The organism is Bacillus sp. JNUCC-21 (assembly GCF_041222765.1).
In the GTDB taxonomy this organism is placed as follows: domain Bacteria; phylum Bacillota; class Bacilli; order Bacillales; family Bacillaceae; genus Bacillus; species Bacillus velezensis.
Genome location: NZ_CP166019.1, coordinates 860001 through 917671 on the forward strand (window position 1 = coordinate 860001; position 57671 = coordinate 917671).

Consider the following 57671-nt stretch of genomic DNA (forward strand, 5'->3'; position numbering starts at 1 on the left):
GCAGAGGTCTGCAAAACCTTTATCCCCGGTTCGAATCCGGGTGTCGCCTTTCTATTGCCGGGGTGGTGGAATTGGCAGACACACAGGACTTAAAATCCTGCGGTAGGTGACTACCGTGCCGGTTCAAGTCCGGCCCTCGGCACCAATTTAACTTTGAACGAACTATGTTAAATTGGTCATCAGTTTTCACATTATAAAACATATATGAGAGTGATTTGCATATTGCAGATCACTTTTTTTATATAATAAAAACGTAATGACTATCAATATAAGTTTCTTGCTTGTATCGTATATACTGCATTACCATTTAAAAAACTTTGCTAAAACCGTTGACGTTTTATGAAATACATGTTATATTTATATACGTCGGTTGAACACGACGCATTACATGCCGGTGTGGCGGAATTGGCAGACGCGCACGACTCAAAATCGTGTTCCTTCTGGAGTGCCGGTTCGACCCCGGCCACCGGTATAAAAAGGCTTCTACAATATGTAGAAGCCTTTTTTGTTGTGTGAAAATATCCTCCAAGGCTTGTGAAAACATGATACGCGAGCAGATTGTATAAATCCGCTTTTTTCAAAGATACTAACAAGAAGTTCTTTGAAAGAGGTGTTTTTTATGGAAGGGACTTGGGCTTGTCTTATCCCATTTATTCTGGTCATTCCCATTTCAATCATTACAAAGCAAGTGCAGTCCGGCCTGTTTGTCGGTTTGCTGGTCGGAAGCTATCTTTTGCATCCCAGCTTTCTTGGCGGGATTGAGCATATGGTTCAATATGTAATCAGCAACATTGTCGTCACCAATAATATTAGAATCATTGTGTTTCTATATTCATTTGCCGGCCTTGTAGGGATTATAAAGCTGACCGGCGGGATAAAAGGATTCGTCCATTTGATCAGTAAAAAAGTTAAAACCAAAAAAGGTGCGATGCTGCTTGCATGGCTGTCGACATTTGGCACGTTCAGTGAACCGGACTTTCGCATCGTCACAATTGCACCGATCATGAAAGCTTTAAGCAAGCGTCTGGACCTGTCGAAACAGAAAATTGCGTATGCCATTGAGTTTACGGCAAACCCTGTCATTGCCTTGATTCCGATAGCAACGGCATTTGTCGGCTACATGGTTTCCATTATCGGACAGGCCCTTAAAACGTCAGGAATAGATCAGCCGGCTTACACGGTGTATGTGAAAAGTATTCCCTTCAATTTTTTCTCCATTGTGATTATAGTAGTCGGAATTTATTACTGCTTTTTTAAGAAACAAAAAGCGGACGAAAGCTTAGAAAAAACAGAAAAGAGCGGACAAACTACTGCTCGCAAACATAACAAAAATACGGAACCGATTCCGCGGAACAGGGGTGTGTTGCTTTCAAAAGGATCAGGTTCATTCAACATGGAAACAGGGACGATCTCAGATATTCACGGTGAACATACGGGAATGTTCAAAAGTGATGAGCATGCTGACCAGCAGGAGGAGCTGGATTCGGCGCACCGTGCTTATATTAAGGAAACACCGATTCGGCCGTGGAATTTAATCATTCCGATCGGGCTGTTTTTGCTATTAACACTCTTTCTCAGTTGGTGGGACGGCCATTCAAAAGCACAAGGGTTTTTGAATGCTTTTATCAAAAGCGATATGCTTGGCGTCATGTTAACCGCATTATTGGCAGCGGTTATTGCAGCATTTGCTCTTTTTATGTTTCAGCGTTTTCATGCAGGCGAGCTTGTTACCCATTTTATTAAGGGCGGAAACGAATTGGTCAACGTTATTATTATGTTATCGCTGATTTGGGCCGTAACAGCAGTATCTGAAGACCTGGGATTCTCGAAATATGTTACTTCTCATTTAACGTCATGGATCCCCCAAATGTTTATTGCGCCGTCTCTTTTTATACTGGGGGCTGTTATATCCTATTTTATCGGGTCATCCTGGGGGACTTGGGGGCTTTTAATGCCGCTCGGCGTAACGCTGGCGGTTCAGTCACATACCAGCTTATTATTAGCGATCGGGGCCGTGTTTGCGAGCGGAACATTTGGAGCGTTTGCTTCTCCTCTCAGTGATAATACGGTGACAACCTGTACGGTGTTGGGGATCGATGTTGTGAAGTATGCCCGTTCGAAGCTTGTTCCAGCGCTTATCGCCGCGGGGATCTCCGTTGTGTTATACGGTGCGTTTTCATTTTTCAGATAACAAATACTTTTTAAAGGCGGTATCCGAAATTGGGATAACGCCTTTTTATGAGCTGTTATACTAGAGGAAAAAAGAGGTGATGACATTGAAGCAGATTATTGCAATGGGCGGCGGGGGCTTTTCCATGGAGCCGGATCATCTTGTGCTGGATCAGTATATTTTAGAGCAGTCGGCGCGGTCAGAGCCGAAAATTTGTTTTTTGCCGACGGCAAGCGGAGATTCGGAGAATTATATCGGCAGGTTTTATCAGGCCTTTCAAAAGCTGCGGTGTGAGCCGGATCACTTGTCGCTGTTTAAACCGCCGGGTTCTGATCTCAGATCCTTTCTCATGAAGAAAGATATTATATATGTCGGCGGCGGAAATACGCGCAATATGCTTGTCTTATGGAAAGAGTGGGGGATTGACCTTATTCTTCGTGAGGCTTGGGAAAACGGCATCATGTTGGCGGGTCTCAGCGCCGGGGCGATTTGCTGGTATGAAGAAGGATTGACGGATTCGGCTGGAGATTTGAGAGAGTTAAGAGCTTTAGGATTTTTGCCGGGAAGCTTTTGTCCGCACTATGACGGAGAAGCGGAGCGCCGGCCGGTGTATCACCGTCTGATTTCAGAAATGAAACTCAGGGAGGGTTATGCCGCTGATGACGGCGCTGCGCTTCATTATAAAGACGGTCAGCTGTTCCGGGCTGTCTCTTCCCGGGAAACCGCAAAGGGTTATCGGGTTTTTAATACCGAAAAAGGCGTTCGGGAAACAGAGCTTATGACCGTACCGTTATCTGAATTTTGATAATATGCTTTTTTTTGTACACAACTTATGTTACGATGAGAGCGAAATCAATAGTTACTGGGGGTGCCCGTCTGAGCGGGCTGAGAGAGAAGCGGCGGCTTCTTAACCCTTTGGACCTGATCTGGTTCGTACCAGCGTGGGGAAGTAAACGTTTTATTATTGTTGATGAAAACAATAATAGTTTCTTTCTGACTGCAAAAACCGGGTTCTTCTTTGAACCCGGTTTTTTTGTGCTGGTGCTGAGCTTGGTTCTGTTATTCAAATGATAAAGGAGAGATTTGTATGCAAAATCAATCAGTACAGCAAGCGAACATTTCCATTATGTCGAGTTTTTCCGGCAGTAAAAAGGTTTATACAGAAGGTTCTTCGCCCGATATACGAGTGCCGATGCGGGAAATCAGCCTGAGTGCGACTACAGGGGCATTCGGGGAAGAGGAGAATGCGCCGGTCCGTGTTTATGATACGAGCGGGCCGTATACAGACCCGGATGTACAGATTGATATTCATGAAGGGCTGGGGGCGCTCCGCACAAAGTGGATTACCGGGCGCGGAGATGTAGAAGAATATAACGGCCGGACCGTGAGACCTGAAGACAACGGCTATAAAAAAGAGGGCCGTGCCGCCGAATACCCCGGCCTACAGCGGAAACCGCTTCGGGCCAAGCCGGGGAAAAATGTAACACAATTGCATTATGCGAGAAAAGGCATCATTACGCCGGAAATGGAGTTTATCGCAATACGTGAGCATGTGTCTCCCGAATTTGTCAGGGAAGAGGTGGCGAGCGGACGGGCGATTATTCCTTCTAACGTCAACCACCCGGAAAGCGAGCCGATGATTATCGGCCGGAATTTTCATGTGAAAATTAATGCCAATATCGGCAACTCGGCTGTTACATCTTCTATCGAAGAAGAAGTCGAAAAAATGACGTGGGCGATTCGCTGGGGCGCCGATACGATGATGGACTTATCCACGGGAAAAGACATTCATACGACGCGTGAATGGATTATCCGCAACTGCCCCGTGCCTGTGGGGACGGTGCCAATTTATCAGGCGCTTGAAAAAGTAAATGGCATTGCCGAGGATTTAACGTGGGACATTTATCGTGACACATTGATTGAGCAGGCGGAGCAGGGCGTGGATTATTTCACCATCCATGCCGGCGTACTGCTTCGTTACGTCCCGTTAACGGCTAAACGCACGACGGGAATCGTATCCCGCGGCGGGGCGATTATGGCGCAATGGTGCCTGGCTCATCACCAGGAAAGCTTTCTGTACACGCATTTTGAAGAAATTTGTGAAATCATGAAGACCTATGATATCGCTTTTTCTCTTGGTGACGGGCTTCGCCCCGGTTCGATTGCGGATGCCAATGATGAAGCGCAGTTTGCGGAATTGGAGACTCTCGGAGAATTGACGGAGATTGCGTGGAAGCACGATGTGCAAGTGATGATCGAAGGACCGGGTCATGTGCCGATGCATAAAATTAAGGAAAACATGGACAAGCAGCTGGAAATTTGTAAAGAGGCGCCTTTTTACACGCTCGGGCCATTAACGACGGATATCGCTCCGGGTTATGACCACATTACTTCAGCAATCGGCGCGGCGATGATCGGCTGGTACGGGACGGCGATGCTTTGCTATGTCACGCCGAAGGAGCATTTGGGGCTGCCGAATCGTGATGATGTAAGAGAAGGCGTCATTACGTACAAAATCGCGGCACATGCCGCAGACCTTGCTAAAGGGCATCCGGGTGCACAGATCCGTGACGATGCTCTGTCTAAGGCGCGGTTTGAATTCCGGTGGCGTGATCAATTTCATTTGTCGCTTGATCCTGAAAGAGCAATGGAATATCATGATGAAACGCTGCCGGCTGAAGGCGCAAAAACGGCTCACTTCTGTTCGATGTGCGGCCCGAAGTTCTGCAGCATGAGAATTTCTCAGGATATTCGTGATTATGCGAAGGAAAACGGACTTACTGAAGACGAGGCCGTCAACGAAGGGCTGAAAGAAAAAGCAAAAGAGTTTGCAGAGAAGGGAAGCCGCTTATATCAATAAAAGAAAAGATGAAGATGGAGTTTGCCCATCTTCATCTTTTTTAGAAAAACGGTGAACGGCGAAGCGGCGGAATGCTCTGTTCAAAGCGGAATATATTTTCCGGATCGTATTTCGTTTTGACTTGACGGAGGCGGTGAACATTTTCTCCGTAATACGTTTGCAGCCAGTTTCTGATTTCTCTATCAGGCCAATTCACGTAATCTCCCATCGTTTCTCTTGATAGGGACGTTCTCAGTCCTTCGATCCAGCGGACATTTTGTCTTTCTTCTTCAGCAGATGTCCAAGTTGTAATATATTCTTGGGCAATGATTGCGTTGCGATAGTAGAATGCCGTTTGGTCAGGAGCGATCCGTCCGGCCGCCCCGCCGAGAGATTGCTGCCACACACTGGCGTTTTCGTTCGGAGCGTGCTCTAAATAGCGCTTTAAAGTGGAAATCGCGCGTGTTGATAATGGTTTTTCAATAAAGGATCCTGACCGCTTCATCTTTTGCGGCTGATTGCCTCCCGGGCTGTTAAAAAAGGCTGCCGCTTTAATAAATGGCACTGTCTTGACCATGCCGCTTGCCGGTTTTCCCGCTTTCATTAACGGAGCCAGCAGTTCTTTCAGCTCATCTTTTGTCCCGGTAAATTGACCGAGCGCTTCTATGCGGTTTACTTCCTTAGGCCAAAACTGAATTGATGAGGTAAGCCGGTTGTCTGTAAATGGAGCCCAGCGCTGCCATGTGTTAAATACTTCCTCAAAATCATCCCAGCCCCAAGTGACAGAAAAAACAGACACGCACGAGATCGGTACGGCTTTAAACATCATGGATGTGACAATACCGAAGTTGCCTCCCCCTCCTCCCTGAGACGCCCAAAATAGATCAGAGTGCTTTGAACGGTTGACTGTGATCAAGTCAGCACCCGCTTTTTCGTCCGCTATGATCATCTCGAGCTGGAGGAGACGATCGCAAGTAAATCCGGCAGTCCTTGTTAAATATCCGATTCCTCCCCCGAGCGTCAGCCCCGTGATTCCCACATTCGCAATGGTTCCCGCAGGAAGAGTCAAGCCGTACCGCCAGAGTGTCCGGTAGACTTCCCCCAATTCGGCTCCCGCTTCAATCGAGACCAGCCGCTTATCCTCATTTACTCTTATTTTCTTCATTTCACTGAGATCAATGACTAGTCCGTCATTTAACAGGGAAAAATTTTCGTAGCTGTGTCTTCCGCCTCTGATACGGAAAGGCACATTGTTCTCACGCGCCCATCTCACCGCATTGAGGGCGTCATGTTTGTTTTGACAAAACACAATGATGTCTGGATATCTTTGCAGGCTTAAATTGATATTGGTTCTCGCAGCATTATAGTCCGGGTCATCTTTTTTGACGATGCGGCCGGTCAATGTTGTCTTTTCCACATTCTCACTCACTTTCACTTGTACTCTGCTATGTTTTCTAGCATATGCGGAAAAATGAGAGAGTGTATGAGGAAAACCCCCGGAAGGAAACGATATTTTAAATTGTAGTTGACAGGTAGGGATTGTATGAATTAACATAATCATTACATATTTCCAAACGATGGCTGATCGGATCACCGAAGGCTCTTATCTTTTAAACAGATAAGGGCCTTTTTTGCGTGAAAGTCATGAATGAAATGAAAAGCGGAGGGATGAAAAGTGGCGTTAAAAAAGGTATCACATGTGCGCAAAAAGAGCAAAAAACGAAAAAAGTACAGAAAACACACATTGAATTTCGAACTGCTTGTAGAGAAAAACAAACGGGAGATTATGAGAAATGAGGAACAGATGGAGCAGATTTATATAAAGATAGATGAAAAGCATGCGGGGGTTCGATAAAGATGAAGGATAGAAAATGGAGGATAAAAACAACGGTACTCGCGCTGTCGGTATCCATCATGTTATCAGGGTGCGCGTTCGGGAGTGCCGGAGAAGAACCGTCATCTGCGGCGGATAAAAAGGAAGAAACACGTATTGCCCATGTCAAGACAAAGGAATTTAAAGCTTCTCATCCGGCGGCGATTCCCGCTAAATCGAAAGCCAGAACTGACACTTTTGTTGCTGGGATTTCCGCGCCGGGCGGTGTGTTTCTGCCGTACTTTTACGAAAACGGCTGGGACGGAAATGCGACAGATCCTATTTTTGAACCGTTAGTCAAACTGGATAAAACGGGGAAGCCTGCCCCGGCTCTTGCGGAAAGCTGGAAAATTTCCAAAGATCAGCTTACATACACGTTCCGTTTAAGAAAAAATCTCGTTTTCAGCGACGGTTCACCGCTGACCGCAAAGGATGCCGCATTCACTTTAACACTGCTGCATGATCCTGCATACGCGGGCTATGAAGATATCACCACGGCTTATATTAAAGGCGGTAAGGCTTACAAAGAAGGAAAGGCAAAGACGATAGAGGGCATTCTCGTCCTTGATGACAGAACCATTCAAATCACGACTGAGAAAGTCAGTGCGAAGTCGCTGCTTCTTTTAGGCGGGCAGGTGCTGTCAGAAGCCTACTACGGGAAGAAATATCAATTCGGCAAACTGGATTATTTAAAAGAGCTTTATGCCAAACCGCTCGGAGCGGGACCTTATCAATTTACAGAATATCTTCCGGGACAGGAAATACGCTATCAGGCTAATGAACACTATTATGCCGGAAAACCGAAAACGGAAAAGCTCATTTATAAAATTATCGATCCGTCAACTTCCCTTCAGCTGTTTGAAACGGGTGACCTTGATTACGCTTCTTTCTCACCTGATGATGATACGGTTCAGCATTTAAAAAGTCTCGGTTTTGCTAATATAAGCGTATCTGTCGTGAATGATTACGGGCTTGTGTACGTCAATCACAAGCGTCCGCCTTTTCGAGATAAGAAAGTGTCCCAAGCGCTTATTTACGGGCTTGACCGTCAAAAAATCGTCGATGTCCGCTTTAAACGCTACGGAGAAGTCGCGAATGTGCCGGTGTCTCCGGTTTCGTGGGCTTATGATGACAAAGATGTCAATCGGTACGCGTTTAACCCTGAAAAAGCCAAAAAGCTTCTCGATGAAGAGGGCTGGAAAACGGGCAAAGACGGTGTACGTGAAAAAAACGGCAAAAAGCTTGAAATAAGCTATTACACGTCTAAAGCGGATGATGATTTCATCCCGATCGCGAAAGAAAATTACGCGGACATCGGAATCTCATTAAAACCGGAAGTGATGGATTTTAATACAGAAGTAGCGAAAATAAATGACAAACAATATGACCTTGCCGCCGTTTCCACCTCGCAGATTCTTGATCCGAATGACACGGTGGAAAAGCTGGCTTCCGGCCATCCCAATAATGTAACGGGATATTCCAATCCGAAAGCGGACCGGCTGATAGAGAAAGGAGCCGGCACGCTTGATATCAGCAAAAGAAAAGAGATTTATCACCAGCTGTACCGGGAGCTCGGGGAAAACCCGCCTTACATTCTGATTCATTACCGTCAGAGCGCAAGGGCGGTCAGCGGAAAAATAAAAGGGCTTGAGCCTGACAATTATTCTGGAATCAGTTCAAGTCTCTCAAATGTCTCAATTCAATAGAACGGTTGGGCAAAATACCCGGTGCATCCCGGGGATTTTGCCCTTTCAGCGGAAAGGAGGGGCTTTTTGTGAAACGGTATGCCGCAGAACGATTCATTCAAATGCTTGTGATCTTATTTGGTACGTCCTTTATTATTTTTTTCTTATTCGCCATGCTGCCGGGCGACTATATTGATTCCAATGTAAACCTGACTCCTGAAAGAGCGCAGGAGTTAAAAGCGCTTTACGGGCTGGATCAGCCGATTTGGAAGCGCTATGTGACATGGCTCGGAAATGTGCTCAGCGGAGATTTTGGGTTTTCTTTGAAATATCAGGAGAACGTCCTGTCACTGCTTCGGGAATATGTCTGGAATTCGTTTTTTGTCGCGTTTTTGGCGTTGCTTGTCACATGGTCAGCCGCAATGATAACGGGTGTCATATCCGCTGTCAGGAAATACTCATGCTTTGACGGGATCGTGACGTTTCTTGTTTTTGCTTCCATGGCGTTCCCGTCTTTTTTTATCAGCCTTCTGTTTATTAAGTGGTTTGGGGTGGATTTGAAAATATTGCCCGTCGGCGGGATGATTGATACCGGAAGCACGAGTACAGGTTTTTCGTACGTGCTTGAAGCCGCCAGACATATGATTCTTCCGGTCGTGATTTTATCTATGCTCGGCATCGGCTCGCTGACAAGGTATTTCCGCTCCGGCATGCTGGACGTGATCAGACAGGATTATATCAGAACGGCGAGAGCGAAGGGATTGAAAGAGCGCACCGTCATCTGGAAACATGCGTTGAAAAACGCGCTCATTCCGGCCATCACCCTGCTTGCTTTTGAACTGCCGGGACTGTTTTCCGGAGCCATCATTATTGAACAGATTTTCGGGTGGCCGGGTGTCGGACGTATTCAGCTGGAATCTGTGCATTATCGTGATTATCCGGTTTTGATGGCGTTTACCTTGTTTTTGTCTTGTTTAACGATTGTGGGGAACTTCTTGGCGGATATCGCTTATGCCGCGGTTGATCCGCGGGTCAGGCTGAAATAGGGGGTGTTCGGAATGAAAAAACAAAAAGGGGTGCCGCCTTCTCTTTGGAAGCAGACGTACCGCCGCCTGCTGCAGCATAAGCTGACGGTCATCAGTCTTCTTTTCTTATGTTTTATGTTTTTATTGTGCTTTATCGGGCCGTCTTTTTCTCCGTACATAACAGATCGGACGGATATTTCAAATGCCAATCAGCAGCCGGGAATCCATCATTGGCTGGGAACTGACCAGTACGGGAGAGATGTGCTGACGAGGCTGATGCTGGCGGGGCAGATTTCTCTGACCGTGGGGCTTGCTTCAATGGTGCTGTCGCTTGTCATCGGTTCTTTACTCGGGGCTGCGGCCGGATTTTATCGGGGAGCCGCTGATATGATCATTATGCGCATTGCTGATATGCTCATGTCCATCCCGGGACTGCCGCTGCTTTTGATTTTGGCTGCGGTGATGTCGGAGTGGAAAGTGCCTTCTGAACACAGAATGTACCTGATTATGATGATGTTAAGCTTGATCGGATGGCCCGGTCTGGCGCGGCTTGTACGCGGACAGATTTTGTCGCTGAAGGAGCAGCCGTTTATGATGGCCGCGGAAGTTTTGGGGCTTAGTGATAAACGGAAAATCCTCTATCATTTGCTTCCCAATACATTGCCGTTATTACTGGTAGCGGCGACTTTGCATGTGGCGGGAGCGATGCTGAGTGAATCGGCGCTGAGTTTTCTCGGGCTTGGCGTTGCTCCGCCGACACCTTCTTGGGGAAACATGATGGAAGCTGCGAATCATTTTATGGATTTTACACTCCGTCCGTGGCTGTGGATTCCGCCGGGAACGGCCATTTTTCTGACCGTTGTGGCGATTCATCTGCTTGGAGACGGTTTAAGAGACGCTTTTGATCCTAAGGTAAAACGGCAGGTGAAAATGAAATGAAAAAACCGCTTTTAGAAGTGATGCATTTGGAAACGGCTTTTTATACAGAGGAGGGGGCGGTAAAGGCCGTGGACGATGTCAGCTTTACGATACATGAGGAGGAAACGGTTTGTATTGTAGGGGAGTCCGGCTGCGGGAAAAGCATGGCGTCATTGTCCATTATGCAGCTTATTCCCGAGACGGGGAGAATCGAACGGGGAGCGGTGCATTTTTCCGGACGGAACCTGTTGGAATTGAAACCAAAAGACATGCAGAAAATCCGCGGCAGCGAAATCGGGATGATATTTCAGGAACCGATGACATCTTTGAATCCGGTGTTTACAATCGGTGAGCAGCTGGCCGAACCGATTCGCGAACATTTATTGCTGAGTAAGAAAGAAGCATGGCGGAGGGCCGTTGAACTGATCACGTTAGTGGGGATCCCGCATGCCGAGCAGGTTATGCACCAATATCCTCATGAGCTGAGCGGCGGCATGCTGCAGCGCATCATGACGGCTGTCGCGCTAAGCTGCGAACCGAAATTGATCATTGCCGACGAGCCGACGACAGCGCTTGACGTAACCATTCAGGCGCAGATATTGGATTTATTGCGGGATATGAAAAAGCAATTTCGCACGTCTATTTTATTCATTACTCATGACCTTGGCGTGGTTGCTGAAATGGCTGATTATGTGATTGTCATGTATGCGGGAAAAATTGTGGAGGAAGGACCGGTTGCAAAGCTGTTTTCTGATCCGAAGCATCCGTATACGAAAGGGCTGCTCGCGGCCAAGCCGGTTATCGGTCAAAGAAGGGAGATGCTGTACACCATTCCGGGGCAGGTCCCCGAGCTTGCGGACCTGTCGGGATCGTCTTGTTATTTTGCGGAGCGATGTGAACACAGCACGGAAATATGCCGGAAATCGAGCCCGCATTTTACTGAATTCGGGAAGGGGCATCAGTCGGCGTGCTGGCTTTACAGAGAGGAGAAAGCAGATGAGTGATGTGTTGCTGGAGGTCAAGGGGCTGAAAAAATATTACGAGGAGCATGGGGGGATGAGAAAGACCCGCAAAAATCCCGTAAAAGCGGTTGACGGTGTCAGTTTTACGATAGAAAAGGGAGAAGTGTTCGGCTTAGCGGGAGAATCGGGCAGCGGAAAGTCATCAATCGGCAAGACCATTTTGAGGCTTCATGAAAAAACAGCGGGAGAGGTGTTTTTTCAGGGGCGTGATGTGTTTCGGATGAGCCGGCGCGAGCTCAAAACTTTCAGATCAGAAGCGCAGCTCATCTTTCAAGATCCGTTCAGTTCTTTAAATCCCCGGCGCCGGATCGGAGAAGCCATTGGTGAAGCGATGATCGAGCATCAATTGGCGGTAAAACGGAACGCGCGTGATAAAGCGGCGGAAGTTCTTGAAGCCTGCGGCCTTTCCGCAAACTTTATCGACCGTTATCCGCATGAATTTTCCGGAGGGCAGCGGCAGCGGATCGTGATTGCAAGAGCGATGGCGCTCAAGCCGCAATTTATCATTATGGATGAACCCGTGGCGGCGTTAGATGTCTCCATCCAGGCGCAGATGATCAATTTGTTCAGCAGCCTTCAAAAACAGCACGGGCTGTCATATTTGTTCATTTCTCATGATTTAAGCGTGGTGGAGCACTTATGTACGAAGGTCGCCATTATGTATTTAGGGACGATTGTGGAATACGCGTCAAAGGAGGAGCTCTTTTCACGGCCGCTTCACCCTTATACGAAAGCGCTGTTATCAGCCGTGCCTGTTCCTGATCCCGGAGCGAAAAGGGAGCGGATAATTTTAAAGGGTGATATACCGAGCCCCTCTGATCCGCCTTCAGGCTGTAAATTCCGAACGAGATGCCCGGCAGCCAAGAAGATATGTGCTGAGAAAAGTCCGGCGCTGTCAGAAAAAGGGCTTCATCATTTTGCGGCATGCCACTTCGTATAATTGAGAAAAAAACGGTTTTATTGATAATAAACAGGAAAAACCTGCCGGGCAGACCGGCAGGTTTTTTGATGTTATTTTGGTGATGGCAGTCCGAGTCCTTCGGCAACGCGTCTGCCGTATTCAGGATCAGCTTTGTAGAAGTGGCCGATCTGGCGCAGCTTAATTTCTTCTTTTTCCACAGGTTTCATCGCACTGACGATATTGGCGACAAGGCGCGCGCGCTCTTCTTCGCTCATCAGGCGGTACAGGTCGCCGGCTTGTGTGTAATGATCATGATGATTATAGCTTACACTGTCAGCGAAACCTGATACAGGATATGCCGCCTGTTTATCTTCAGGTGACTCTTTCGGGCCGCCGAAGCTGTTAGGCTCGTAATAGACAGAGCGGCCGCCGTTATCATCAAAACGCATTTGTCCGTCACGCTGATAGTTTTTCACTTCATTGCGGGAACGGTTGATCGGCAGCGCCTGATGGTTCGCGCCGACACGGTAGCGATGCGCGTCATGGTATGCGAACAACCGGCCTTGAAGCATTTTGTCAGGTGAGACGTCGACGCCGGGGACTAATGTGCCGGGAGAGAACGTCGCCTGTTCTACTTCCGCAAAGTAATTTTCCGGATTGCGGTTCAGAACCATGCGGCCGACTTCAATGAGCGGATAGTCTTTTTGAGACCATACTTTTGTGACGTCAAACGGATCAAAGCGATATGTGTTTGCGTCTTCTAACGGCATGATTTGAACATATAATTTCCATGCGGGGAAATCGCCGTTTTCAATCGCATTGAACAAATCTTCCGTATGGTAATCGGGATTTTCGCCCGCGATTTTTGCGGCTGTATTAACATCAAGGTTTTTCACGCCTTGCTCTGTTTTAAAGTGATATTTGATCCAGACGCCTTCGCCTTTATCATTTGTCCATTTAAATGTATGGCTTCCGAATCCGTGCATATGGCGAAGAGTCGCCGGAATGCCCCGGTCTGACATCAGAATGGTGACCTGGTGCAGGGATTCCGGTGACAGAGACCAGAAATCCCAAACGGCCGTCGGGTTTTTCAGATGTGTTCTCGGATCTCTTTTTTGTGTATGGATAAAGTCAGGGAACTTGATGGCATCGCGGATGAAGAACACGGGTGTATTGTTTCCGACGATGTCGTAGTTTCCTTCTTCTGTATAAAACTTAACGGCAAATCCGCGCGGGTCGCGCACTGTGTCACTAGAGCCCAGTTCGCCCGCAACGGTTGAGAAACGGATGAAGAGCGGCGTGCGTTTACCGACTTCTGACAGAAATGCGGCTTTCGTATATTTTGTAACGTCATTTGTGACTTCAAAATAACCGTGTGCGCCCGCGCCTTTTGCGTGAACGACACGCTCGGGAACGCGTTCTCTGTTAAAGTGCGCCAATTTCTCAAGCAGATGGACGTCTTGTATTAAAGCAGGACCGCGATCGCCGGCCGTCATTGAGTTTTGGTTATCTCCGACAGGAGCGCCCCAGCTGGTTGTCAATTTATTTGAACTCATGTGATCACCTCTTTAGATTTATAAAAACATAATATCACCTATCATTAAAAAGTCAATATTATTTTATAATGATTATAAAATAATTATTTGTATTATCGAAAAAGGGTTTGGATTTGAAAGCATACTTGACTGACGGGAATAATGGGTTTAAGATGAGAAAAAAATAGAAACCGCTGACTTGGACACAAGAGGCTCTTATTCTTCACTGGATAAGGGCCTTTTTATATTGTCAGGCGGTAAGGGAGGCGGCGATTGTATGCTTTTCCGGCAGCATTTTAAACCTGTCGATATTCACGGTCATCTGCCGTACAGCCTTTATTTCGGCAAAAACGATAAGACATTTTCCGATTATAACCGGGAGCGGTCAGATAGAATGAATCTGACTTGGGATTTTCCTGATCCGCATGATGTTGAGGGCGATGACGGCGAAATCGCTTTGATGACAAGATGGGAGAATGAATTAGATAAGTACGGCATTGACGTGCTGAATTTTTTAACAGCAGAGAGCAATGACCGGATGGCGGCGTTTATTCAAGCCAATCCCGCGAGATTTACCGGATTTGCATATCATCCTTTGGAGCGGGAGGATGCGTATGAAGAGCTGAAAAGAGCGGTAGAAGAGCTCGGTCTGAAAGGATATAAACTGTTCGGGCCGCTGACAGACATCGATTTTCATGATCCGTCGCTGAAAAAGCTGTGGACGTATCTGGCTGACAAAAGGCTGCCTGTATTAATTCACTTCGGGCTTTTAGGAAGAGCGGGGGGCATTGTCAGCCATCGCAACATCAACCCGCTCTCCATCTATCGCGTCGCGAGAGAGTATGCTGATATACCGTTCATCATTCCGCATTTCGGCGCCGGATATTATCAGGAACTGCTGCAGCTGTGCTGGAGCTGCCCGAATGTGTATATTGACACGTCCGGCTCAAATCAGTGGATGAGGTGGATGCCGTACCCGCTTGATTTGGAAATTCTGTTTCGGAAGACAACTGAATTAATCGGTGCTGAACGGATCATCTTCGGGACGGATTCGAACGGATTTCCGAGAGGATATGTATACAGATATCTTCAGGAGCAGGTGAGGACCTGCCGGGAAATCAATATGCGGGAAGAAGATATAGAGAACATTTTCGGCAACAACGCGCGGACATTATTGAAAATCGCCCGCCAAGAAAAGGAAGTAAATACGTGATACAGCCGATGCGCTCTCTGGCAGGGTTATGCCGGAGGGCGTATTTTAATCCTTATAAAAAACAGTTGACAAGTCGGAATAATTTGAATTAACATGATATTCAAATTTAAAAACAAACGGGTTGCCGATCGGACCGCCGAAGGCTCCCATCTCTGCAAGCAATCGGAGATGGGGGCCTTTTTGTTTTTCGATCGCACGCGGCAGAAAGAGAGGGGAAGACAGATGGCTGTAACCATCAGCATACAAGAAAAAGCTTTTGAGCATGAAGGCCGGAAAACGCCGGTGCTGAATGATATTGAGCTGTCAATTGCATCGGGAGAATTTTTGACTGTCATCGGGCCGAGCGGATGCGGCAAAAGCACGCTTTTAAAATTGATTGCCGGTCTTGATACCGATTATAAAGGCTCTGTCACAATAAACGGCCGCAATGTATCGGGACCGGGCATCCGGCAGGGATTTATCTTTCAGGAGCACCGGCTGTTTCCCTGGCTGACGGTAAAACAAAACATCGCTGCCGATCTCAATATGAACGACCCGGCCGTTCGGAAAAAAGTGGATGATCTGATTGAGGTTGTCAGGCTGCAGGGAGCGGAGAACGCTTATCCGCGCGAATTATCCGGCGGCATGTCGCAGCGGGTTGCCATCGCCAGAGCCCTTTTGCGCGAGCCGGAGGTGCTGCTTTTAGATGAACCGTTCGGGGCGCTTGACGCTTTTACGAGAAAACATTTGCAGGATGTGCTGCTTGATATATGGAGCGGGAAAAAAACGACGATGATTCTGGTCACGCATGATATTGATGAATCCGTCTATTTAGGCGATAAGCTGGCGATCCTCAGCGCAAAGCCCGGCCGGCTGCACAGCCTGATGCCGATTCAGCTTCCGCATCCGCGCAATCGGACCTCAGCGGATTTTCAGGCCGTCCGGCAGAAGGTGCTTTCTGAGTTTGAGAAAACGGAAGACCTCCGGTTTGCGGATGGGTCCGGGATATAGAAGGGACGAAGTGAAGTGAAAAAAATCATCATTCTTTTAGCCGCAGCAGTCATGATGTCAGCCGGATGCAGTGCAGACAGGACAGGAGGGAGCGGGAAAACGGTGAAAGAAATCCGGATCGGCATCCAGCAGAGTTTAAGCCCGCTTCTCATTGCCAAGGAAAAAGGCTGGTTTGAAGAGGCCTTCAAAAAAGACGGAATAAAAGTAAAATGGGTCGAATTCCAAAGCGGTCCTCCGCAGTTTGAAGGTCTTGCCGCCGATAAGCTTGATTTTTCCCAGGTCGGCAATTCACCGGTCATTTCCGGTCAGGCGGCTGGAATTGATTTTAAAGAGATCGGGCTGTCTCAGGACGGGTTAAAGGAAAATGGCATTCTCGTAAACAAGGGCAGCGGGATTCAGAGCCTGAAAGAATTGAAAGGTAAAAAAATCGCTGTAGCCAAAGGCAGCAGCGGCTTTGATTTTCTCTATAAAGCTTTAGATAAAGCGGGGCTTTCCGCCGATGACGTCACCATCATCCAGCTTCAGCCTGATGAGGCGGTTTCCGCTTTTGAAAACAAATCAGTTGACGCATGGTCCATTTGGGAGCCGTATTTGTCAATTGAAACGCTGCAGCACGGGGCGGAAATATTGGCGAACGGAGAAAGCACAGATTTATATTCTCCCGGTTTCACGTTAGTCAGAACGGGATTTTCCAAAGAACACCCGGATGAGGTTGTCCGATTTCTGAAAGTGTTCAATAAAGCAGTTGCATGGCAAAAGGAACACAAAGATGAAGCTGTCTCTTTATATGCGAAAATCAAACATCTTGATCCGAAAGTCGTCAGAAACGTGCTTAACAATACTGAGCCTCTCAATGAACCGATCAATGATGATATTGTCAAAGCCCAGCAGGAAACCGCTGATTTTCAATATCAAACAAAAGCGATTCATAAGAAAATTCATGTAAAAGACGTTGTCGACAATTCATTTATTAAAAAAGCGCTTGAAACGGGGGATGGCAAGTAATGAAAGCAGAAGCATCAACGGCTGCCGGCGCAATAAGCCAATCAGAAAAGAAAGCTCTGGCAACTTCCCGGAAGTATTCATACCAATGGATGAAAGGGGTTGTACTCCCGGCTGCGGTCATCGCAGTATGGCAGGTTATCGCAAGTCTGGGCATCGTCTCGACAACGGTGCTCCCGTCACCTGTCGTCATCTTGCAGACGTTTCAGGAACTTCTTCTTTCAGGTGAACTGTGGGGTCATTTAGAGATCAGTTTATACAGGGCGGCTGCCGGATTTCTGCTTGGCGCGGGCCTCGGACTTGTTTTCGGGCTGCTGGTCGGTTTCTCAAAGCGGACGGAAGCATATCTAGATCCGTCTCTGCAAATGCTCAGAACGGTTCCGCACTTGGCCGTGACTCCTCTGTTTATTTTGTGGTTCGGGTTTGATGAGACATCAAAAATTCTGCTGATCGCATTAGGGGCATTTTTCCCAGTGTACATTAATACGTTTCTCGGAATCCGCAGTGTGGACGCGAAGCTGTTTGACGTCGCGCGGGTGCTGGAATTTAACTGGTATCAGCAGATGACGAAATTAATTCTTCCGGCATCTCTGCCGAATATCCTTCTCGGCATCAGGCTCTCTCTAGGCATTGCGTGGCTCGGTCTCGTGGTGGCGGAACTGATGGGATCGAGCGAGGGCGTCGGTTATATGATTATGGATGCCAGACAATTTTCACAGACAAATAAGGTGTTTGTCGGCATTATCATTTTTGCGGCTGTCGGCAAGCTGACAGATGCATTGGTCAGAATGCTCGAACGGAAACTATTAAAATGGCGGAACAGTTATGAAGGGTAACCTATTAAAAAAGGAGAGATTCATATGGAGATTCTTTGGTTTATTCCGACGCATGGTGACGGCCGGTATTTAGGGACGCAAACGGGAGGGAGAACGGCGGATCATCTTTATTTTAAGCAAGTGGCACAGGCGGCGGACAGACTCGGGTATACGGGGGTTCTGCTGCCGACGGGGAGATCATGTGAAGACCCGTGGCTGACGGCTGCCGCTTTAGCGGGGGAAACGAGTGACTTGAAATTTTTAGTGGCGGTCCGTCCGGGACTGATGCAGCCGTCTGTCGCCGCGAGAATGGCGTCGACAATGGATCGGCTGTCAGACGGCCGTTTGCTCGTAAATGTCGTAGCGGGCGGAGATCCTTATGAACTGGCGGGAGACGGCATGTTTATCAGCCACGATGAACGTTATAAGGCGACTGAAGAATTTTTAACCGTCTGGCGCGGACTCATGCGGGGCGAAACGGTGACATATGAAGGGGACCATATCAAAGTGGAAAACAGCAATCTGCTGTTTCCGCCAAAGCAGTCTCCGCATCCGCCATTATATTTCGGCGGTTCATCACAGGCGGGAATTGAGGCTGCGGCGAAACATACAGATGTCTATTTAACATGGGGAGAGCCGCCGGAGCAGGTAAAAGAAAAGATTGAAACTGTTAAAAAACAGGCTGCCAAGGAAGGAAGGACGATGCGTTTTGGCATCAGACTTCACGTGATTGTCCGGGAGACTGAGGAAGAGGCATGGGAAGCGGCTGAACGATTAATCAGCCATTTAGACGAAGAGACGATTGCGAAAGCGCAGGCTTCGCTCCGGCGGGCTGATTCTTCGGGACAAAAACGGATGGCCGATCTCCATAACGGTGACCGCTCGAAGCTTGAGATCAGCCCGAATCTCTGGGCCGGCATCGGACTGGTCAGAGGCGGAGCGGGCACGGCGCTTGTCGGTGATCCGCAGACTGTCGCTGCTCGAATTTTAGAGTATCAGGCACTCGGCATTGAGACGTTTATCTTTTCAGGCTACCCGCATCTGGAAGAAGCTTATTATCTGGCTGAACTCGTGTTTCCGCTTCTGCCGTTTCAGAATGAACGGACTAAAAAGCTTGAGCGCAGACTGGGTGAAGCAATGGGCAACGACCATTTTGCAAGAGGAAAGAAAGCGAAAGTCTGATGACGTCGCAAGGCGAATAATTGACGGCGGGCGCTTTCTGCGGATTCATTTCCGGGGAAATGCCGGCAGTGAAGGCGGGTATTCACCCGCCTTTTTAAGCGCTTAGCTTGCACGATACTCATATGGATGATATGATACAAAACGTAATTATTACGATTTGTTAGGAGTGCTGAAATGGCAAAAAAATCAAAAGTGATCAAAGAGCTCAAGCGGCAGAAGCTTGTTGAACAATATGCGGACATCCGAAGAGAATTAAAGGCAAAAGGAGACTGGGAAGCGCTGGGCAAACTGCCGCGTGATTCTGCTCCGGCCAGGCTTCATAACCGCTGTACGGTGACGGGGCGGCCCCGCGGATATATGAGAAAATTTAAATTGTCCAGAATCGCATTCAGGGAGCTGGCGCATAAAGGCCGGATTCCCGGGTGAAAAAAGCGAGCTGGTAATGTAAAAAACTCCGGATCTGTCATGAACCGGAGTTTTTGCCGTGCTTATGAAAAGTGAAAACATAAGCCAAATGCTGAATCATCATCAGAATGAAAATCAAAAGAATCGGAAAAAAGGGTAGATGCGGCTGAATCAGCGGATAAAACAAAAGCAGAACGGCTGCGGCCGGCAATGAGAAGTAAACGGCGATATACGAGGAACGGCAAGCTTTAGCCGTCATCATTCGTTCTCTTTCATCCTGTTCCTCAAATTCATCGGGCACAAGCCTGTGCTTTTTGCCGTTCCGTTTTTTCTTTTCGGCATAGATATACAATGCGGCACAAACGGTAAACAGCAGAAACGGAGTGATATTCAGCTCAAATGAACCGCTCCCCTCCGTTTGGAAAAACTGAGCGATCCGCGGCGCCGCTTCCATAAAGGAAATAAGCGTCCAGCAGGCCAATCCGTAGAGTGCAAGGTGAAAACACGCTTTTCTTTTCAAACTCATTTTTTCTCCTCCTCCAGCCAGAACACTTCCTCCATCGGCAGGGAGAAAGCCCGGCAGATGTTAAGCGCCAATAAAAGTGAAGGCACATAATCTCCTTTTTCAATCGCTGCAATCGTCTGTCTGGTGGCTCCGGCTTCTTTTCCGAGCGTTTCCTGAGAATAGCCGAATCTGGCTCTCAGCTCTTTTACTTTATTTTTCATCATCAGGCGTACCTCAAGTTTTTTCTTTTTTATATTGTATGAGACTCTTAACAAAATGTAAACCCAACTTAACATGTGGACAAAAAAAGAATTTTTTTCGACAAATTTTTTAACATTCCCTTGACGAAAAAAAAATAAACATGTAATATTAGAAACATCAAATCGGTACTGACAAAAAATAATTTTGATGCGGGTGTAGTTTAGTGGTAAAACCTCAGCCTTCCAAGCTGATGTCGTGAGTTCGATTCTCATCACCCGCTCCATACATACGTTATTAACGCAGTGTTTCGTTTCTCTGATAAACGAAGTATTGCGTTTTTTTATGTGAAAAAAGACACGAAGGCGTGTCTTTTTATGAAAGCCAAGAGACGGTATGCGTGCCTCCGTGAATTTGTTCAAACATTTTTGTTAAGGATGATAGCAGCTCATCCGCCGCGTCGGCATGAAATGAAGGCGGGAAAAAGATCAGCTGCAGCATTTTCTTTGTGCCGGGCGTGACAGGGCGTGTATTGATATGTCCGGTGAAGTCGCCGAAAACGCCGTCCGGGCCGGAGAAGGACAGTACGCTTTCTTTTTCTCCGATCGTAATTGAAATTGGTTCATCTATTTCTGAGGAATCATACGCCATGATAGGCAATGAATATTTCAAGGAGAAAAAAAGTATGGTATCATGGGCTGAATTCACACTTTCAATGAATCGTTCCCGGGAAATATCGCCGAGCATAAGCTCCATCGGCGTTTTTTGTCCTGAAAAGGCGGGACTGAGCTGTTCCATTATACGCGCCCACTCTTTTACAAAAGGCTGCTCTTCTATACCGCCGTCAGCATAATCAAAGTAAAGAGATTCTTGAAATAAACGGAGGCGGCCTTTCAGCATTTGCGGAGCAGGCCCGACTTCGATCTGTTCATATAAGACGGCTGCCGCTTTGATCCCCGGCACCCGTTCAGCAATAAGTGGATCTAAACTGATGTTCAAGTGTGTTCACTCCATTTCGGGATGATAAAACTCTATTATACCTGTGCGGGAGCCTGATCACAAAGAAAGGAGGCTGTGCAAAAAATGAATATTCATAAACTGAAAGAGGAATTAATCGAATACGCCAAAAGCATCGGAGTCGACAAAATCGGGTTTACGACGGCTGATACGTTCGACAGTCTGCGGGACCGGCTGATTCTTCAGGAATCACTCGGCTATTTATCCGGGTTTGAAGAGCCGGATATTGAAAAACGGGTTACACCGTCTTTGCTTCTCCCGAAAGCCAAATCAATCGTCGCCATCGCCCTTGCTTATCCTTCCAAAATGAAAGATGCGCCGAGGAGCACGAGGGACGGGCGGCGCGGCATTTTTTGCAGAGCTTCCTGGGGGAAGGATTATCATGACGTGCTGAGGGAAAAGCTTGATCTGCTGGAGAATTTTCTCCAAAGCAAACATGAGGATATCCGCACAAAGTCAATGGTGGATACAGGGGAATTGTCCGACAGGGCCGTGGCTGAACGGGCGGGAATCGGCTTCAGCGCCAAAAACTGCATGATCACCACGCCTGAATACGGCTCTTACGTCTATCTGGCTGAAATGATTACCAATCTGCCCTTTGAACCGGATGTGCCGATTGAAGATATGTGCGGTACGTGCACAAAATGTTTAGATGCGTGTCCGACCGGCGCGCTCGTCAATCCCGGACAGCTTAACGCCCAGCGCTGTATTTCGTTCCTGACCCAGACAAAGGGATTTTTGCCGGATGAATTCCGCACGAAAATCGGAAACCGTCTGTATGGCTGTGACACGTGCCAGACGGTCTGTCCGATTAATAAGGGGAAAGATTTTCATCTTCATCCGCAGATGGAGCCTGATCCGGAAATCGCAAAGCCGCTGTTAAAGCCGCTTTTGACCATAAGCAACCGCGAATTCAAAGAAAAATTCGGACATGTATCGGGATCATGGCGCGGCAAGAAGCCGATACAGCGGAATGCGATTTTAGCTTTGGCTCATTTTAAAGATGCCTCGTCTCTTCCGGAATTAACGGCCTTGATGCACCAAGATCCGCGCCCCGTTATCAGGGGGACGGCCGCCTGGGCCATCGGGAAAATCGGTGATCCTGATTATGCGGGGGAATTAGAAAAAGCGCTTCAAAAGGAGCAGGATGAGGAAGCTATACGGGAATTTGAAAAGGGACTGGAGCTGTTATCGGTTTCTGATAAGACTAAAACCGGCCGGTCCTGACATATGTATAGAGAAAAAGCACTTGGCGTGAGTTCAAGTGTTTTTTCTTTATAAAACAGTATGGTGGGTGGAGCGCTTGAAGCATATTATTGAAGATTTAGCGGAGGCCCGGCTTCATTATTTAATCAACGGAACCGAGATGAGGCACAATGGGCAGGCCGGCGATCTTGAGGTCCTGACGAGAAAAAAAGAGCTGTTTGAAAAACGGAAAGTTGACATCGTGAAAGCGAAGGCAAAAGCCGTCATTGTCAAAAGCAGCCTTGAGGACGACGGCACGTTATGCGTCATGTACACGATTCATTTCGAATATTTGTGCAAGGAGCATGACGGACACCTTTACTTAGAAGAGCAGATTGAGGAACGGACTGCATTTCTCTATGATCAGCTTTTGATTAAAGACCGGGAAGTAAAGAAAAAACCGGCGGGATTTTCTGACGGAAACAGCGTAATTGAATATGAGCGGAGTGAACGGGAAGATTTCGGGCGGGCGTTTCAATACGACCGTCTGGCTGCCGTGCAGTACGCGGAGAAGTTTTGGAATAAACGAAATCCCGCTTATAAAAATTTCAGCGACAACTGCACCAATTTTATTTCCCAATGTTTACATGCCGGAAAAGCACCGATGCGGGGGCATCCGAACAGAGGCTCAGGCTGGTGGATGAAGGCAAGCTCGTGGAGCTACAGCTGGACGGTCGCGCATTCGATGAAGATGTATCTGGCCCAATCCAAGGCAGGGCTTCGCGCGGTGCAAGTATCAAGAGCCGAAGAACTGATGCCCGGAGATATCATTTGCTATGATTTTGAAGGGGACGGCCGTTTTAATCATACGGCGATCGTGGTCGCGAAAGATAAAAGCAATATGCCGCTTGTCAATGCCCAAACGTATGACAGCAGAATGAGATATTGGTCATATGAGGATTCAACGGCGTATACTCCTTCCATCAGATATGCGTTTTTTCATATTACGGATGATACGACAAAAGAGTAATTAATGATATAATGGTGGGCGGAATAAAAAACAGAGGTGAACATCGTGGCATTACATGTCGTTTTATATCAACCCGAAATCCCGGCCAATACGGGAAATATCGCACGTACTTGTGCGGCAACAGACACAACGCTTCATTTAATCCGCCCGCTCGGATTCTCGACCGATGATAAAATGCTGAAGCGCGCCGGACTCGATTATTGGGAGTTCGTCAACGTCGTATATCATGATTCATTGGAAGAGTTATTTGAGGCATATGAGAACGGAAAGTTTTTCTTCATTACAAAATTCGGCCAAAAGCCGCACACATCATTTGATTACTCAAATACGGAGGAAGACTTTTTCTTCGTATTCGGCAGAGAAACGAGCGGACTTCCGAAAGAATTGATCGAAAACAATATGGACCGCTGCCTGCGTCTGCCGATGACCGAGCATGTGAGATCATTAAACCTGTCCAACACGGCCGCGATTCTTGTATATGAAGCGCTGCGCCAGCAAAATTACAGAGATTTGACGTGAAAAAACGCCCGCATCCGGGCGTTTTTTTATTGAATAAAAAAGACGGACAGCAGCTGTTCACAGCATTTTTATATTTCAGGCTTAACAACGTAACAGTGTTATGTTACAATACTTTCATCGAAGGAGCTGGATTCATGGAGGAACAACTGATTTCTAAAAAAGAATTGCTGGAAGAAACATCAATCTCATACGGGCAGCTGTACCGCTGGAAACGGAAAAATTTAATTCCTGAAGAATGGTTTATCCGAAAATCAACATTTACAGGCCAGGAAACATTTTTTCCGAGAGCGGAAATATTAAAACGTATCTCAAAAATACAGAAAATGAAAGAAAATCTGTCTTTGGATGAAATGAGAGAAATGCTGTCTCCGCAAATGACTGATGTCAATATAACGTCTGCGGAGCTGCTTCAAAAGGGACTGATTTCAAAAGCCGCGCTGCAAGTTTATGGCGAAGACGGTGTGACATTCACGTCCCGCGCGCTGCTGTCTTTATATGTGCTTGAAGGGCTTTTGCAATCGGGCAATATCAGCCTTGAGGAAGGAAAATTGGCGGCAGGGGTGCTGAAAACGTATGAGGCTTCCGAACTGAAAGCGAATACGGAGCTTGTCATGCTCCGAAAGCTTGGCGTAACGACGTGCTTCATTGCAGACGCGGAACATATTTTATTTGAACCGACTGTCAAAGTGGTTGAACGGGTGGCGCTTGCTGCGGCATCGGAAGAATTAAAAACGAAATGGATGCAGGAGGACCATCAATGGAAGTAACAGATAAATTAATCATCAACGGTTCAGGAAGTTCAAAAGGAGGCCGTTTTCATACAGTGGAGATCAACGGAAGCGGCACGGTGTCAGGTGATGTGGAGTGCGCGAGCTTTTTGTTTAACGGCAGCGGAAAAACAGACGGACATGTCAAGACGCAAACGCTGACGATCAGCGGTTCGGGGAAAATTTCCGGCAGTGCCGAAGCTGAATCCATCCGTATCAATGGAACGGGTGTCATTAAAGGTGATGTCAAAACGGAGCGGCTGAACGTCGCGGGATTTTCATCTTTCGGCGGTGTGAAAGCTGATGATATTTTCATATCCGGGAAAGCCGCGATTGAAGGCGATTGCGAGACAGAGACGTTCCGTTCGGAAGGCAAATGCAAGATCGGCGGCCTGCTGAATGCCGATGAAGTCAGTATTAAGCTGGCGGCGGGAGAAAGCCATGTGAAAGAGATCGGCTGCCGCCATTTGAAAGTGATGAGCAGAAAGAGCGTGCTTACGCGTTTTAAGCTGATGCCGGCCCCGGTGCTGACAGCGGAGCTGATTGAAGGTGACATCATTGAATTGGCGGACACGAACGTGAAGACAGTCCGCGGAAATCATGTACGGATCGGCCCAGGCTGCACCATTGGGACTGTGGAATACAGCGGCGATTTTACATGTGATCCTTCCGCTTTGGTTAACAAAGTCGTGAAACGATAGGAGGAACTGCGATGGAAACGACAAAAAAATTGAGTCATTTAAAAATGTACGGAGCCGGACACGCCTCCGGCGGCTCCTACCAAAATGTAAGCATTAAAGGGGAAGGAACTGTCGGCGAAGGACTTCAAAGCGAACGCTGCCGAATATTCGGTACGGGACTTTTTCTCGGAGATGCCGAGATCAACAGGCTGAAAATTTTCGGAGAGCATGAAGTTGCAGGAGATTTATCAGCACGTTCAGCAAATGTGATGGGCACATTGAAAGTCGGCGGCTCCATGCGTTTCGCCACGATGAGGCTGAAAGGACTTGCTGAAATTGGCGGCGGGGCCGCGGGAGAGCGGTGTCATATAAAAGGCAGTCTCACCGTCGGCGGCGATTGCGAGACGGAGCTGCTTCATGTAACAGGATGTATCAATGTGGCGGGATTGTTAAACGCAGGGGACGTAAACATCCATTTGCGTTATGACCGAAGCCGCGTGAAAGAAATCGGCGGCACATCGATCACCGTCAGACGGAAACCCGGTTTTCTTAAACGGAAAGCCGGCACGCTTTCTGCTGAATTGATCGAAGGAGACGCAATTTACCTCGAATACACGGAAGCGGACATCGTCAGAGGAAAGCATGTGGAAATCGGCCCGGGCTGCAAAATCGGAAAAATCGAGTATCAAACAAGCTGCAAATCTCATGAAAAATCAACTGTCCAAGAACATATTCAAATATGAAACATTGTTATGTTGTATAGGAAAGGGTGCTCTTTATAAAGAGCACCCTTTTGCCGTTATTTGTTTTCAGGTTTGCTGTCGTAACCCGCCGTAAAAATGGATACTAAAAAAGTGAGAATGACCCCAAGTAAAATGATCGTTTTCATCATTTCTCCTCCTCTTTGCTTTTCCATTTGATGTCCGAGTCTGGATGAAACTGTATTTCTTTCATTATGAACGGTGCACCGGACCCTTGTCAATGACGGCCTTATAACGTCTTTATTTTTAAGAAACGAAAAGCATGTATTATCACGTCACCGCATAGATTGTAACAAAGTACCTTATTTCTAGTGCATTAACCATGATAGAGGAGGTTCTTATGGATATATTAAAGAAAATTGAAAAGTACAGAGAGGAAGAGCAGCGTCTCAAATGGGAAGGGACGTTCGCTGATTATTTGGAGATCATAAAAGAAAATCCATTGGTCGCGCAGTCTGCTCATTCTCGCGTTTTTAATATGATAAAAGACAGCGGAATCGAGGAGGATGACGGTAAAAAGACATACAGCTTTTTCTCGCGGGAGCTGTTCGGCCTTGAGGAATCTCTGGAACGGCTCGTGGAGGAATACTTTCACCCGGCTGCCAAGCGGCTCGATGTAAGAAAACGGATTTTACTATTGATGGGACCCGTCAGCGGCGGAAAGTCAACTCTTGTCACCATGCTGAAAAAAGGGCTTGAAGCCTACTCATTGACAGACAACGGCGCTGTTTACGCCATTAAAGGCTGCCCGATGCATGAAGATCCTCTCCATCTCATTCCCCATCATCTGCGCGACGACTTCTACAGAGAATACGGCATCAGAATTGAGGGCAGCCTTTCTCCGCTTAATGTCATGCGGCTTGAAGAAGAATACGGCGGCAGAATTGAGGATGTAAAGGTTGAACGTATATTCTTCTCGGAGGATAAACGTACCGGAATCGGGACCTTCAGCCCGTCTGACCCGAAATCACAGGATATCGCCGACTTGACGGGGAGTATTGATTTTTCAACAATTGCCGAATACGGCTCAGAATCAGATCCGCGCGCTTATCGGTTTGACGGTGAATTAAATAAAGCGAACCGCGGAATGATGGAGTTTCAGGAAATGCTGAAATGCGATGAAAAATTTCTGTGGCACCTTCTGTCACTCACGCAGGAAGGGAATTTCAAAGCCGGACGGTTTGCGCTCATCTCCGCCGACGAATTGGTTGTTGCGCATACGAACGAAACGGAGTACCGCTCGTTTATTGCCAATAAGAAAAATGAAGCCCTTCACTCCAGGATCATCGTGATGCCTGTTCCTTATAATTTAAAGGTGTCAGAGGAAGAACGGATTTATGAAAAAATGATTTCTGAAAGTGATGTTTCTGACGTACACATCGCCCCCCATACATTAAAAGTGGCCGCGATGTTTTCTATTTTGACCAGGCTGAAGGAACCGAACCGCTCTGATATTGATCTCGTCAAAAAAATGAGGCTCTATGACGGAGAAAGCGTTGAAGGTTACAATTCCGTTGATCTGGAGGATATGAAGAAGGAATTCCATGATGAAGGAATGAGCGGAATTGACCCGCGCTATGTCATCAACCGCATTTCCTCAACAATTATCAGAAAAAATATGGAATCGATCAATTCACTTGATGTGCTGCGTTCCTTAAAAGAAGGACTTGACCAGCATCCGTCCATTTCCGCCGAGGACAAAGAGCGGTATATGAATTTTATTTCCGCCGCCAGGAAAGAGTACGATGACATCGCTAAAAAAGAAGTGCAGAAGGCGTTCGTCTATTCATATGAAGAATCCGCGAAAACTCTCATGGACAATTATTTAGATAATGTGGAAGCGTACTGCAATAAAAATAAGCTCCGCGATCCGCTGACGGGTGAAGAAATGAATCCTGACGAAAAACTGATGAGATCCATTGAAGAGCAGATCGGCATTTCAGAAAACGCGAAAAAAGCGTTCCGCGAAGAAATTTTAATCCGCATATCCGCCTATGCAAGAAAAGGAAAACGCTTTGACTATAATTCGCACGAAAGGCTCCGCGAAGCGATTCAGAAAAAGCTGTTCGCAGACTTAAAAGATGTAGTGAAAATTACGACCTCCACCAAAACGCCGGATGAGCAGCAGCTTAAAAAGGTCAATGAGGTAGTGGCAAGGTTAATAGATGAACACGGCTATAATTCGACTAGCGCTAATGAACTGCTGAAATATGTCGGAAGCTTGTTAAACCGCTGATGTTTGATTTCATTGAGAGGCCCGTCTGTAAAAGGACGGGTTCTTTTGTCTGTTTTTCGCAATTGTTTGTCAATTGGAGAGTCCGGCCGGCATAATATAAAAATAAATCTTTTCGCCGGACTTGTTTCATAAACAGGACCAAGCCGGCATACACATGTAAAACGACCATAACGGTTAAGGAGGGGAATTCATGTCCCGTAATGACAGCGGAAATTTTTTGATTTCAGAGGAAGACTGGTCCCTCCATCGCAAAGGCTTTGACGACCAGCAGCGCCACCAAAAGAAAGTACAGGAAGCGATAAAAAACAACCTTCCGGATCTTGTTACTGAGGAAAGCATTATTATGTCCAACGGAAAAGATGTCGTGAAAATCCCGATTCGTTCGCTTGATGAATATAAAATCCGTTATAACTATGATAAAAATAAACATGTCGGCCAAGGCGACGGCGACAGCGAAGTCGGAGATGTCGTCGCAAGAGACGGCGCAGATAAAAAGCAGGGGGCCGGAAAAGGCCAGGGAGCCGGCGATCAGGCAGGCGAGGATTATTATGAAGCGGAAGTTTCATTGATGGATCTGGAAGAAGCGCTGTTTCAGGAATTAGAACTGCCGAATCTGCAGCAAAAGGAAAGGGACAATATCGTCCATACCGATATCGAGTTCAATGATATCCGGAAAACCGGGCTGACAGGGAATATCGATAAGAAAAGGACGATGCTGTCGGCCTATAAACGAAACGCCATGACAGGCAAGCCGTCGTTTTACCCTATTTATCCGGAAGATCTGAAATACAAAACATGGAATGATGTGACGAAGCCGGAATCGAAAGCTGTCGTTTTAGCGATGATGGATACAAGCGGTTCGATGGGCGTATGGGAAAAGTATATGGCGAGGAGCTTCTTTTTTTGGATGACACGATTTTTACGGACAAAGTATGAAACGGTTGATATCGAATTTATCGCCCACCATACGGAAGCGAAGGTCGTGTCGGAAGAAGATTTTTTCTCGAAAGGGGAGAGCGGGGGCACCATCTGTTCCTCCGTTTACCGGAAGTCTCTTGAATTAATTGATGAAAAATATGACCCCGCCCGCTACAATATCTATCCCTTTCATTTTTCAGACGGAGATAACCTGACTTCGGATAACGCCCGGTGCGTAAAGCTCGTCAATGACATCATGAAAAAATCGAATCTGTTCTGTTACGGTGAGGTCAATCAATATAACAGGCATTCCACCCTCATGTCCGCCTATAAAAATGTCAAAGATGATAAATTTAAATACTACATCCTGAAACAGAAATCAGACGTATTTCAAGCGCTGAAAAGCTTTTTTAAAAATGAGGAAGCCGGTGTAAGCAAAGCATCGTATGAAATATAAAGCCGAGTGAAGAATCGTGCGGCCGCGGTTCTTCACCCGGCTTTTTTAAATTAAAAATAAAGAGAAAAAACGGCATAAAAAAAATCCTTAAAAAATGAAACTTTTCTCTTTACAAACCTTCTTTCATTTATTAATATTTTATCTTGTGAACTATTATTAAGGGAATGAGGTGAAAATACGGTGATTGAATCAGAGCTCGCTTTGCTCAGTTTTGAACAACTGTTTGATACTTCCAGATCGATTTACAAAAAGCAGAAAATGATTCTGGAGACAGTTCTTGAACCTTTTGATATTACAGTGCTGCAGTATCTGCTGATGTTCAAAATACATAAGAGCAAAAGCACGCAGCTTTCAAGGCTGGCTTTGTCGCTTGATCTGAAACCGGCGTCTGTCACGAGAATGACCGATATTCTGTATAAGCGCCGCCTAATGGTTCGGAGCGACTATCACGACGACCGGCGTGTTGTTATGATTCAGTTAACCGAAGAGGGGGAAGAACTTCTAAAGAAAGCTGCTGTTCAATATGCCGAAAAAGCGGCGGTCTTATACCGGCAGCTCAATACCGCTGAACTGCAGTACCTGCGCAAGCTTGCGGAAAGTTTAACGAAGCTTGCAAACGGCTGTGCAGTGAAAAACGGAAAATAAAAAAATCCCCACATATTTTTATCATCATTCCACAAAATGATAGAGGAAGAAACGAAAGGAGAAAACAAAATGAACAGAGGACGTTTAATTCTGACCAACATTATCGGTTTGATTGTTGTTCTTGCAATTATAGGCGGAGGTGCTTACTACTATTATCAAAGCACACACTATGTAAAAACCGATGAAGCAAAAGTTGCCGGCGACATGGCTGCTATCACAGCTCCTGCTGCGGGTAAAGTAACTGACTGGAACCTTGATGAGGGGAAAGAAGTAAGCAAAAACGACGTTGTTGCAAAAATCAAAGGACAGCAAAATGCTGACGTAAAAGCCATCATGGATGGAACAATCGTGAAAAACGAAGTGAAAAACGGCCAAATGGTGCAAGCCGGTACGACAATTGCCCAGGAAATTGACATGAAACACCTTTACATCACTGCAAACATTAAAGAAACAGATATTAGAGACATTGAAGTAGGAAACAAAGTAGACGTAATTGTTGACGGCGACCCTAATACAACATTTGACGGAACAGTAGAAGAAATCGGTTATGCGACAAATTCAACATTTGATATGCTGCCTTCTTCAAACTCAAGCGGCAACTACACAAAAGTAACGCAAAAAGTTCCTGTTAAAATTTCACTCAGCAACCCATCTGACAAGGTGCTTCCTGGTATGAACGCATCTGTAAAAATCTCTGAATAATACAGATCAGTCATCAAACCATGAAGGGAGGTTGTCTTAGGTGGCTAAATCAGATAATCAAGTAAAAAGTCCTAAAACATTGCTTATTGTGCTTATGGCCGGGTTATTCCTGGCGATCTTGAACCAAACGCTTCTTAACGTGGCGATGCCGCACTTAATGACCGAGTTCGGTGTGAGTGCGACAACGATTCAGTGGCTTACGACCGGATACATGCTGGTCAACGGTGTTTTGATTCCGTTATCTGCGTTCTTAATTACCCGGTTCGGACAGAGAAGCCTCTTTCTCGTAGCCATGTTCTGTTTTACAGCGGGAACGTTAGTCTGCGGAATCGCGCCTAACTTCTCAACCATGCTGATCGGCCGGTTAATTCAGGCGGTCGGCGGCGGTATCCTGCAGCCGCTGGTCATGACAACCATTCTGCTTATCTTCCCGCCCGAAAGCAGGGGGAAAGGAATGGGGATTTTCGGTCTTGCGATGATGTTTGCTCCGGCGGTCGGACCGACTCTTTCCGGCTGGATCATCGAGCATTACACATGGCGCATTATGTTCTACGGCCTTGTTCCGATCGGGGCAATCGTTATTATCATAGCGTTCTTCCTCTTTAAGAACTTGGTGGAACCGCAAAAAATCAAACTCGACAGCTTGGGTGCGATTCTATCCATTGTCGGATTTGCCTCATTGCTTTACGGAGTCAGTGAAGCGGGCAGCGACGGCTGGGGAGATCCGATCGTGCTGTCTACCGTCATTGTCGGTGTCATCGCGATTGCGGCGTTTGTCATTCAGCAATTGCGCTCTGAAAAACCGATGCTCGACTTCCGGGTATTTAAATATGATATTTTCTCACTTTCCAGTGTGATTAACATCATTATTACCGTTGCGCTTTACACAGGAATGTTCCTGCTTCCGATTTACCTGCAGAACTTAGTCGGCTTTACGGCGCTGCAATCGGGCCTCTTGCTATTGCCGGGCGCGATTGTCATGCTGATCATGTCGCCGATTTCCGGTATTCTGTTTGACAAAATCGGTCCAAGACCGCTTGCGATTATCGGGCTGGTCATCACGGTCGCAACGACATTCCAGTACACAAAATTGACAATTGACACACCTTACACGCACATTATGCTTGTCTATGCCATCCGCGCATTCGGTATGTCACTGTTAATGATGCCTGTTATGACAGCCGGAATGAACCAGCTTCCGGCACGGTTGAACAGCCACGGCACGGCGATGAGCAACACGCTCCGCCAGATCAGCGGTTCAATTGGAACAAGTTTGATCACAACGATTTATACGAACCGTACGACAATGCACTATTCGCAGATTGCGGATAAAACGAGCACGGCTGACCCAAGCTTCATGCAGTCGTTCCAAAGCGCGGTTTCGAATTTAATGGTCAACATGAACATGTCGCTTGATGCGGCGAAACAAACCGTTTATTCTTATCTCTACAAAACAGCTTCACTTAATTCCAACGTTATGGGGATTAATGACGCGTTTATGTGGGCGACGATCTTTGCGGTTATCGGCGTAGTCCTGAGCCTGTTCTTGCGTGACGTACGGAAAGACAAACAGCGGGCGAAGAAAAAAGAGGAGCTGTCATTGCTTCCGGCCCCTAAAGAAGTGAAGGAATCTTAATCATCTGAATGGGAGGTTTCCTGAATGAAAATTTACGTAGTGTACGATAGTGAAGGCGAACATACAAAACACCTTGCTGAAGCCATTGCCGAAGGAGCACGAGAAAACGCTGAGGCTGAAGTCCTGATCGATCATGTCGATCAAGCAGACATCCGCAAGCTGAAAGACATGGATGCCATTATCTGGGGATGCCCGGGACACTTTGGCACCATCAGTTCAGGCTTAAAAGCGTGGATTGACAGACTCGGCTATCTGTGGGCTGAAGGCGAGCTGATTGATAAAGTCGGCGCCGTATTCTGTACGACGGCGACAACACATGGCGGATTAGAAATGACAATGCATAATCTGATCACTCCTATGTTTCACCAAGGCATGATTGTTGTCGGACTTCCCGGCAACGTTCCTGAAAACGCGCTGTACGGCTCTTACTACGGTGCGGGCGTCACATGCCCGGTTGACAGCGATGTGCTGATGACGGAAGAAGGCCTTCAATTAGGCCGTGCGCTTGGCAGACGTGTCAGCCAAGTCACAGGTAATCTAACTGCCGGACGACAGTAAGGAGAGGGTTATATGGCCATTATTATAGCGGTTATTGCTGCTGTCATTGTGATTGCACTTCTTATCACATTCAATGTCCGCAGCACTTCTGCAGGACAGGATGTCAAAGAAGAAAAGAGAGAAGCGATCGGCACTACAGCCGAACAGCCGGAAAAGCATGATCCGGCCGAGGAGCGCTCAGCCGAGCATGCTCCAGTCGTTGTAAAATCTGAATCTCCCCGTGAGAAAAAGAATACAATGGGCGATGATGTGTACCGTCAGGCGCTTCAGAAGTTTAAGACTTCTGAGACGGATCAGGAACCAAACGATCCTGATAGCGGCGGCAAAATGCAGGATAGCAGCTATCGTGATGCGCTGCTCTCCTTAAAAAACAAAAAGAAGTAATTGAAAAGGCAAATCTGCGTAAGAGCGGATTTGTCTTTTTTTTATTGAAGATATTGTAATACGTGATGATCTAGTGTACTATGTTACTCATACACTTGATCCGAATGGAGAGAGAAAGAATGACATCGTTTTTAGGTTTGCTGAAAAAAGATGCGAAAGTTTCATGGATTTGGCTCGCGGTGTGGCTTTGCGGCATGATTTGCTGGGCGTTTGCAGCCCACGTCATCGCTTCCCGTCAGAAAGAACCGCTCGTCATTTTCGGCTTTTTTACGGCAATGGGGTTTTTTCAATTTCTTGTAGCGCCGCTTTTTATGTACTATCACCTTCATAAAGAAGGAAAAAATCAGCTGTGGCTTTACAATCCGAATGGAGGATTTTATCTGCTGGCTTCCAAGCTGACGGCCTCACTGCTGTATCAGTTGATCGGGCAGCTGGCGCTGACCGGTTACGGCATTTGGATGTACCGGATGCTTTGTGCAAAAGGAGCGCTGGAACACACCATTCCCCTGGCCGGCACATTAACCGGATTGAATGCTTACCTGCTGATCAGTTCAGCGTATTTATCTGTGATCGTGGCCGTATTTTGGACTGTTTTTCACTCATTAAAACATGTTCCCGTCCTCCGTTGGGTGATCTGCATCGTGCTTGCGTTTGTCTGGACCTATATTGACGATAAAATCATTACGCCTTTCACTTCATCTCAACATGATTTATGGCCGGTAAAAGTGTATGCGGATTTTGATTTTCACTATACAAAATTGACCGGCTGGACGGTGGAGCTGAAGGCCGTCCACATCTCGCTTTTCAGCTTCCTGGCAGTGATCGTGCTTGCGGCGCTCTGTCTCGCGCTGGCCTCTATGCTGCTGAATCGAAAGGTTGAGGTGTAATGATGGAGAATGAATTTCAGTCATCCAAGCCGATTTATCTGCAGATTGCCGATCGTGTATACTACCGGCTGATCCGAAGTGAGCTTTCACCGGGGGACAAACTGCCGTCCGTAAGGGAGATGGCCGTACAGATGAAAGTGAATCCGAATACGATACAAAGAACGTACAGTGAAATGGAAAGGCTGGGGATCGTGGAGACGAGAAGAGGACAGGGAACCTTTATAGCGGAAAGGTCCGATCTGAAAGCGGAGCTGAAAGACAGGCTGACTAAAGACGTTTTCAAACGCTTTATTCAGGAAATGGCGGAGCTGGGGCTATCTCCTGAGGAAATGATCGACGGGATCAAACAATATGCGGAGGAAGGAAACGATGAATCTTGATTTTGAACGCGTAACAAAAAAATACGGCCGCAGGCTCGCGGTCAGCGATGTATCATTTTCATTGTCTCCGGGTAAAATCTACGGAATTTTAGGGCCGAACGGAAGCGGTAAATCAACAACGCTTAAAATGCTTGCCGGGCTTGCGTTCCCGACCTCGGGCGCCGTCCGGATCGGAGACTGCGCAGTAAGCAGGAACATGCTGTTTCGTACGGCTTATTTAACCGAACATGATATGTTTTTCGCCCGGACGACCGTCGGTGATATGCTCACATTTTATCATTCGCAATTCCCGGATTTTCAGCTGGAAAAAGCACATAACCTATTAACGGAAATGAATCTTTCAGCGAAGCAGAAGATAAAAGAGCTGTCCAAAGGCAGCCGGGGCAGGCTGAAAATCGTTTTGGCCCTGTCGAGAAAAGCATCCGTCATTCTGCTGGATGAGCCGTTTTCAGGTCTTGATCCGGCGGTCAGGGAGTCGATTGTCAACAGTCTCGTATCTTATATTGATTTTGACAGCCAGATCGTCGTCATCGCCACGCATGAGATCGGCGAGATTGAGACGCTGTTAGACGAAGTGATGGTTTTCATAAAAGGGAAAATCGCTGAACGGCGCGAGGTCGAAGAAATTCGGGAACAGGAAGGAATGTCCGTGCTGCAATGGTACAGAAGCGTCATGCAGGCGCACGAAATAGAAGGGGGATTCTAATTGGAAACGGTATTAGAACTGCAACAGGTAAAGAAAACGATAAAAGGACGAACGATTATTCATGATCTGAGCTTCTCCGTCCGGGCGGGCGAAGTGTTTGGGTTTCTAGGGCCGAACGGAGCGGGGAAAACCACTACGATCAGAATGATGGTCGGATTAATGAAACTGTCTCAGGGAGACATCGTAATCTGCGGGGAATCCATTACGAAAAACTATGCAAAAGCGGTCAGGCACGTCGGAGCCATCGTGGAAAACCCGGAGCTGTACAAATTCCTGAGCGGTTATAAAAATTTACAGCAGTACGCAAGGATGGTAAAAGGCGTTACGAAAGAAAAAATAGATGAGGTCATCGAGCTCGTCGGGTTGCAGGACAGAATACATGACAAAGTAAAAACCTACTCTCTCGGAATGAGACAGCGTCTCGGCCTCGCCCAAAGCCTGCTGCATAATCCTAAGGTGCTGATTCTGGATGAACCGACAAACGGCCTTGATCCCGCGGGCATCAGGGAAATCAGGGACCATCTGAAAAAGCTGACACGTGAAAAAGGAATGGCTGTCATCGTCTCAAGCCATCTGCTGTCAGAAATGGAGTTAATGTGCGACCGAATCGGCATTCTGCAAAAAGGGGAGCTTGTCGATATTCAAAAAGTAAGGGATGAAGGAAAAGAGGATCAAGATACATACTTCTTCCATATTGAACAAAGAGAAGAGGCTCTGGCCGTTCTGAGTCAGTTTGACTGTGCGAAGAAGACAAACGGCATTGAGATCAAGCTGTCAAAACAGGAAGTGCCTGATGTGATATCACTGCTCGTCCGTGAAAACATCCGCTTATATGAAGTGAAAATCATGACAAAATCTTTGGAAGACCGTTTCTTGGAGATTACCGGCGGGACGAAAGAGGAGGTTCAATATGTTTAAGCTGATCTATAATGAATGGATAAAAATTTTCAGCCGCGTCGGCACGTGGGCTATGATTGTAATTTTAGGCGTTTCGATGATCGGTTTTGCGCTTCTGTCAAACCATTTCACCTCGAGCGAAGCCAATCCGAATTGGAAACAGGAGCTCCAGGCCGAAAACAAAGAAATGAAACAGCAGATGAAGGAAACCGGAAACCAGACGCTCATTGATAACCTGAAACAGAATGTCGCGATAAATCAATACCGTATGGATCATAACATCCCTGAGGATACAGGGTACACAGTGTGGTCATACGTAGCTGATTCTTCGATGATGACTGTTTTGACCGGGCTGTTTACGATTATCATTGCCGCAGGCATCGTGGCGAATGAGTTCAACTGGGGGACGATCAAGCTGCTGGCTATCCGTCCGCTCAGCCGTTTTCAGATTTTGCTTTCTAAATATATGACGGTGCTGCTGTTCGGACTGCTGATGCTTGTGATTTTATTTGCCGGCTCCGCTCTGTTGGGATTGGTCTTTTTCGGTACAGGGGGAGATACTGCGGCTGATGTTCATCTCGTATACAAAGACGGCCATGTTTTTGAGCAAAATATCATCGCCTTCCTCGCTAAAACATATGTCTATGAATCTGTCTCCGCTTTTATGCTTGCGACGATGGCGTTTATGCTGTCTGCGGTATTCCGGAACAGCTCATTAGCGGTCGGATTTTCTATTTTTCTATTGGTTATGGGAAACACGGCGACTGTATTTCTTGCCACGAAATTTGAATGGACCAAATATATTTTATTCGCCAATACGGATTTGTCGCAATATATGAACGGGACTCCTTTAGTAGAGGGGATGACGATGACATTTTCGGTTGTGATGCTTGTGATTTACTTCGTTATTTTTCTGGCGCTCGCATTCGGCGTCTTCTTAAAACGCGATATTGCCACCTGATATAAAAAGCTGTTTTGCCTTTGCAAAACAGCTTTTCGTTTTAGATGAAAAAAACCCTGCCGGCGTACACCGGCAGGGTTTTTAAACAATTTATGCTTTTGTTACGTTAGCAGCTTGTGGTCCGCGGTTTCCTTCAACGATTTCGAAAGAAACAGATTGGCCTTCTTCTAAAGTTTTGAAGCCTTCGCCTTGAATAGCAGAGAAGTGAACGAATACATCGTCTTGACCTTCTACTTCGATGAATCCGAATCCTTTTTCAGAGTTGAACCATTTTACTTTACCTTCTAACATGAAATTTCCTCCTAAAGCGACATAACGCTTAAATTCACTATTCTTGCTCTAAAACAAACTTCCAAGACGAAAACTCTTACAAAACTTTCTTCTTAAAGATAGTTCGAACAAAAATAATTACCTTTACTCTACCAGTAATTCGAAGAAAAAACAACTGCTAAATGTAACTTTTTTCGAAATAACATGTTTTAAGAGGGGAACGCTCTGATACGGAAATCTGATTTGAGACTAGAACAGCCCATTTTCAGCTGATAAAAACCGCTTTGCAGCCTCTTAAGGAAGCAATTGACAACCCTTTTTTTAATCGGTATTGTATGTAATCATGAGCCCGAATACCATGGTGCAGCCTCTGTACATAAAAATAGATAGGGAGTAGGTCAACTTGAACCTGCGGCTTATAAACAGTCTGTTTCTTTTCATTTTGATCATGTCACTTACTTCATGTCATTATCCTGACGGGAACCGGACAATTACTATCGGAATCAATGAATCTGATCAATCGATCTGGGAGTTTGTCGCGAAAAAAGCCGGTGAGGAAGGATTGCAGCTCTCTTTGGTAACGTTTTCGGATTATGCCGAGGCCGATTTGGCGCTTGCCGGCGGGGATCTCGACGCCAATGCGTTTCAATCCGTTTCTTATTTTCAATCTTTGCCGCCTCATGTGAAAAAGAAGCTGGCTCCTTTAGGAACGACATATGCGGCATCGCTGGGGGTGTATTCCAAGCAACATAAACGGCTGAAGGATATACCGGACGGAGCTGTCATTGCCGTGCCTGGTGAAGCGGCGGCCTTCGGCAGGGCGCTTTTTCTCATGCAGGAGGCCGGACTGATGACATTGAAAAAGGGATTCACCGGTACGGGTTCAACTGATATGATCAAGGACAACCCGAAGCATCTGACCTTAAAAACGGAAACAAAAAAGAACGCCTATCAGGCGGCGGAACATGCTGACGCAGCAGTTCTCAGTCAAAGCGAGGCGAAAAGAGCAGGATTTCATGCGGAGAAGGACGCGCTGATCCGATCGGCGCAAATGAAGGAAGCGTATATTCATCTGATCGCCGTCAGGGCTGAGGATAAAGAGGATGAACGGATGCAAAAACTCCTGTCTTTGTATCAATCAGATGATACCGCGGCGTTTATTGAAAAAGAATATGAGGGCAGCCTGATTCCTGTTTTCCTGAGGGGCGGCTTTCTCACTGAAAAGAAAGAATGATTTCCTCTTCGGGCGATCATTCTTTTTTTTCAGTGCTGCACACTTGATTGCGCCCTGATGTTTTCGCTTTGTACAGCATCCGGTCCGCGATCAGGGGCAATGTCTGAGGATCCGATGTATTTGTCGGATAATGCGCGATGCCGAGGGAAACGGTCACGGGAATTGTATCTCCGCTCGTCAGCAGAATCGGGTTCGCGTCAATCGTGTGCCTGATTTCTTCTGCGAGGTGAAGCCCTTTTGTATACGTGCAATTGGGCATAAGCACGGCAAATTCTTCCCCGCCAATGCGGGCTGACGGATCAGAACTGCTGAGTAAGAACCTCAGGCGCGCCCCCAGTTCCTTCAGCACTTGATCCCCTTCATAATGGCCGTATTGATCATTGATCTGCTTAAAGTGATCAATATCCAAATAAATAAGCGCGAGCTGAGACGAGGGGGATTGAGACGCCCGATCGTACAGAACGCGCGAGACTTCCTCGAATTTTCTCTTATTAAAAATCCCCGTCAGAAAATCATAATTCGCTTGAAACTTGTATTGCTTGAACAAAAGGCGGGCATCGGCTTCGTGTTTAATGATATACAGCGACAGCATTCCGCCCAAGGTAGAAATGAGCCAAAAATAAACGAGGGCCCCGGCAGGCTGTTCAGGCATAAGTAACAGCAGCGTCAGGGTGATAATAACATTTGAAAAGAGCAGCATAACGAACGCATTTTTGTGATTCGGCTTTTTTCCTCTGAATACTGCCACAGAAAGTATCGCAATCATGCCGACTGCGGCGATAGAATAAATGGCGCTGGCATTGAAATTGATCAGGATACGGCCTGCCACGATAATGATAAAGGCAGCTGCTGTAGACACCCAGCCTCCGTAAAGAGCGGCGATGATAATGGGGATATTTCTGAGATCAATGATGGAATCGGAGTAAGAAAAGCCGAAAGCAATCAGAAAAACCCCTAAAAGCCCGCAAACCGCCCCTTTCAGTAATTGAAACATCGGACGGTCTTCTTTATGTGAAAGCGACTCTTTAAAAAGAACGGTGAAGAGATAATTAAATGTGATTAAAATCGTCAAATTAAGAAACAGTTCCTTCAGCATAACAATCACCCTTATATAAGTTACTAAAGAAAGGATGGAAAGAAAAGAGAAAAATCATTAAAAATACATATATTGTCAATTCTTACTTGACCGATCGGAATTGATGTAATATAGTGTTTAAGGATAATGAGCAAGGGAGTGTTTACCTGTTTTGGAGAATTTATTTGTAATCTTACATGTTTTTATTTTGTTTTTGTTTATAGCAGGTCTGTTTGTGATGCAAAAAAAACACGTTTCCTTTTCTAAACGTGTCTTTACCGCGCTCGGATTAGGCATTGTATTCGGTTTTGCGCTGCAATTGATTTACGGGCCGGCTTCACATATCGTGACACAAACGGCCGATTGGTTTAATATTGCCGGCGGCGGTTATGTCAAATTGCTTCAGATGATCGTCATGCCGCTAGTCTTTATTTCTATTCTCGGCGCATTTACGAAGCTTAAACTGACCCATAACATCGGGAAAATCAGCGGTCTGATCATCGGAATTTTGATCGCTACGACAGCAATTGCCGCGGCAGTCGGAATTGTTTCGGCGCTTTCCTTTGATCTGAAAGCCGTTCATATCGACCAGGGGAGCACTGAGTTATCAAGGGGTCAGGAGCTGCAGCAAAAATCTGAGGATATGACGGCCAAAACGCTGCCTCAGCAAATCGTTGAGCTTCTGCCGGGGAATCCGTTTCTTGATTTCACGGGAGCCAGACCGACTTCCACCATCGGAGTCGTTATTTTCGCCGCTTTTCTCGGCATCGCTTTTCTGGGCGTGAAACGGAAGCAGCCGGAGCACGCAGCGACATTCAGCGGAATTGTCGATGCGGTTTACGCGATTATTATGCGCGTCGTGACATTAATTTTAAGACTGACGCCTTACGGGGTATTGGCGATTATGACCAAAACGATCGCGACAAGCGACATCGACAGCATTGCGAAACTGGGAATGTTTGTGATCGCTTCATACGCCGCGCTTATCGCCATGTTTATCATTCACTTGCTGCTGATCACGTTCAGCGGTTTAAATCCGATCACATACGTGAAAAAAGCATTTCCGGTTATGGTGTTTGCGTTTACGTCCCGTTCAAGCGCAGGGGCTTTGCCGCTCAATATTAAAACACAAAAAAGCATGGGCGTACCGGAAGGCATTGCGAACTTCGCCGGTTCATTCGGCTTATCAATCGGTCAAAACGGCTGTGCCGGTATTTATCCGGCGATGCTCGCGATGATGATTGCGCCGACAGTGGGACAAAACCCGTTTGAACCGGGATTTATCATTTCCGTCATCGCCATCGTGGCAATCAGTTCATTTGGTGTAGCAGGCGTGGGAGGCGGCGCGACATTTGCGGCTCTGCTCGTCCTATCCGCTTTGAACATGCCTGTCGCGCTTGCCGGACTGCTCATTTCAATTGAGCCGTTAATTGACATGGGGCGCACCGCCTTAAATGTCAGTGGCAGTATGACCGCAGGGCTGTTAACAAGTAAAATGACGAAGGAAACCGATACCGCGGTGTACAATGATTCCTCAATCGTTATTGAAGCTGAAGAAGCTTAACAAAAAAGCAGATCAATGGTTCATTCTCTTATAGAAAAATATGAGATAGAGCGCTAAAACGAAAAAATCCTTCATCGTTGAACGAATGAAGGATTTTTTCGTTTCTAATGATTTCCGGGTTCAATTTCTTCCAGCATATTCATCACGGTGCTGTCATTTAAAACATTAACCGCGCTTTCTTCGAAGTGAATCGGCTCGGTATAGTGAGGCTTCGGCGAAGTTTCTTTTGTGCGGTCTGCCTGTCTGTCCGTATGGGATGAGCCGGAGTGATTGCGGGAAGTCTGCTCATGCTGCTGTCCGCCGGATTCCCCGCTGAACGCCTGTTTGATCAGCTCGGCAGGCTGCAATGAGCCGGTTTGTGAATGCCGGGCTTTGTCCGTGTGCTGCTGTCCGCCGGATTCCCCGCCGAACGCCTGTTTGATCAGCTCGGCAGGCTGTAATGAGCCGGTTTGTGAATGCCGGGCTTTGTCTGCGTGCTGCTGTCCGCCGGATTCCCCGCCGAACGCCTGTTGAATCAGGTCAGCAGGCTGCATGGAGTGTGTGCCATCTTTATGCTGCATTCTGCCTGAAACCATTCCGGAGATTTTCCGGCGGATTTCGGGTGATAAAGCTGCAATCAGAATCGATGATCCGATCAGCAGCGCTGACGGGCTGACGCCGCTTTTTTTTCTGAACAAGTTAAATCCCTCCTCATTCAATTGATTACGCTTACCTTTCCCTTTCCTTCTGATATTTATCCAAACCGCTCAGAATGCAAACGGCGTGCATAAATCCCGCCGAATAGAAAAACCTATACGTAAAGTGAGAAAGGAGGAATTCACATGATAAAAAAGCAAGCAGTTATCTCTGCCCTTCTTCTGCCGATGCTGATTACCGCAGGGTGCAGTATGGGGAACCAGGGAGAAGGAAAACGAAATGACAACCGCACCCAGAATGTAAATTACCGCAACACGCCTAACGACGGTGCGACAAATATGAATACAGTGAACCGTCATAACCAAAATACCGATCACAATGACAATCGTAACCTGAGAGTGGCTGATAAAGCCGCCGACAAGGTGACTGATTTAAAAGAGGTTAAAAATGCGACTGTGATCGTTGCCGGAAACAGCGCTTATGTAGCCGTTGTTCTGACAAACGGACAAAAAGGCGCCATCGCCAACCATTTAAAAAATAAGATAACCGATAAGGTGAAATCAGCCGATAAACATGTCCGGACTGTATATGTATCAGCGAACCCGGACTTCGTTGAACGTATGCAAGGCTACGGAAAACGAATCCAAAACGGACATCCTGTATCCGGTCTGTTTGATGAATTCGGTCAAATGGTGCAGCGTGTATTCCCAAACCCCAATAAATAAATGAATGGAAAAGCCGCATTTGCTGCGGCTTTTTTATTTTATCTGCCGTCACGACCCAGCGCTCCTGAGCATAAAGTAAAGAATGAGATGAAAATGAAAGGATCGGGGAGGGGAGCTTGTTTGCGTGACGGCATGGGGAAACGGGCGGCATTCACTCTGATCCTGTGCGGAGTCCTTGTCATATTGGCTGTCAGTTCAGCCGTTTCAGTAAGTATGATGTACGTCCTGTCAGGCCAAAACAGCCGCTCTGTTCCGACGAAGGAACAAGTGACTGAACACATGAATAAAGAAATTTACAAACATACAGCGATTTACTATACGGCGGATGAAAAGCCGCTCTTGGATCTGACCAAGCTTACGCTGGACCACGCAAAGCGTATCAATCAAATCATTGTCGGTTATAAAGGTGCAGCGCCGCTTGAACTCATTTTCTTTTCGGATGAAGATGAAATGGAGCAATATTCAGGATTGAAAAATGTAGTCGGTTTTTATTCAGAACAGGAGCAGATGATGGGGCTTTTGCCTGAAGAGAAAAAACAGCTTTTGAAAAAAGATGAGCTGGCCGTTTTCATGTATAAGCAATTGATTATACATGAATATACACACTATGCGTTTCATCAAAAAACGCGGCAATTGGGGACGGATACGTCTGTATTTCCGCTTTGGTTTCATGAGGGGTTGAGCGAGTGGGTCGCGCATTATGATGTAGTCATTGATCCGATTGCATTTTCCGTCGTGCCGTTTGATCAATTAACGACCGACCGAAAATGGCAGAAATCGCGTATGGAATATGAAACGGATGTCTATTTGCAAAGCTTCTATATGATAAAGGACTTAACCGACACATTCGGAGAAGGCATTATCTTAACCATTATCAACAAAACCGCCGAAACACAGGATTTTGAAAAAGGCTTTGAAGCGGCTACGAAAGAAAGCCTGAAACAATTTGAACATGATTTCATAAAAGCATATGAAAAAAAGAAAACGGCGTTGGAGAGTCAGGTTCCAACGCCGTTTTTTAATCAATGGAGGTTTTGCTGCTGCTGTCCCATTTGTCCTTTAATCGGAGGCATTTGCGGCTGTCCCTGGGCCGGTGCAAATGAATTCAGCATGGTCTGCATATCTTGTGCATTGAGCTGAGGAACCTGATAATAACCGTGTTTGTTTTGGTATAAGAAGATTTCATACGCCATTTCGACATATTGCTGAATTTGGGCGGAGAGCACTCTTCTAGTGACGGGATTGGTCATTTCAAGCGAGCTCATCGTCAAGAGAGAAGCTTGAGCTTTAATCAGGCCGAGCATATGGCCGCTGATCCCGAGATCTTTGACATCATTTAATGATTGATTCGGTTTTTTCGGCTGAGTCGGTTTTATACCGTAGACGGCCTGGTTCTGTTCCTTCATCATATATGTCGACGTTTCCTGAGAAGGCTTTTGGCCGGTCTTAAAGCATTCTGCCGTCAGATTATAGAGTCCGAGAATGAATTGATACTGGCGGTCAAGGATGTCGGCCAGCTGCTGATCCTGTATAAACTGTCTGAGCATCATAAATTGATCCAAAACGCCGACTGTTCCGGCCAGCACTTCATGCATATCGAAAAGCTCATGTCCTCCGTGATTCACTTGCGGTGAACCCGGGATCCCTTGATTTACTGGCGGCTGCTGATTCTGCTGCTGTTCCACTGGTTGTTTTCCTCCTTCATGTCAAATCATCATTAAGATGTGAAAAAAGCCGATCCGTTATACATCAAGTCCTGTTTCGTTACGTGGGGATTATTTACTATTTTTCGCCAGCGAAGACAATCTTTACAAAAAAAGTGATGTGATTTTTAAGAAAATAAGCTAACGTATTTCTTAGAAGACAGGGGGGAAATGAATGAAGAAAAAAAGGGGTATGCGTCTTTCGTGCTGTTTGCTGACGGTTTGTTTTATGATGTTCAGCGTGAAAGATGCGGAAGCAATCGGACAAGCAGGATCACTGAATGAAGCTGGAATGGATAAAGCGTATAAAGAACAGCAGACAGAAGACTCCGGCCGTGTCCCGCTCAGAATCATCAGTATGAATGATCTGCACGGAAAAATTGATCAGCAATATGAGCTTGACCTTAACGGAGACGGTAAACCGGATGGCACGTTCGGGCGGATGGACTACGCCGCAGCGTACATTAAAAAGGCGAAAGCCGAGAAAGAACACGCCTTTGTCGTGCATGCGGGCGATATGATCGGGGGCAGCTCTCCCGTGTCAGCCCTTTTTCAGGATGAACCGACAGTAGAATTGATGGAAGACATCGGTTTTGATGTCGGAACTGTCGGCAATCACGAATTCGATGAAGGAACGAATGAGCTTAAACGGATCATCAATGGAGGAGATCATCCGGACGGTAAGGGGACAAGCGGTTATGACGGCCAAAATTTCCCGCTCGTCTGCGCCAACTGTAAACTGAAGTCAGGGGAGTCCTTTCTGCCGCCGTATGAAATTAAATACGTTTCCGGAATTCCGGTCGCATTTATCGGGGTTGTAACCAGATCGGCGGCAGGCATGGTCATCCCGGACGGAATTAAAGATATTACGTTTACGGATGAGGTAAAGGCCGTCAATGACGCCGCCGCTGACCTGAAGAAAAAAGGAATTAAAGCAATCGCCGTGCTCGCCCATATGTCTGCTGAACAAAATGGCTCAGCAATCACGGGAGAATCCGCAAAGCTTGCAAGCGGAACAGACTCAGAGATTGATGTGATTTTCGCCGCGCACAATCATAAAGTCGTAAACGGAGAAATCGACGGCAAGCTGATCGTGCAGGCATTTGAATACGGAAAAGCAATCGGAATCGCCGATCTTGAACTTGATAAAGAGTCGAAGGATATCGTGAAAAAATCAGCGGAAATCCAATATATCGATCAAAGTAAAATCAAGCCTGACCCGGCTGCGGCAGGCATATTAAGCAAATATGAAGAGAAAGTGAAACCGATTATCAGCGAAGCGGTCGGGGAAGCGGCCCATGATATAACGGGCGGGTATTCAAATGACGGCGACACGGCGCTCGGAAATCTGATTGCCGACGGTATGAAAGCGAAGATGAAATCCGATTTTGCGCTTATGAATGGGGGAGGCATCCGGGACGGCATAAAAAAAGGGGCGATCACATGGGGAGACCTTTATAATGTACAGCCGTTCGGCAATGTGCTGACGAAGCTTGAAATCAAAGGAAAAGATTTGCGGGAGATCATTAACGCGCAAATTTCTCCGGTGTACGGTCCGGATTACAGCATCAGCGGATTTTCCTATACATGGAACCCGGAAACCGGACAAGCGGTTGAAATGAAAATGGCGGACGGGACAGACATACAGCCCGAAAAAGGATATACAGTAACAGTCAATCAATTTATGGCGACGGCAGCGGGGGCAAAATACGGTCCGATCGGGAAACTCGGCAAGAATCCGGTGACGGGGCCTGAGGATTTGGAAGCGACAGTAGACTATGTCAAAAGCTTTTCCGCGCCGATTTCTTATCAAACCGACGGCCGCATCCGCACGGCATCAGCCGCCGAAACACCTGATGACACCGGCAATCAGCCGGGAAGCGGGGAAACACCGGGCGGCACCAGGCCTGATAAAGGAGAAAAACCTCAAGCGAAAAAACCCGCTAAAAAACCGGATGCGGCAGAACAGCCTGATCAAACCAAAAAACCTGAACGTCCTGTCGTAGAAGAAACAGCATCTGATACAGTGCAGTCAATTCCCGAATCCCGTCCGGCGTCTGCCGCAAATTCGGAACAAAGCACAAAACAGACTGAAAGCGGCACACAAAAAGGCCGCCCATTGCCTGATACTTCAGCGGGCAGCCATCAGACGGCATTGGCCGGACTGGTGATCACGGGTGCCGGCGTATATTGGCTTTTCAGAAAGAAAAGGGGAACCCGCACACGATGAACAAACTGAAACATATTCCGCTTCTCGTCATCATCGCCGGTATCATCATCACATGTTACGGAAGCTGGAAGATCATTGATTCACATATGAAAACGAACCAATCGCTTGAAGAAGCAAAAAAAGCAACAGAACCTGTCTTGGAAAAGAACGAAACAAAAAGCGCCGTGCTGGCACAGCGCAAAAAAGAATTTCACCCCGAAACGGGGGAGGCAAGCGGCATTTTAGAAATCCCTGAAATCGACGCTGAGCTCCCGATCGTGGAAGGGACTGACGCAGATGATTTAGCAAAAGGCGTCGGACATTATAAGGACAGCTATTATCCGGGCGATCACGGCCAAATTGTGTTATCCGGCCACAGGGACACGGTGTTCCGCCGGACCGGCGAATTGAAAAAAGGAGACAGACTGAACGTGATTTTGTCTTACGGCACGTTTTCTTATAAAATCAGCCGTACAAAAATCGTCAGCCGGGATGATACATCTGTCATCACCCTTCAGCACAAGCGGGAGGAACTGATCCTGACCACTTGCTATCCGTTTTCTTACATTGGAAATGCGCCGAAACGATATATTATATATGCCGACCCGGTTTAAGAAAAATACGTTTCGGTAAAATGAGCCAGATCAGCCGGCATCGGCGCCTCGGCAACGATTTCTTCTCCTGAGATCGGATGGACGACACTGACTTTTTTTGCGTGAAGCGCCTGCCTGTGAAACAGCGTCCTGCTTCCGCCGTACAGGTCATCGCCCGCCAACGGATGGCCGATGCTTGCCATATGCACCCTGATTTGATGTGTTCTCCCGGTCTCCAGTTCAAGCTCTGCCAATGTGAGCTGCGCACCGGGATGATAGCCTTTCACTTTGTAATGGGTGACGGCGGCTTGTCCGCCGGGTGAGACGCGCCGTCTGACGGAATGTGACCTGTCGCGGCCGATCGGCGAGTCAACCGTGCCTTTTTTAGGCGTCACTTTTCCTTCCGCCGCGGCGATATAGGTGCGTTTTAATGTTTTGGTTTCGAGCTGACGGTCAAGGATTGCATGGGCCAGGCGGTGTTTCGCGAAAACGACCGCGCCTGAAGTGTCACGGTCAAGACGGTGAACTTGGCGCACTTTCGCCTGCTCGCCGTTGATTTGAAAATGGTAAGCGATCAGGTTGCTGAGGGTGCCGGTCTGACCCTCTTCATTTGGATGAGTCGGCATTCCCGCCGGCTTATTTGCAATCAGCATATGATTGTCCTCAAATAAAATGTCCGGCTCTCCGTATTCAGGAGTTACCGAAGAACCCGTTTTTTCCTGAAGATCAATGAATAAGCGATCTCCGGTTTTCAGTATGATGTTGTTTTTCGGTGATGTTCGATTCACCTGGATGCTTTCTTGGTTCATCCATTCCGTAATTACGGGTTTTGACGCCTGGAATTCAGATTTCAGGACTGAAAACAGCCATTGTCCGGCGTGCTTTTCCGTAATCAGGAGTTCCAGACCGCGGTCATTTTGTTTCATTTCATAAAGCTCCTTTTCAAGCGGAAAGCGGCTGTTTCAATAGGAAACACTTACCTTAGCTTTCGCGTTTTTTTCTATGCTATTCTTGATAAAGATTAAGGATATTCACATGGCAAGAAAGGTGATTGATGTGAGAATTGTGAACGCAGCGACTGACGGACAAGAAAGCGCGATACAAGAGCTTTCCTCTGAATTGTTTCAAAATGTCTTTCCTCTTTATTTCTCCGAACTGGAAATTCAGCGCTTTAAAAAAAGGGGCGTATTATCATTACAAAACCAACGTTACCAAGGAACTTTAAAAGAAGCGTTTCAAATTATGGCTTGTCTGCAAACGGTACATATCATGCTGTCAAAGCCGCACCCGGTATATGACGTCAAAGAGCGGGGGCTGTTTGATAAAAATTGCGCTTTGCTGAATGAATGCGGAATGAATTTTCCGTTTACCTATGATGATTTCGAGACAGGGGCCGGATCAGAAGCCTGCGGTCGCAGAAGGCTGATCTGACGGGTATAAAGAGCCTTTTTACAGGCTCTTTTTTGCTTCTTTGACATGATACCACAATTTCTTTCCTCTAACTCCCTTTATATTGAGACAAATCCCCGAGCATAATAAATGTCGAAAGGGGTGCTTTACAATGAGTTCAATCAAACAATCAATGACTACCCACGTGGCTACCGTTTCTCCCAATCAAACGATCCAGGAAGCGGCTGCGCTGATGCACCAGCATAATGTCGGAGCAATTCCCGTCGTTGACGGAGGGGAATTAAAAGGAATGCTGACAGACCGTGATATCGCATTGAGAACAACGGCTCAAGGCCGCGACGGCCAAACACCTGTTTCACACGTGATGTCCTCTACAGTTGTATCCGGAAACCCGGAAATGAGTCTTGAAGAGGCGTCACATCTGATGGCCCAACACCAAATCCGCCGCCTTCCCATTGTCGATCAAAATCATCTGGTCGGGATCGTTGCGCTTGGAGACTTAGCGGTTGATCAGCGTTCAAATGAGTCTGCGGGAGCGGCTCTTTCCAATATTTCCAGTCAAAACACACAGTAACGGATGAAGAGAGCTTGCACTTATGCAGGCTCTTCTTTCCGTCAGAATGTTACATTTTGAACGCGAAAGAAATTCACGGTATAGTGTATACATAGGTCAGTACGTTTAGCTAAAGGAGCTGTAACCATTGATAAAAGCATTAATCTTTGATTTTGACGGGTTAATTTTAGATACAGAAACCCATGAATATGAAGTGCTGCAGGAAATGTTTGAAGAACACGGTTCAACATTACCTTTATCCGTCTGGGGAAAGGTGATCGGAACGGCCGCGGGTTTTAAGCCGTTCGCATATTTAGAGGAGCAGCTGGGAAGAAAGCTCGATCATGATGAACTGACGGCGATCAGGCGCGGGCGCTTCGAACAGCGGATGAAGACAGAAACGGCGCGTCCCGGGGTCGAGGCTTATTTAGCCGCGGCAAAAGAATTAGGATTGAAGGTGGGGCTCGCTTCCAGCTCAGATTTTAAATGGGTGTCGGGCCATCTGAAGGAATTAGGCCTGTTTGATGAATTTGAAGTGATTCAGACGGCTGACGACGTAGAAGAAGTGAAGCCGAATCCGGAGCTCTATCTGAAAGCTGCGGAACATTTAGGCGTTGAACCATCTGAATGTCTGGCCTTTGAGGATTCGGTCAACGGCTCAATCGCAGCTAAACGGGCCGGCATGAAATGTGTCATCGTCCCGAATAAGGTAACAAGCGCCCTGTTATTTGAAGAGTACGATCACAGACTGGAATCGATGGCTGAAATGGAACTTGAATTACTCTTACAGCGATTGAACGATCAAAACGAACCGGCAGGGGGAAGCAGCATTGTCTGAGAAACTTGATCTGACCCGTTTTGAAAAGAAAATGGTCATACGGAATATGGAAGAGAAAGATATTAACAAAATTATTGAGCTGCAAAAGGATTGTTTTCCGGGGATGGAGCCGTGGGAGCCTGAGCATTTAATCAGCCATCTCGCGCACTTTCCGGAAGGTCAGTTTTGCGCCGAGTATGAAGGGGAAATTATCGGTTCATGCTCAAGCCTGATCATCAATTTCGATGAATATGATGACCGCCACACGTGGCAGGACATTACAGACGACGGTTATATCACGAACCACAACCCGGACGGATTGAATCTGTACGGGATTGAGGTAATGGTTCACCCGGAATACAGACGGATGAAAATTGGACACCGGCTGTATGAGGCGAGAAAAGACTTGGCGAGACGATTGAATCTGAAAAGCATCATTATCGGCGGGCGGATCCCGAATTATCATAAGTATGCGGAAGAAATGACGGCGAGAGCCTATGTCGAACAGGTGACGCGCCATCAGATTTATGATCCGGTGCTTTCTTTCCAGCTGATGAACGGATTTACGCTCATGCGGATCAATCCGAATTATCTCCCGGATGACACCGCGTCCATTAAATATGCGACATTAATGGAATGGAACAATGTCGATTACCTGCCGCAGTCGAAGCGCTATTACAAATCGGCATTTCCGGTGCGCATCTGCGTCATTCAATATGAAATGAAAAAGATTTACTCCTTCGAGGAATTTGCCAATCAGGTTGAATATTATGTCGATGTGGCTTCCGATGCGAGATCTGATTTCGCGGTGTTCCCGGAAATTTTCACGACGCAGCTGATGTCTTTCCTCGAGGAGCGTTCTCCGAGTCTGGCCATTCAGAGGATTACCGAATATACCGAGGACTATATCAGCCTCTTTACAGATCTCGCGGTGAAATATAATGTCAACATCATCGGCGGCTCCCACTTCGTTGAAGAAGAGGGGAAAATTTATAACATCGCCTACTTATTCAGACGTGACGGCACGATTGAAAAACAATATAAGCTTCACATTACGCCGAATGAGCGGAAATGGTGGGGCATCAGCGCCGGAGACAGGGTGCGCGTATTTGATACGGACTGCGGAAAGATCGCCATTCAGATCTGTTACGATATCGAATTTCCGGAGCTTGCGAGAATTGCCGCGGATCAAGGGGCGAAAATTATCTTTACGCCGTTCTGCACTGAAGACCGCCAAGGCTACTTGCGCGTAAGGTACTGCTCTCAGGCGAGAGCGGTTGAAAACCAAATTTACACCGTCATCTCAGGTACGGTCGGAAACCTGCCGCAAACAGAAAATATGGATATTCAATACGCGCAGTCAGCCATTTTTGCTCCGTCTGATTTTGAATTTGCCAGAGACGGAATCGTCGGTGAAACGAATCCGAATATCGAAATGGTCGTGATCGGGGACGTGGACCTTGAAATCTTAAGAAGGCAGCGTGAAAACGGAACCGTGCGCCAGCTGAAAGACCGGCGCAAAGACATTTACCGGATTACGCACCTGAAATAAAAAACGCCCGCTCCGCTTAAGGGGCGGGTTTTTTTATAAAAACACTTGCACCGGCCCCGGTTTCGGGATATGCTCTTGTAGCCCTTTCGCTTTCTGGGAGAAAGCGTTTTTTTAATTGCCGCCGCTTTATTGACTCGCCCATGCCGCGCCTTTATATTCTTATTAAGAGGAAAACTTCACCAAGAGAATCGGCGTCAGAAGCCGGGCAGCTTTCGATACAGTGCAATGATATTGAAAGGGAGATGAGCGGTGTGGAACATGTACAAAAAAATCAGTCACTCAAACAAAAGGATAAAGAGCTGATTTGGCACGCGATGAAAGGGGCGGAGCCGGATGACAGCATAATCGTCCAAAAAGGGGAAGGCGCCTGGGTTACGGACATTGACGGCAGACGGTATTTGGACGGCATGTCAGGACTGTGGTGCGTTAATATCGGATACGGGAGAAAGGAACTTGCCGATGCGGCTTACAGCCAATTGAAGGAGCTTCCTTATTATCCGCTGACCCAAAGCCATCAACCCGCGATTGAGCTTGCGGAAAAACTGAATGAATGGCTCGGCGGCGATTATGTAATCTTCTTTTCCAACAGCGGATCGGAAGCAAATGAAACCGCGTTCAAAATTGCCCGCCAATACCACATTGAAAACGGCGATCACAGCCGCTTCAAATTCATCTCCCGGTACAGAGGCTATCACGGCAATACGATGGGGGCGCTCGCCGCTACCGGCCAGGCGCAGAGAAAATATAAATATGAGCCGCTCTCACAAGGTTTTTTGCACGCGGCGCCGCCTGATCTTTATCGGAATCCCGGCGATGCCGTCACATTGGAAAGCGCGCATGACATCGACCGGATCATGACGTGGGAATTAAGTGAAACGATTGCCGGCGTTATTATGGAACCGATTATTACAGGCGGAGGGATATTGATGCCCCCGGACGGGTATATGGCAAAGGTAGAGGACATTTGCCGCCGCCACGGCGCGCTTCTGATCAGTGATGAAGTTATTTGCGGTTTCGGCCGCACGGGAGAGCCGTTCGGATTTCAGCATTACGGCGTTTCACCGGACATCGTCACAATGGCAAAAGGCATTACGAGCGCTTATCTGCCGCTGTCGGCAACGGCAGTAAAACGGGAGATTTTTGAGGCGTATTCGGGCGGTGAGCCGTACGGCCGCTTCCGGCACGTGAATACATTCGGAGGCAATCCGGCAGCCTGCGCCCTGGCCTTGAAAAACCTGCAATTGATGGAGGACGAAAATCTGATCGCCCGCTCCCGGGAGCTTGGAGAAAGGCTGCTCCGTGAGCTTGACCCGCTCAGAGAACATCCGGCGGTCGGAGATGTACGGGGCAAGGGCCTTCTTGCCGGCATTGAGCTCGTCAAGGACAAAATCACGAAGGAACCCGCTGATGCCGCCCTTGTGCAGCACGTCATCACCGCGTGCAGAGAAAAAGGCCTGCTTGTCGGAAAAAATGGCGATACTGTAGCGGGATATAATAATGTCATTCAGCTGTCTCCGCCTTTTTGCCTGTCGGACGAGGAGCTCTCTTTCATCATTTCGACCGTCAAGGAAAGCGTGCTGAGCATTGATTTTTAATGTAAAGGAGTAAAACATGAGTTTTCACAACCAGCAGATTCTACCGGCAATCCGGAACATGAAGCAATTCGATGCATTTTTAGAAAGTCCGTTCTTATACGGCGTCATTTTAGATATCCACCTCGGTCAATTAAAAGGTGTCGTGAATGAAGCGAAAAAACACGGAAAACTTCTGATGGTTCACGTCGATTTAATCCACGGCATTAAGCATGATGAATACGGTGCGGAGTTCATTTGCCAGGATATCCGGCCCGCGGGCATCATTTCGACGAGATCATCAGTCATCGTCAAAGCGAAACAAAAGAAAATATACGCGATCCAGCGTCTGTTTCTCTTAGATACGAGCGCCATGGAGAAAAGCATGGAATTCGTCGGAAAGCATAAGCCTGACTTTATCGAGGTTCTCCCGGGCATCGTTCCGACTTTAATCAGAGAAATTAAAGAAATGACGGGGATTCCGATTTTTGCCGGCGGCTTCATCCGCACGGAGCAGGACGTTGAAAACGCCTTGCAGGCAGGAGCCACGGCCGTGACGACTTCAGACACCGAACTATGGGCTAAATATGAACATTCTATGACAAAAAAAGATTGACACCGCTTACACCCATTGTTACAATAGACCTAGGTTAATACTATGTGATGGAGACCCGGAGACCCACAACAGCTCTTTACGGAAGCAATAAAGCGTAAAGCGGTTTGTTGTGGGTTTTTTATTCTCTATAACTCTGTCAAACCTGCTATTATGTCATTTAGGAGGAATGATGATGACAGCATTTTGGGGAGAAGTAATCGGTACAATGCTGCTTGTTATTTTCGGCGGCGGCGTTTGTGCGGGAGTCAATTTAAAGAAATCGCTTTCATACCAATCCGGATGGATTGTTATTGTATTCGGCTGGGGATTGGGAGTAGCCATGGCGGCATATGCCGTCGGCAGCATCAGCGGCGCCCACTTGAATCCGGCTTTAACGATAGGCCTTGCGCTTGAAGGCAGCTTTCCTTGGAAAGAGGTACCTGTTTATATTGCGGGACAGATGATCGGAGCAATGATCGGTGCGGTTGTTGTGTACCTTCATTATCTGCCGCATTGGAAGGCGACGGATGATCCGGCCGCTAAACTGGGCGTTTTCTCGACCGGCCCGAGTATTCCTCATACATTTGGGAATATGATAAGTGAAGTCATTGGTACGTTTGTGCTTGTGCTCGGCATTTTGGCAATCGGAGCGAATGAATTTACAAAAGGGCTGAACCCGCTGATTGTCGGATTCCTCATCGTTGCCATCGGGATTTCTCTTGGAGGGACGACCGGATATGCGATCAACCCTGCGCGGGATTTGGGGCCGAGAATCGCCCACGCCTTTTTGCCGATTCCGAAAAAAGGGCCGTCAAATTGGAAATATGCCTGGATTCCCGTAGTCGGTCCGATCATGGGCGGTGCGTTCGGCGGCGTATTTTACAATGCCGCGTTTAAAGGAAATGTGACACCTAGCTTTTGGTTTGTAAGCGTTATAATGGTTGTAGTGCTTTTCATACTCTATATTTATACCAAGAAATCTCAATCACAGAAAACATTATCAAATTCTGAATATATTTAAAAAGGAGAGCGGCATCATGGAGACCTATATTTTATCAATTGACCAAGGCACAACAAGTTCAAGAGCGATTCTTTTTAATAAAGAAGGAAAAATCGTGCATTCCGCTCAAAAGGAATTCACACAGCATTTCCCTCAGCCGGGCTGGGTGGAGCACAATGCGAACGAAATTTGGGGATCGGTGCTCGCCGTTATCGCGACTGTGATCTCCGAGTCCGGAATCAGCGCTGATCAAATTGCCGGCATCGGCATCACGAACCAAAGGGAAACGACGGTCGTATGGGATAAAGATACCGGAAAGCCGGTATACAATGCGATTGTATGGCAATCGAGACAAACATCCGGCATTTGCGAAGAGCTTCGTGAAAAAGGATATAATGATACATTCAGAGAAAAAACGGGACTTTTGATCGACCCTTATTTCTCAGGAACGAAAGTCAAATGGATTCTTGACAATGTAGAAGGCGCGCGGGAAAAAGCGGAAAACGGAAGTCTTCTGTTCGGAACGATTGATTCATGGCTCATCTGGAAAATGTCCGGAGGGGCGGCGCACGTAACGGATTATTCCAACGCTTCAAGAACGCTGATGTTTAATATACATGAATTAAAATGGGATGACGAGCTCCTTGATATTTTAGGCGTGCCGAAATCAATGCTGCCGGAAGTGAAACCGTCTTCTCATGTGTACGCGAAAACGGTTGATTATCATTTCTTCGGTAAAAACATTCCGATTGCGGGAGCGGCCGGAGACCAGCAGTCTGCGCTGTTCGGTCAGGCGTGCTTTGAAGAAGGCATGGGGAAAAACACATACGGCACAGGCTGCTTTATGCTGATGAATACCGGAGAAAAAGCCATCACTTCTGATCACGGCCTTCTGACGACAATCGCCTGGGGATTAGACGGAAAAGTCGAGTATGCACTGGAAGGAAGCATCTTTGTCGCAGGTTCTGCTATCCAATGGCTGAGAGACGGCATGCGGATGTTCCAAGATTCAAAAGAAAGCGAGACATACGCAGAGCGTGTGGATTCCGCTGACGGTGTTTATGTCGTGCCCGCTTTCGTCGGATTAGGCACACCGTACTGGGACAGTGACGTGCGCGGCTCAGTTTTCGGCCTGACACGCGGAACGACGAAGGAGCATTTTATCCGGGCTACGCTTGAATCTCTCGCTTATCAGGCGAAAGATGTGCTTGATGCCATGGAGGCTGATTCAGGCATCTCTTTAAAAACATTGCGTGTAGACGGCGGAGCGGTAAAAAATAACTTCCTCATGCAGTTCCAAAGCGACTTGCTTGATGTGCCGGTCGAACGTCCGGAAATTAATGAAACGACGGCGCTCGGTGCCGCGTATTTGGCCGGAATCGCTGTCGGCTACTGGAAGGACAGCACTGAAATCGCTGATCAATGGAACCTTGATAAGCAATTCAAACCGGAAATGGAAGATGAAAAACGCGATGAATTGTACGGCGGATGGAAAAAAGCAGTAAATGCAGCTATGGCTTTTAAATAAGATAAAAATGTGGTATACTGAAAACAAGTTAATAGGAACGGTCCTGAGATGAGGAGAGACCACAGCACCAAAGTGATAACTGCGCTTTGGCTGTTGTGGTCTCTTTTTCTATACCGTGACAACAAGGAGGAAACGTAATGATGAATCACCAATTTTCAAGTTTGGAACGGGATCATATGCTGGAAGACATGACTAAAAAAACATACGATCTGTTTATTATAGGGGGAGGTATTACGGGTGCCGGTACGGCGCTTGACGCTGCTTCAAGGGGAATGAAAGTCGCTTTAAGCGAAATGCAGGATTTCGCGGCCGGCACATCAAGCAGATCCACAAAGCTTGTCCACGGCGGTTTGCGTTATCTGAAGCAATTTGAAGTCAAAATGGTTGCAGAAGTCGGTAAGGAACGTGCCATCGTGTACGAAAACGGCCCGCACGTCACGACGCCGGAATGGATGCTGCTGCCGTTTCATAAAGGCGGCACGTTCGGTTCATTCTCTACTTCCATCGGCCTGCGTGTGTATGACTATTTAGCGGGAGTAAAAAAATCAGAGCGCAGAAGCATGCTGTCTGCTAAAGAAACGCTGCAAAAAGAGCCGCTCGTCAAAAAAGACGGCTTAAAAGGCGGAGGCTATTATGTAGAGTACCGGACGGACGATGCGAGACTGACGATTGAAGTCATGAAAGAAGCCGTTAAATTCGGTGCGGAGCCTGTCAACTATTCTAAAGTGAAAGAACTGCTTTATGAAAAAGGAAAAGTTGTCGGCGTTTTAATTGAAGATCTGCTGTCAGGCAAGGAATACAAAGTTTACGCCAAAAAAATCGTCAATGCGACAGGTCCGTGGGTCGACGAGCTGAGAGAAAAAGACCACAGCAAAAGCGGAAAACATCTTCAGCACACAAAAGGGGTCCATCTCGTATTCGACCAATCCGTATTCCCGCTTAAACAGGCGGTGTACTTTGATACGCCGGACGGCCGGATGGTGTTCGCCATTCCGCGTGAAGGAAAAACATACGTGGGTACGACCGATACGG

At 47.1% G+C, this 57671-nt stretch carries 57 protein-coding genes, 4 tRNA genes, 1 pseudogene and 1 riboswitch (2 of these 63 cut by a window edge); of the genes and pseudogenes, 52 read left to right on the plus strand and 10 right to left on the minus strand.

What is annotated here, in order from left to right:
* From JNUCC21_RS04455 to thiC, 6 genes are all read left to right on the plus strand, one after another.
* Positions 1-49, plus strand: a tRNA-Cys gene (locus tag JNUCC21_RS04455) (it extends 22 nt beyond the left edge of the window).
* Between the two features lie 7 nt (positions 50-56).
* Positions 57-145 (plus strand) — tRNA-Leu (locus JNUCC21_RS04460).
* A 245-nt stretch (positions 146-390) separates the two neighbouring features.
* Positions 391-472, plus strand: a tRNA-Leu gene (locus JNUCC21_RS04465).
* A gap of 147 nt (positions 473-619) precedes the next feature.
* Positions 620-2191 (plus strand): Na+/H+ antiporter NhaC family protein, encoded by a 1572-nt coding sequence (locus tag JNUCC21_RS04470; protein WP_369878596.1) that lies wholly within the window; start codon positions 620-622, stop codon positions 2189-2191.
* An 85-nt stretch (positions 2192-2276) separates the two neighbouring features.
* The gene (locus tag JNUCC21_RS04475) at positions 2277-2975 is read left to right on the plus strand and encodes a peptidase E (protein WP_041482004.1); all 699 of its coding nucleotides are present in this window, start codon (positions 2277-2279) and stop codon (positions 2973-2975) included.
* A gap of 49 nt (positions 2976-3024) precedes the next feature.
* Positions 3025-3135, plus strand: a riboswitch (TPP riboswitch).
* A 122-nt stretch (positions 3136-3257) separates the two neighbouring features.
* Positions 3258-5030, plus strand: coding sequence for a phosphomethylpyrimidine synthase ThiC (thiC, locus tag JNUCC21_RS04480; RefSeq protein ID WP_216062157.1), 1773 nt, complete (start codon positions 3258-3260; stop codon positions 5028-5030).
* 40 nt (positions 5031-5070) lie between these two features.
* Here the strand turns inward: thiC and JNUCC21_RS04485 are convergent, their stop codons facing one another.
* Entirely contained in the window at positions 5071-6426 is a 1356-nt protein-coding gene (locus JNUCC21_RS04485; protein ID WP_063095841.1) for an FAD-binding oxidoreductase, read from the minus strand.
* 258 nt (positions 6427-6684) lie between these two features.
* Between JNUCC21_RS04485 and JNUCC21_RS04490 the strand changes: the two genes are divergently transcribed.
* The 6 genes from JNUCC21_RS04490 to JNUCC21_RS04515 all read left to right on the plus strand — a co-directional run bounded on the left by JNUCC21_RS04490 (position 6685) and on the right by JNUCC21_RS04515 (position 12472).
* Positions 6685-6864 carry an FbpB family small basic protein gene (locus tag JNUCC21_RS04490; RefSeq protein WP_003155431.1) on the plus strand — a complete coding sequence of 60 codons (180 nt, stop codon included), beginning with the start codon at positions 6685-6687 and terminating at the stop codon, positions 6862-6864.
* A 2-nt stretch (positions 6865-6866) separates the two neighbouring features.
* The gene (locus JNUCC21_RS04495; RefSeq protein WP_150941083.1) at positions 6867-8588 is read left to right on the plus strand and encodes an ABC transporter substrate-binding protein; all 1722 of its coding nucleotides are present in this window, start codon (positions 6867-6869) and stop codon (positions 8586-8588) included.
* Positions 8589-8656: 68 nt separating this feature from the next.
* Positions 8657-9613, plus strand: a complete 957-nt coding sequence (locus JNUCC21_RS04500) for an ABC transporter permease (protein ID WP_369878598.1) — start codon at positions 8657-8659, stop codon at positions 9611-9613.
* Between the two features lie 12 nt (positions 9614-9625).
* Positions 9626-10531 (plus strand): oligopeptide ABC transporter permease, encoded by a 906-nt coding sequence (gene opp4C / locus JNUCC21_RS04505; RefSeq protein WP_025284456.1) that lies wholly within the window; start codon positions 9626-9628, stop codon positions 10529-10531.
* Positions 10528-11514: an ABC transporter ATP-binding protein gene (locus tag JNUCC21_RS04510; protein WP_327975945.1), complete on the plus strand. Its 987-nt coding sequence runs from the start codon at positions 10528-10530 to the stop codon at positions 11512-11514. The genes opp4C and JNUCC21_RS04510 overlap by 4 nt, the downstream gene beginning before the upstream one ends.
* Positions 11507-12472 (plus strand): ABC transporter ATP-binding protein, encoded by a 966-nt coding sequence (locus JNUCC21_RS04515; protein ID WP_025284458.1) that lies wholly within the window; start codon positions 11507-11509, stop codon positions 12470-12472. Before JNUCC21_RS04510 ends, JNUCC21_RS04515 begins: the two co-directional genes overlap by 8 nt.
* 71 nt (positions 12473-12543) lie before the next feature.
* Here the strand turns inward: JNUCC21_RS04515 and katA are convergent, their stop codons facing one another.
* Positions 12544-13989 (minus strand): catalase KatA, encoded by a 1446-nt coding sequence (katA, locus tag JNUCC21_RS04520; protein WP_003155420.1) that lies wholly within the window; start codon positions 13987-13989, stop codon positions 12544-12546.
* 256 nt (positions 13990-14245) lie between these two features.
* Here katA and JNUCC21_RS04525 point away from each other — a divergent pair, with 256 nt between their 5' ends.
* From JNUCC21_RS04525 to rpsN, 6 genes and pseudogenes are all read left to right on the plus strand, one after another.
* A complete protein-coding gene (locus tag JNUCC21_RS04525; RefSeq protein WP_072588926.1) occupies positions 14246-15181 on the plus strand; it encodes an amidohydrolase family protein in 936 nt (311 codons plus the stop codon).
* 222 nt (positions 15182-15403) lie between these two features.
* Positions 15404-16171 carry an ABC transporter ATP-binding protein gene (locus JNUCC21_RS04530; RefSeq protein ID WP_072588927.1) on the plus strand — a complete coding sequence of 256 codons (768 nt, stop codon included), beginning with the start codon at positions 15404-15406 and terminating at the stop codon, positions 16169-16171.
* Between the two features lie 15 nt (positions 16172-16186).
* Positions 16187-17176, plus strand: coding sequence for an aliphatic sulfonate ABC transporter substrate-binding protein (locus JNUCC21_RS04535; RefSeq protein ID WP_369878603.1), 990 nt, complete (start codon positions 16187-16189; stop codon positions 17174-17176).
* Complete coding sequence (locus tag JNUCC21_RS04540) at positions 17176-18009, plus strand: ABC transporter permease (RefSeq protein ID WP_052827200.1); 834 nt, start codon at positions 17176-17178, stop codon at positions 18007-18009. Before JNUCC21_RS04535 ends, JNUCC21_RS04540 begins: the two co-directional genes overlap by 1 nt.
* A gap of 24 nt (positions 18010-18033) precedes the next feature.
* A complete protein-coding gene (gene ssuD / locus JNUCC21_RS04545) occupies positions 18034-19170 on the plus strand; it encodes an FMNH2-dependent alkanesulfonate monooxygenase (RefSeq protein ID WP_072588928.1) in 1137 nt (378 codons plus the stop codon).
* Positions 19171-19344: 174 nt separating this feature from the next.
* Positions 19345-19613, plus strand: a pseudogene (rpsN, locus tag JNUCC21_RS04550) (30S ribosomal protein S14).
* A 20-nt stretch (positions 19614-19633) separates the two neighbouring features.
* Here rpsN and JNUCC21_RS04555 read toward each other — a convergent pair.
* Together JNUCC21_RS04555 and JNUCC21_RS04560 are read right to left on the minus strand one after the other, a co-directional pair.
* Positions 19634-20101, minus strand: coding sequence for a hypothetical protein (locus tag JNUCC21_RS04555; protein ID WP_012117138.1), 468 nt, complete (start codon positions 20099-20101; stop codon positions 19634-19636).
* A complete protein-coding gene (locus tag JNUCC21_RS04560; protein ID WP_003155407.1) occupies positions 20098-20301 on the minus strand; it encodes a helix-turn-helix transcriptional regulator in 204 nt (67 codons plus the stop codon). The genes JNUCC21_RS04555 and JNUCC21_RS04560 overlap by 4 nt, the downstream gene beginning before the upstream one ends.
* A 189-nt stretch (positions 20302-20490) precedes the next feature.
* On the opposite strand from JNUCC21_RS04560, the gene JNUCC21_RS04565 reads away from it, so the two are divergent.
* Positions 20491-20564, plus strand: a tRNA-Gly gene (locus tag JNUCC21_RS04565).
* A gap of 89 nt (positions 20565-20653) precedes the next feature.
* Here JNUCC21_RS04565 and JNUCC21_RS04570 read toward each other — a convergent pair.
* Positions 20654-21277 carry a hypothetical protein gene (locus tag JNUCC21_RS04570; RefSeq protein ID WP_039062848.1) on the minus strand — a complete coding sequence of 208 codons (624 nt, stop codon included), beginning with the start codon at positions 21275-21277 and terminating at the stop codon, positions 20654-20656.
* Positions 21278-21361: 84 nt separating this feature from the next.
* Here JNUCC21_RS04570 and queG point away from each other — a divergent pair, with 84 nt between their 5' ends.
* From queG to JNUCC21_RS04660, 18 genes are all read left to right on the plus strand, one after another.
* Entirely contained in the window at positions 21362-22522 is a 1161-nt protein-coding gene (gene queG / locus JNUCC21_RS04575) for a tRNA epoxyqueuosine(34) reductase QueG (RefSeq protein ID WP_039062847.1), read from the plus strand.
* 76 nt (positions 22523-22598) lie between these two features.
* A complete protein-coding gene (locus JNUCC21_RS04580; protein ID WP_039062846.1) occupies positions 22599-23510 on the plus strand; it encodes an amidase domain-containing protein in 912 nt (303 codons plus the stop codon).
* 36 nt (positions 23511-23546) lie between these two features.
* Positions 23547-24029 (plus strand): tRNA (uridine(34)/cytosine(34)/5-carboxymethylaminomethyluridine(34)-2'-O)-methyltransferase TrmL, encoded by a 483-nt coding sequence (gene trmL, locus JNUCC21_RS04585; RefSeq protein ID WP_007610253.1) that lies wholly within the window; start codon positions 23547-23549, stop codon positions 24027-24029.
* Positions 24030-24163: 134 nt separating this feature from the next.
* The gene (locus JNUCC21_RS04590) at positions 24164-24796 is read left to right on the plus strand and encodes a YhbD family protein (RefSeq protein ID WP_015417094.1); all 633 of its coding nucleotides are present in this window, start codon (positions 24164-24166) and stop codon (positions 24794-24796) included.
* On the plus strand, positions 24787-25497 hold the full coding sequence (locus JNUCC21_RS04595; RefSeq protein WP_150941086.1) for a polymer-forming cytoskeletal protein: 711 nt from the start codon (positions 24787-24789) through the stop codon (positions 25495-25497). The genes JNUCC21_RS04590 and JNUCC21_RS04595 overlap by 10 nt, the downstream gene beginning before the upstream one ends.
* 11 nt (positions 25498-25508) lie before the next feature.
* Positions 25509-26219 carry a hypothetical protein gene (locus JNUCC21_RS04600; RefSeq protein ID WP_060562068.1) on the plus strand — a complete coding sequence of 237 codons (711 nt, stop codon included), beginning with the start codon at positions 25509-25511 and terminating at the stop codon, positions 26217-26219.
* Positions 26220-26577: 358 nt separating this feature from the next.
* Complete coding sequence (prkA, locus tag JNUCC21_RS04605; RefSeq protein ID WP_003155391.1) at positions 26578-28473, plus strand: serine/threonine protein kinase PrkA; 1896 nt, start codon at positions 26578-26580, stop codon at positions 28471-28473.
* Positions 28474-28663: 190 nt separating this feature from the next.
* On the plus strand, positions 28664-29848 hold the full coding sequence (yhbH, locus tag JNUCC21_RS04610) for a sporulation protein YhbH (protein WP_007408433.1): 1185 nt from the start codon (positions 28664-28666) through the stop codon (positions 29846-29848).
* A 180-nt stretch (positions 29849-30028) separates the two neighbouring features.
* Positions 30029-30493 carry a MarR family transcriptional regulator gene (locus tag JNUCC21_RS04615; RefSeq protein ID WP_003155389.1) on the plus strand — a complete coding sequence of 155 codons (465 nt, stop codon included), beginning with the start codon at positions 30029-30031 and terminating at the stop codon, positions 30491-30493.
* Positions 30494-30529: 36 nt separating this feature from the next.
* The gene (locus tag JNUCC21_RS04620) at positions 30530-31195 is read left to right on the plus strand and encodes an HlyD family secretion protein (protein WP_007610259.1); all 666 of its coding nucleotides are present in this window, start codon (positions 30530-30532) and stop codon (positions 31193-31195) included.
* 40 nt (positions 31196-31235) lie between these two features.
* Positions 31236-32831, plus strand: coding sequence for an MFS transporter (locus tag JNUCC21_RS04625; RefSeq protein ID WP_003155387.1), 1596 nt, complete (start codon positions 31236-31238; stop codon positions 32829-32831).
* 24 nt (positions 32832-32855) lie between these two features.
* The gene (locus JNUCC21_RS04630) at positions 32856-33389 is read left to right on the plus strand and encodes an NAD(P)H-dependent oxidoreductase (RefSeq protein ID WP_003155386.1); all 534 of its coding nucleotides are present in this window, start codon (positions 32856-32858) and stop codon (positions 33387-33389) included.
* A gap of 12 nt (positions 33390-33401) precedes the next feature.
* Entirely contained in the window at positions 33402-33773 is a 372-nt protein-coding gene (locus JNUCC21_RS04635; RefSeq protein ID WP_003155385.1) for a hypothetical protein, read from the plus strand.
* Positions 33774-33892: 119 nt separating this feature from the next.
* Entirely contained in the window at positions 33893-34660 is a 768-nt protein-coding gene (locus tag JNUCC21_RS04640) for a hypothetical protein (RefSeq protein ID WP_369878608.1), read from the plus strand.
* Positions 34661-34662: 2 nt separating this feature from the next.
* Complete coding sequence (locus JNUCC21_RS04645) at positions 34663-35040, plus strand: GntR family transcriptional regulator (RefSeq protein ID WP_007408436.1); 378 nt, start codon at positions 34663-34665, stop codon at positions 35038-35040.
* Positions 35030-35746 carry an ATP-binding cassette domain-containing protein gene (locus JNUCC21_RS04650; RefSeq protein WP_025284469.1) on the plus strand — a complete coding sequence of 239 codons (717 nt, stop codon included), beginning with the start codon at positions 35030-35032 and terminating at the stop codon, positions 35744-35746. The genes JNUCC21_RS04645 and JNUCC21_RS04650 overlap by 11 nt, the downstream gene beginning before the upstream one ends.
* Positions 35747-36664 carry an ABC transporter ATP-binding protein gene (locus JNUCC21_RS04655; RefSeq protein ID WP_369878610.1) on the plus strand — a complete coding sequence of 306 codons (918 nt, stop codon included), beginning with the start codon at positions 35747-35749 and terminating at the stop codon, positions 36662-36664.
* Complete coding sequence (locus JNUCC21_RS04660) at positions 36657-37604, plus strand: ABC transporter permease (RefSeq protein WP_025284471.1); 948 nt, start codon at positions 36657-36659, stop codon at positions 37602-37604. The genes JNUCC21_RS04655 and JNUCC21_RS04660 overlap by 8 nt, the downstream gene beginning before the upstream one ends.
* A 90-nt stretch (positions 37605-37694) precedes the next feature.
* Here JNUCC21_RS04660 and cspB read toward each other — a convergent pair whose 3' ends face one another.
* Entirely contained in the window at positions 37695-37895 is a 201-nt protein-coding gene (gene cspB, locus JNUCC21_RS04665) for a cold shock-like protein CspB (RefSeq protein WP_003155376.1), read from the minus strand.
* Between the two features lie 382 nt (positions 37896-38277).
* Here cspB and JNUCC21_RS04670 point away from each other — a divergent pair, with 382 nt between their 5' ends.
* Positions 38278-39108, plus strand: coding sequence for a MetQ/NlpA family ABC transporter substrate-binding protein (locus tag JNUCC21_RS04670; RefSeq protein ID WP_369878617.1), 831 nt, complete (start codon positions 38278-38280; stop codon positions 39106-39108).
* A 16-nt stretch (positions 39109-39124) separates the two neighbouring features.
* Here JNUCC21_RS04670 and JNUCC21_RS04675 read toward each other — a convergent pair whose 3' ends face one another.
* Complete coding sequence (locus JNUCC21_RS04675) at positions 39125-40204, minus strand: diguanylate cyclase (RefSeq protein WP_095284604.1); 1080 nt, start codon at positions 40202-40204, stop codon at positions 39125-39127.
* A 151-nt stretch (positions 40205-40355) separates the two neighbouring features.
* On the opposite strand from JNUCC21_RS04675, the gene JNUCC21_RS04680 reads away from it, so the two are divergent.
* Positions 40356-41747: an L-cystine transporter gene (locus tag JNUCC21_RS04680; protein WP_025284474.1), complete on the plus strand. Its 1392-nt coding sequence runs from the start codon at positions 40356-40358 to the stop codon at positions 41745-41747.
* 104 nt (positions 41748-41851) lie between these two features.
* Here the strand turns inward: JNUCC21_RS04680 and JNUCC21_RS04685 are convergent, their stop codons facing one another.
* Positions 41852-42424 carry a hypothetical protein gene (locus JNUCC21_RS04685; RefSeq protein WP_072588935.1) on the minus strand — a complete coding sequence of 191 codons (573 nt, stop codon included), beginning with the start codon at positions 42422-42424 and terminating at the stop codon, positions 41852-41854.
* 144 nt (positions 42425-42568) lie between these two features.
* On the opposite strand from JNUCC21_RS04685, the gene JNUCC21_RS04690 reads away from it, so the two are divergent.
* Positions 42569-43108 carry a YhcN/YlaJ family sporulation lipoprotein gene (locus JNUCC21_RS04690; protein WP_003155362.1) on the plus strand — a complete coding sequence of 180 codons (540 nt, stop codon included), beginning with the start codon at positions 42569-42571 and terminating at the stop codon, positions 43106-43108.
* A 120-nt stretch (positions 43109-43228) separates the two neighbouring features.
* Positions 43229-44248 (plus strand): hypothetical protein, encoded by a 1020-nt coding sequence (locus tag JNUCC21_RS04695; protein ID WP_369878619.1) that lies wholly within the window; start codon positions 43229-43231, stop codon positions 44246-44248.
* On the opposite strand, the gene JNUCC21_RS04700 is transcribed toward JNUCC21_RS04695, so the two are convergent.
* Positions 44131-44793, minus strand: coding sequence for a spore coat protein (locus tag JNUCC21_RS04700; RefSeq protein WP_060674945.1), 663 nt, complete (start codon positions 44791-44793; stop codon positions 44131-44133). The genes JNUCC21_RS04695 and JNUCC21_RS04700 overlap by 118 nt on opposite strands.
* Before the next feature lie 193 nt (positions 44794-44986).
* Between JNUCC21_RS04700 and JNUCC21_RS04705 the strand changes: the two genes are divergently transcribed.
* Both JNUCC21_RS04705 and JNUCC21_RS04710 read left to right on the plus strand, forming a co-directional pair.
* Entirely contained in the window at positions 44987-47041 is a 2055-nt protein-coding gene (locus tag JNUCC21_RS04705; RefSeq protein ID WP_072588936.1) for a bifunctional UDP-sugar hydrolase/5'-nucleotidase, read from the plus strand.
* Positions 47038-47634, plus strand: a complete 597-nt coding sequence (locus JNUCC21_RS04710) for a class D sortase (RefSeq protein WP_032871062.1) — start codon at positions 47038-47040, stop codon at positions 47632-47634. The genes JNUCC21_RS04705 and JNUCC21_RS04710 overlap by 4 nt, the downstream gene beginning before the upstream one ends.
* On the opposite strand, the gene JNUCC21_RS04715 is transcribed toward JNUCC21_RS04710, so the two are convergent.
* Positions 47631-48539, minus strand: coding sequence for an RluA family pseudouridine synthase (locus JNUCC21_RS04715; protein ID WP_369878621.1), 909 nt, complete (start codon positions 48537-48539; stop codon positions 47631-47633). The genes JNUCC21_RS04710 and JNUCC21_RS04715 overlap by 4 nt on opposite strands.
* Before the next feature lie 109 nt (positions 48540-48648).
* Here JNUCC21_RS04715 and JNUCC21_RS04720 point away from each other — a divergent pair, with 109 nt between their 5' ends.
* The 9 genes from JNUCC21_RS04720 to glpD all read left to right on the plus strand — a co-directional run.
* Entirely contained in the window at positions 48649-49044 is a 396-nt protein-coding gene (locus JNUCC21_RS04720) for a DUF5365 family protein (protein WP_369878623.1), read from the plus strand.
* Between the two features lie 130 nt (positions 49045-49174).
* A complete protein-coding gene (locus JNUCC21_RS04725; RefSeq protein ID WP_007610283.1) occupies positions 49175-49597 on the plus strand; it encodes a CBS domain-containing protein in 423 nt (140 codons plus the stop codon).
* Between the two features lie 127 nt (positions 49598-49724).
* Positions 49725-50414 (plus strand): HAD family hydrolase, encoded by a 690-nt coding sequence (locus JNUCC21_RS04730; protein ID WP_003155347.1) that lies wholly within the window; start codon positions 49725-49727, stop codon positions 50412-50414.
* On the plus strand, positions 50407-51945 hold the full coding sequence (locus tag JNUCC21_RS04735) for a bifunctional GNAT family N-acetyltransferase/carbon-nitrogen hydrolase family protein (protein ID WP_003155346.1): 1539 nt from the start codon (positions 50407-50409) through the stop codon (positions 51943-51945). Before JNUCC21_RS04730 ends, JNUCC21_RS04735 begins: the two co-directional genes overlap by 8 nt.
* A 242-nt stretch (positions 51946-52187) precedes the next feature.
* Positions 52188-53540: an aspartate aminotransferase family protein gene (locus JNUCC21_RS04740; protein ID WP_253599786.1), complete on the plus strand. Its 1353-nt coding sequence runs from the start codon at positions 52188-52190 to the stop codon at positions 53538-53540.
* A gap of 16 nt (positions 53541-53556) precedes the next feature.
* Positions 53557-54132, plus strand: a complete 576-nt coding sequence (locus tag JNUCC21_RS04745; RefSeq protein ID WP_007610287.1) for a glycerol-3-phosphate responsive antiterminator — start codon at positions 53557-53559, stop codon at positions 54130-54132.
* A 172-nt stretch (positions 54133-54304) separates the two neighbouring features.
* Positions 54305-55132, plus strand: coding sequence for an MIP/aquaporin family protein (locus tag JNUCC21_RS04750; RefSeq protein WP_020955562.1), 828 nt, complete (start codon positions 54305-54307; stop codon positions 55130-55132).
* Between the two features lie 16 nt (positions 55133-55148).
* Complete coding sequence (gene glpK / locus JNUCC21_RS04755) at positions 55149-56639, plus strand: glycerol kinase GlpK (RefSeq protein WP_007409284.1); 1491 nt, start codon at positions 55149-55151, stop codon at positions 56637-56639.
* 137 nt (positions 56640-56776) lie between these two features.
* Positions 56777-57671, plus strand: the 5' portion of a protein-coding gene (gene glpD, locus JNUCC21_RS04760) for a glycerol-3-phosphate dehydrogenase (protein WP_003155341.1). 773 nt of this gene lie beyond the right edge of the window; the window shows 895 of its 1668 coding nt (coding positions 1-895); its start codon is at positions 56777-56779; its stop codon lies beyond the right edge, outside the window.

Coding starts and splice junctions, on each gene's coding strand:
- JNUCC21_RS04525 (WP_072588926.1), top strand. CDS start 14,246: ATGCTTTTCCGGCAGCATTTTAAACCTGTCGATATTCACGGTCATCTG.
- JNUCC21_RS04750 (WP_020955562.1), top strand. CDS start 54,305: ATGACAGCATTTTGGGGAGAAGTAATCGGTACAATGCTGCTTGTTATT.
- JNUCC21_RS04740 (WP_253599786.1), top strand. CDS start 52,188: ATGAGCGGTGTGGAACATGTACAAAAAAATCAGTCACTCAAACAAAAG.
- ssuD (WP_072588928.1), top strand. CDS start 18,034: ATGGAGATTCTTTGGTTTATTCCGACGCATGGTGACGGCCGGTATTTA.
- JNUCC21_RS04540 (WP_052827200.1), top strand. CDS start 17,176: ATGAAAGCAGAAGCATCAACGGCTGCCGGCGCAATAAGCCAATCAGAA.
- yhbH (WP_007408433.1), top strand. CDS start 28,664: ATGTCCCGTAATGACAGCGGAAATTTTTTGATTTCAGAGGAAGACTGG.
- JNUCC21_RS04725 (WP_007610283.1), top strand. CDS start 49,175: ATGAGTTCAATCAAACAATCAATGACTACCCACGTGGCTACCGTTTCT.
- JNUCC21_RS04630 (WP_003155386.1), top strand. CDS start 32,856: ATGAAAATTTACGTAGTGTACGATAGTGAAGGCGAACATACAAAACAC.
- JNUCC21_RS04715 (WP_369878621.1), bottom strand. CDS start 48,539: ATGAAACAAAATGACCGCGGTCTGGAACTCCTGATTACGGAAAAGCAC.
- JNUCC21_RS04635 (WP_003155385.1), top strand. CDS start 33,402: ATGGCCATTATTATAGCGGTTATTGCTGCTGTCATTGTGATTGCACTT.
- thiC (WP_216062157.1), top strand. CDS start 3,258: ATGCAAAATCAATCAGTACAGCAAGCGAACATTTCCATTATGTCGAGT.
- JNUCC21_RS04495 (WP_150941083.1), top strand. CDS start 6,867: ATGAAGGATAGAAAATGGAGGATAAAAACAACGGTACTCGCGCTGTCG.
- JNUCC21_RS04590 (WP_015417094.1), top strand. CDS start 24,164: ATGGAGGAACAACTGATTTCTAAAAAAGAATTGCTGGAAGAAACATCA.
- JNUCC21_RS04515 (WP_025284458.1), top strand. CDS start 11,507: ATGAGTGATGTGTTGCTGGAGGTCAAGGGGCTGAAAAAATATTACGAG.
- JNUCC21_RS04720 (WP_369878623.1), top strand. CDS start 48,649: ATGGCAAGAAAGGTGATTGATGTGAGAATTGTGAACGCAGCGACTGAC.
- queG (WP_039062847.1), top strand. CDS start 21,362: ATGAATATTCATAAACTGAAAGAGGAATTAATCGAATACGCCAAAAGC.
- katA (WP_003155420.1), bottom strand. CDS start 13,989: ATGAGTTCAAATAAATTGACAACCAGCTGGGGCGCTCCTGTCGGAGAT.
- JNUCC21_RS04650 (WP_025284469.1), top strand. CDS start 35,030: ATGAATCTTGATTTTGAACGCGTAACAAAAAAATACGGCCGCAGGCTC.
- JNUCC21_RS04620 (WP_007610259.1), top strand. CDS start 30,530: ATGATAGAGGAAGAAACGAAAGGAGAAAACAAAATGAACAGAGGACGT.
- JNUCC21_RS04470 (WP_369878596.1), top strand. CDS start 620: ATGGAAGGGACTTGGGCTTGTCTTATCCCATTTATTCTGGTCATTCCC.
- JNUCC21_RS04710 (WP_032871062.1), top strand. CDS start 47,038: ATGAACAAACTGAAACATATTCCGCTTCTCGTCATCATCGCCGGTATC.
- prkA (WP_003155391.1), top strand. CDS start 26,578: ATGGATATATTAAAGAAAATTGAAAAGTACAGAGAGGAAGAGCAGCGT.
- opp4C (WP_025284456.1), top strand. CDS start 9,626: ATGAAAAAACAAAAAGGGGTGCCGCCTTCTCTTTGGAAGCAGACGTAC.
- JNUCC21_RS04645 (WP_007408436.1), top strand. CDS start 34,663: ATGGAGAATGAATTTCAGTCATCCAAGCCGATTTATCTGCAGATTGCC.
- cspB (WP_003155376.1), bottom strand. CDS start 37,895: ATGTTAGAAGGTAAAGTAAAATGGTTCAACTCTGAAAAAGGATTCGGA.
- JNUCC21_RS04690 (WP_003155362.1), top strand. CDS start 42,569: ATGATAAAAAAGCAAGCAGTTATCTCTGCCCTTCTTCTGCCGATGCTG.
- JNUCC21_RS04510 (WP_327975945.1), top strand. CDS start 10,528: ATGAAAAAACCGCTTTTAGAAGTGATGCATTTGGAAACGGCTTTTTAT.
- JNUCC21_RS04600 (WP_060562068.1), top strand. CDS start 25,509: ATGGAAACGACAAAAAAATTGAGTCATTTAAAAATGTACGGAGCCGGA.
- JNUCC21_RS04640 (WP_369878608.1), top strand. CDS start 33,893: ATGACATCGTTTTTAGGTTTGCTGAAAAAAGATGCGAAAGTTTCATGG.
- JNUCC21_RS04560 (WP_003155407.1), bottom strand. CDS start 20,301: ATGAAAAATAAAGTAAAAGAGCTGAGAGCCAGATTCGGCTATTCTCAG.
- JNUCC21_RS04660 (WP_025284471.1), top strand. CDS start 36,657: ATGTTTAAGCTGATCTATAATGAATGGATAAAAATTTTCAGCCGCGTC.
- JNUCC21_RS04555 (WP_012117138.1), bottom strand. CDS start 20,101: ATGAGTTTGAAAAGAAAAGCGTGTTTTCACCTTGCACTCTACGGATTG.
- glpK (WP_007409284.1), top strand. CDS start 55,149: ATGGAGACCTATATTTTATCAATTGACCAAGGCACAACAAGTTCAAGA.
- JNUCC21_RS04705 (WP_072588936.1), top strand. CDS start 44,987: ATGAAGAAAAAAAGGGGTATGCGTCTTTCGTGCTGTTTGCTGACGGTT.
- JNUCC21_RS04530 (WP_072588927.1), top strand. CDS start 15,404: ATGGCTGTAACCATCAGCATACAAGAAAAAGCTTTTGAGCATGAAGGC.
- JNUCC21_RS04745 (WP_007610287.1), top strand. CDS start 53,557: ATGAGTTTTCACAACCAGCAGATTCTACCGGCAATCCGGAACATGAAG.
- JNUCC21_RS04595 (WP_150941086.1), top strand. CDS start 24,787: ATGGAAGTAACAGATAAATTAATCATCAACGGTTCAGGAAGTTCAAAA.
- JNUCC21_RS04675 (WP_095284604.1), bottom strand. CDS start 40,204: ATGCTGAAGGAACTGTTTCTTAATTTGACGATTTTAATCACATTTAAT.